Origin of the sequence: Streptomyces sp. NPDC006314 (genome assembly GCF_040613075.1) — a bacterium.
Taxonomy (GTDB): domain Bacteria; phylum Actinomycetota; class Actinomycetes; order Streptomycetales; family Streptomycetaceae; genus Streptomyces.
On record NZ_JBEXRL010000001.1, the window covers coordinates 622,866 to 679,659 of the forward strand.

The following is a 56,794-nucleotide window of genomic DNA, read 5'->3' on the forward strand; positions in this document are numbered from 1 at the left end:
CGGGCGCCCTGCCGGGACCAGCCGTCGGGGTCGCCGTGGACGATGCGCGGGGCCTCGTTCGGGTGCAGGGCGACGGTCGCGTGGACGTTCTCGTACGCCGCCGCGGTCTCGGCGGCCCACCGCGAGCCCTTGATGTCGCAGCCGACCTGGACGACCGTCGTCACGCCGACCGACGCGGCCTTCGCGAGGCCTTCCTCTACGGGGCCGGACTGCATGTCGAGGTGGGTGTGCGAGTCGGCGACGGGCACCTGGAGGGGTGCCGGGAGCGGCGGCGCCGCGTTCTTGTCGTCCTTGGAGCTCTGGCCGGCGTTCGAAGGCATGCCCCGATCCTACGAAAGGGGCATGCCCGCCTCGGCCGGAGATCCGTTCAGCTCGCCCTGCGCTGGAACAGGTGCAGGAGATCGGACAGGTGCCAGGGGTGCGGCTCCTTGGGCTGCGCCGGCACCGCCGGCACCTTGAGCGGGCCCGCCTGGGGTACGCGATCGTCACGCCGCCGCGCCGCGCTGCGCACCGAGGAGACCTGGCCCGCGCGCATGATCCGCACGACGTGGCCGTCGCAGTTCTGGCAGTTGGGCCGGCTCAGTGGCGACGGCACGATCCGGCCGTCGGCCACATACCGTACGGACTCCTGTCCGTCGGCAGCCGTGTGGTGCTCTATCTCGTACGACTGCTCCCAGCCGTGCCCGCAGCGCATGCAGGCGAACGAATACGACTCGTGAACGACGGCTGTGGCCGTACCGCGGAGGCCGGTCCGTCCTGCGATCTCACTCATGCCAGCTCCTGCTGTCCGCTGGGCAAGCACCCCGGCACCGGGATTCCCCCCGGAACCCGCTGGGGCGAGGGACGGGTGCGCCCCTTCGACCAGTGGACTCTTCGATCGGCGTGAACGCAGCGGGGCTGTCGAGTGTTGGAGACGATTTGGACGTTCCTTGCCGGAACGGCCCCGTGGGACCGTCTGCGCTTTGCCATCCGCGACAGCTTTTTGCCGTCCCGTGGGGCATGCGCCCATCCGAGTGCAGCGCCGCTCAGAGCCCACGTCTCCGCAGGTCAGAGGCGCACGCTCGGCGCTCAGGCGAACGGCCTCACGCCGGCGCGCGCTCCCGCACACCCACACGGGCGTCCTGAAAGGGGCGCGGGGAACCGCGCGTTCAGCCACGGACGACCCGTAGCCCGCCGCGGAGCGAGCCCCCGGTGGCGCCTCCCAAAGACCGCTCACTCAGCAGAGCGTTTCGCGGCGACCACCGCATCGAAGACAACCCGCTTCGGCAGCCCCGCCTCCGCCGCCACCGCGGCGATGGCCTCCTTGCGGCGCTCGCCGGCCTCCTCGCGCACCCGCACCCGGCGGACCAGCTCCGCGGCGTCGAGCTCCTCGGGCCCGGGCTCGGGGGCGCCCTCGACCACCACGGTGATCTCGCCGCGCACCCCTTCCGCGGCCCACCGCGCCAGCTCGGCCAGCGGACCGCGCCGTACCTCCTCGTACGTCTTGGTCAGCTCGCGGCAGACGGCGGCCCGCCGCTCGGCTCCGAAGGCCTCGGCCATGGCGGCGAGGGTGTCGTCGAGCCGGTGCGGAGCCTCGAAGTAGACGAGCGTCCGCCGCTCGTCCGCGACCTCCCGCAGCCTGGACAGCCGCTCGCCCGCCTTGCGCGGCAGGAAGCCCTCGAAGCAGAACCGGTCGACGGGCAGCCCGGACAGGGCGAGCGCGGTGAGCACGGCGGACGGCCCGGGCACGGCGGTGACCCGGACGTCCTTCTCCACGGCGGCCGCGACCAGCCGGTACCCCGGGTCGGAGACCGACGGCATTCCGGCGTCGGTCACGAGCAGCACGCGTGCGCCGCCGAGGAGTGCCTCGACCAGTTCCGGCGTACGGGCGGACTCGTTGCCCTCGAAGTACGACACCACGCGGCCCTTGGGCGTCACGCCCAGCGCCTGGGTGAGCCGGCGCAGCCGCCGGGTGTCCTCGGCGGCGACGACGTCGGCACCGGCCAGCTCCTCGGCCAGCCGGGGCGGCGCGTCCGCGATGTCGCCGATGGGGGTACCTGCGAGGACAAGGGTTCCAGTCACCCCTCCATCCTCCCAGGGCGCGCGCAGCGTCCTGCGCGCGCCCGGAGCCGGGTGACGCGGAACACCGGCAGCCGTCGGCGGGCCGCCCCCCGAAAGCGCAGAAAGGCCGCACCCGGGGCACGGGAAGTCCACACCGGCCCGACCGGTACCGCACATGCACGGGACTCGCACAGAACGGTTCCCTACGATGGCGCGGTGACCAGTACCGCGTCCTCCATGGACCTCCGGCAGAGCCAGGCGTCGCATGACCAGCGGCCGTCGTGGCAGCAGCGGCTGCGCCGATTCGGGTACGCGCCGGCGAAGGACGCGCCCCGGGGCGACGTACGCGACCGGCTGGTGCCCCCGTACGCCGAGCCGAGCCCCCGGCTGTGGCGGGCGCTCGGCATGTCGCCGGTGCTCGCCGAGCGGATCACGCGCTGGTCGGGCTGGGGCGGTCCGCTGCTGGTGACGCTGGTGGCGGGCCTGGTGCGGTTCTGGAACCTGGGCAGCCCGCGCGCCGTGATATTCGACGAGACGTACTACGCCAAGGACGCCTGGGCGCTCGTCCACCACGGTTTCGAGGTCAACTGGGACAAGTACGGCAAGAACGCCAACGACCTCGTCCTGCAGACGCATGGACACCTGTCAGTCCCGACGGACCCGGCGTATGTCGTGCATCCTCCGGTGGGCAAGTACGTCATCGGCCTCGGCGAACTGATCTTCGGGTTCGATCCGTTCGGCTGGCGGTTCATGACGGCGCTGCTGGGGACGCTGAGCGTGCTGCTGCTGTGCCGGATCGGGCGCCGGATGTTCCGCTCGACGTTCCTCGGCTGTCTGGCGGGCGCGCTGATGGCGGTGGACGGCCTGCACTTCGTGATGAGCCGGACCTCGCTGCTCGACGGCGTGCTGATGTTCTTCGTGGTGGCCACGTTCGGCTGCCTGATCGTCGACCGGGACCGGTCACGGGAGAGACTGGCCGCCGCGCTGCCGGCCGGCCCCGACGGCCGGGTCCGCCCGGACGCGCACATCGCCGACACCTTCCGCTTCGGTCTGCGCCCCTGGCGCTGGGGGGCCGGGGTGATGCTGGGCCTGGCCATCGGCACGAAGTGGAACGGCCTGTACGTCCTGGTCGCGTTCTGCGTGATGACGGTGCTGTGGGACGTCGGCACCCGCAAGGTGGCGGGCGCCCGCCACCCGTACGCCGCGGCTCTCAAGTACGACACCGGCATCGCCTTCCTGGCGACGGTCCCGGTGGCGCTCGTCGTCTACCTGGCCTCCTGGACCGGCTGGATCCTCTCCCCGTCCGACGGCAGTGGCGGCTACTACCGCAACTGGGCGGCCACCGGCGGCAAGGGCGGCGGCTGGGCCTTCCTGCCGGACTGGCTGCGCAGTCTGTGGCACTACGAGCACGAGGTCTACAAGTTCCACGTCCACCTGTCGTCGCCGCACACCTACCAGTCCAACCCGTGGAGCTGGATCGTGCTGGGCCGCCCGGTGTCGTACTTCTACGAGTCCCCTTCCCCCGGTGCCGACGGCTGCCCGGCGGACGCCGGGCAGAAGTGCGCCCGGGAGGTGCTGGCGATCGGCACACCGCTGCTGTGGTGGGCGGCCTGCTTCGCGCTCCTGTACGTGCTGTGGCGCTGGGCGTTCCGCCGCGACTGGCGGGCCGGTGCCATCGCCTGCGGCATCGCGGCGGGGTACCTGCCCTGGTTCATGTACCAGGAGCGGACGATCTTCCTCTTCTACGCGGTCGTCTTCCTGCCGTTCCTCTGCCTGGCGGTGGCGATGATGATCGGCGCGATCGTCGGCCCGCCGGGCTCCAGCGACACCCGCCGGGTGATCGGCGCGTCGGCGGCGGGCGTGCTGGTCCTGCTGATCGCCTGGAACTTCATCTACTTCTGGCCGCTGTACACGGGCCAGGCGATCCCCATCGACAGCTGGCGGTCGCGGATGTGGCTGGACACCTGGGTCTAGCAGGGCATGCGCGCCAGGACGCCGGTCGTCTGAGGCCGTCATCGGCCTCGGACGGCCCGGAGACGGCCCGGCCGGGACGGTCGGCAGGTTTACAGTCCGTGCGGAGGACGACCGTCGGGCTGCGGTTGCGCAGCCGACCACGACGGTCATCCCATGTCCGCCCCACCGGGAGGTAGCTCCGGTAGGTCGTTGAAACGGTCGGCCAGGATCATCGCCACATCGTCCGCCAGGTCGCCGCCGGTGTGGCGGATCAACGCCTGGTGCAGTCGCTCCAGGAATTCCGACGGGGTGGGGCCGACGCCTATCCCCTCGACGGCCTCCGGCAGTGCGAAGAATTCGCTGTCGGGATTGCGGGCCTCGATCACACCGTCGGTGTAGAGCAACAGACGGTCACCGGGGGCGAACGCATAGCTTTCAGGCTTCGGGGGGAGGTCGGTGACGAGGTCTTCGAGGCCGAGAGGCGGCGATGGCAAGCGCGGCTTGAGTGCTGTGGCCCTGCCCCGGTGCAGCAGCAGCGGTGGCGGATGTCCACGGTTGACCAGCTGCACGATGGGTTCGTCCGGCACCTGTGCGATGAGCGCCGTGGTGAACCCTTCCAGCAGAACCTCCTGACCATACGCGCCCGGCACGGCCAATTCCCGTCGTAGCGCAGCCGCGCAGCGGTTCATGACCTCCACCAGGTCCTCCTCATAGTGCACGGCCTCCCGGAACGCCCCCACGGCCACCGCGACGGCTCGTACCGCGGACAATCCCTTGCCCCGGACGTCTCCGACGATCATCCGGACGCCGTACCGCGTCTGCACGGCCTCGTACAGATCACCACCCACACGTGCCCCCGTCCCAGCCGCAAGGCACAGGCTGCCGGCCCCGAGTGGGCCCAGGCGCGCGGGCACGGGCCGCAGCACGACCTCCTGGGCCGCCACGGCGATGCGGCGGACCTGGTCGAGCTCTCTCTGCCTGCGCTCCTGCATGGCGCGGCTGGTGATGAACCCGGCCACGGAGACCAAGGCCAGCGCCAGGAAGTTGCTGTAAACCTGCAGGGTGCCCCACGCCCCGTTATGGGTCGCGGTGGTCACACTGATCGCCAGCGCCAGGGCCGCCGCCGCGGTGGTGCCCCTGGGCCCCAACGTCACTGCCGCCAGCGCCGGCACCGCGGTGAGAAAGGGGCCGGTGTAAATGAAGTGCGCAGGCGTGAGCTCGATGACCAGCACGGCCACCGCGATCAGATAGGGCACACACTGCATCAGCGTGAAGAGGACCCGGCTGTGACCGCCTGCTCCCAGCACCGGGGGTGAGCGCAAGGGCGACTTCATGCACCAAGCCTGCCTCGCTGAAACCCACTGCTCCACCCAGCCGATCGCCCTGGGTACCCGCAGGCCGGCTCAGCCCGTTTACAGTCCCCCGGAGATTGCCCGGGGGAACCCGCCCGACCTGCGTGGACAGCAAGGACATCACGGCCCGTCGCGGCCGGGGCGAAGTCCGCACCCTGCCTGCCGGACGGGAGACACAGACGGCATGACGACGAGGGAACGCACCGGGTTCGGCGCGGACGCGGCAGAGGCCATCCTGCGACGGGCGAGCGCGTTCGCCGACGTGGACCCGGACGGTGTCGAGATCCTTCGGCCAGGGGACCATGCCGTGTTCCGTGTCGACGGCGGTCGGATCATCTCGCGGGTGGGGCGAGGTGCCGACCGCCTTGCCTCGGTGAGAGTACCCGCGCGTTTCTCCCACTCGATGGCGAAGGATGTGCAGGCGGCGTATGAACGCCTCGGATTGTCGCTTTCCTCTGGACATCTCCAGAGTCAGGAGACGACCAACGAAACGACAGGCGCCAGGCGGTCCCCATCGACAGTTGCGGTCACGGATGTGTGGGCCGGGTTCCGTCCCGACGGCCCAGGCTTCAACGCGCCCTGGGACGGCCATGACGACACGTGAGCCGGTGCAACCCGCCTCGCCGTGGCCTGAGATGCCGGGAAAAGCGAACCGAAATACGATGGTGTGACGCGCGGGACCGCCCTGGAGGTGTGCGATGAGCCACGACACGGGTGCGGACGTCGACGAGCTGCTGACCATGTCGCGGCCGGAGCTCGACCGGCTGTTCCGCGCCGGTCATCCCGGGGAGATACCTCGAGGTGAGGGACGTGGCACCGTGCTCACGGCGCGCGGTGCGAAGGTGTCCAGGGCAGGGGCCGCGCTCGCGCGTCTCCTCGCATGGCAGGGCAAGGTCTTCGACCGCGACGGCGGCGGACTGCGCAACAGGGTCACGCCCTTCGGTATCCGGGCGATACGCGCGAAGGTCTACCGGGACAAGAGCCTGCTGGACGGCGACGAATGCATCGTCCTGGACTACTCCCGCACCTCGCTTGTCGCGCACTGGATACGTGACGAGATCCGCCAGATCGGCCCCCATCTCTATCTGGGAATCGTCTACTGGGGGCGGCGCAGGATTCTCAATTTCTCCCTGCACTTCGCCGGTCCGCAAACCTGAGACGTCCTGACACACCGCGGTCGACGGCTCGTCAGCCGCGAGGCAGGTGGGAGGTGCTGGATATGCCGCACCAGTCAGCGGTCACCGTCCTGGCCGCCGTGCCCCCGGCCCGCATCGATGACGTGCGGGAGGTGCTCGACGAAGCCAACCGGAAGGGAGCGGGTGAGGTTTTCCGGTTCGCCGAGATGGAGGGGGTCCATTTCGCGCGGCTGGTCCTCGTTCCCCAAGGGCGCGACGGCACCGGGACGTTGCTGCCGGCCGGCGTCGTCTACATGAGCGAGGTGGACGTATCGCCGTCCGCCCACCTCGCCGACCTTGTGCGTACAGCGGGCGAAGAGCTGGACAAGGTGTTCGGACACTGCGACGGATACCCGGCGGGCGGGGCTTCGGACGGCGAGCGGATCGCTTGGCTGCGGTCGCGTCGCGTGCCGTGCGCGGCCTTCTACGTCAACACCGTCGGCAGGGGGCGGCGGCAGATGCTGGACGAGGCCCGGCTGCGCGAGGCGATCGAGGAGTTCCTCGACCGGCACGCCGCCGAACTGTCGGGCAGGAGTCCCACCCGGATACGCGCCGCCGTCCAGGATCATGTCACCGGTCGCGAGGACCTGGCCTGGGCGCGTTCGCGGCCCGCGCGGCCCGCCCTGCGCTGGCGGGTCAGCCAGGCGGCCCATCTCGTCGGTGTCCCGCTGGCCGGGCTGGTGTTGTCACCCTTCCTCGTGGTCGCTCTGCCGGTCTGGGCCGTGCTGGTGAGATGGCACGAACGTCGTGACGTTCCCAGCCGGAAACGCCCGGACCGCGACCACGTGCGCGAACTCGCCTCCTACGAGGACTTCGTGGCACAGAACCCGTTCACCGCCGTCGGCGCGGTCAAGCCCGGCCGGTTCAGGCGGATCACGCTGACCGCGATCCTGTTCGTCGTGGACTACGGAGTCCGCCACTTCTTCAAGCGGGGGGATCTCGCCGGGGTCAAGACCATCCACTTCGCGCGCTGGCTGTTCATCGACGGCAAACGCCGGGTGATCTTCGCGAGCAACTACGACGGCAGCCTGGAAAGCTACATGGACGACTTCATCGACAAGGTCGCCTGGGGCCTCAACGCCGTCTTCAGCAACGGGCTGGGCTATCCACGCACCCGGTGGCTCGTGCTGGACGGCGCCAGGGACGAGCTGGCGTTCAAGCACTACCTCCGCTCCCATCAGCTGCCGACCCAGGTCTGGTACTCCGCGTACGACAGCCTGACCACGCACAACCTCCATACCAACGCGCGTATACGCGCAGGCTTGTTCGGCACACTCAGCCCGGCCGAGACCGAGGCCTGGCTCGCTCTGCTCTGAGGAGATCCCCGGGGATAACCGAGGGAAGGGGACGTGACGGTGGTGACTTTGGACCTCGACGACATGCAGGGCCTCATCCCCCGTGGCTACGGCACCCTGCGCTGGGCGAGCTTCCTGATGCTCACGATCAACGACCCCGCCAGCGCACGCGCCGCTCTCGGTGAGCTGACGCCACGGGTGACGAGCGGCCGCGCGGAGCCCCCGGACACCGCCATGAACCTCGCCTTCACGTCGGACGGCATACGGCTTCTGGGATTGGAAACACCCGGCCCCGACGGCTTTCCCGAGGAGTTCGTCTCGGGGATGACCGACCCCAACCGCAGTCGCTTCCTCGGTGACACCGGGGAGAACGCCCCATGTTACTGGCGGTGGGGCGGCCCGGCCACCCCTCCCGTGCACGTTCTCGTCCTGCTGTACGCCCGCGACGAGGCGCGGCTGGGGCGGCTCGAGGCGGAGGTGCGCCAGGTCGTCCTCGCCGCGGGCGGTCTCACCGAACTCGTGCGGCTGGGAACGGCCGAGTTGACCGAACGCGAACCCTTCGGCTTCCGGGACGGCATCTCACAGCCGCTCATCGAGGGGCTGCCCAGGGCCACGGCCGCTCCTGCCAACGGCACAGGCGGTGACGAGGTGGTCAAGGCCGGGGAGTTCGTCCTCGGCTACCCCAACGAGTACGGCCTGTTGACGGACCGGCCGCTGCTGCCGCCCCCGCACGACTCGGCGGGCCTGCTGCCCCGCGGCCCCGGTGGCACTGACGCGGATCTCGGGTGCAACGGCAGCTATCTGGTCTTCCGCCAGCTCCATCAGGACGTCGACGCCTTCTGGGGCTACCTCGACGAGGCGACCAGGCGCCCTGACGGCAGCGGCGATCCCGCCGCGCGCGACGCGCTCGCCGCACGCATGGTGGGACGCTGGCCCGGCGGCGCACCGCTGGTCCACGCGCCGCGGCAGGACGACCCGGCCCTTGCCACGGACAACGACTTCGGCTATTTCTCCACCGATCGGGACGGCATGCGCTGCCCCCTCGGGGCGCACATCCGCCGCGCCAACCCGAGGGACTCGCTGGATCCCCGGCCGGGATCGGCCGAATCGGTCGCGATCGGCAGACGGCACCGGATCCTGCGCCGGGGTCGCGCCTACGCGGACGGCGGGACGGGCGGCGGGGGTGAACGCGGGCTGCATTTCCTCTGTCTCAACGCGAACATCTCACGCCAGTTCGAGTTCATCCAGCACACCTGGTTGAACAATCCGAACTTCAACAGGCTCTACGACTCCCCCGACCCGCTCGTCGCGCCCCGCCGGAACCACCGTTCCACCTTCACCGAACAGGCCAGGCCCGTACGCACCCGCCACCTCGGCCTTCCGCAGTTCGTCTCCGTACGAGGTGGCGCCTATTTCTTCCTTCCCGGGCTGCGGGCGCTGCGCTTCCTGTGTTCGGCCACCGGCAAGGGCGAGCAGCGGTGACCGGGGCGCAGCGGGTCAACGACGCGATCCTGTGGTGTGTCCAGCTCGAACGGCGCGTCGACCCCTACATCCGCCCGCTGCTCGACCGGCTGCTGCGGCGACCGGTACAGGCTCTGGTGCAGTGGCTCATCAACGTCCGCCGCCGCGACGAACACCTTCGTCTCGCCGAGGAGACGGTCCGGCCCGAGGAGGCCGGAATCGCCGAGGACATCACACGTCAGATGGCCCGTTTCATCGCACGCGAGTACGCGCCGGGGTGCGCGCAGCGGGCCGGGAACACCAAGACCCACGGGGTCGTGCGCGGGGAGTTCACCGTCTCCGCCGACCTGCCCGAGCGGCTGCGTCACGGTGTCTTCAGCCGTCCCACCACCTTCCAGGCCTGGGTCCGCTTCGCCGGGCCGGGCCCCCTGTCGCCGCCCGACATCAAGGACAACGGCGTCCTCAGCATCGGCGTCAAGCTGCTCGGCGTCGAAGGCGAGAAGCTGCTCGACGACGAACGGAGCACCCAGGACTTCACGGGCATCAGCGCGCCGACCTTCACCACTCCGGATGTCGTGGAGAACCTCAAGCTGCAGCGGCATGTCTTCGACGGCACCCCCCTCCTGTACTTCCTGGGCCCTCGCGACCCGCACCTGTGCGACTTGGTGATGCAGGGGTTGTACGCCAAAACGCACTCAAGTCCCCTGGAGGCCCGGTACTGGAGCTGTACGCCGTATCTGCTCGGTGAGGGCCAGGCCATGCAGTACTCCGTGGTCCCGCGCGACGGAACCCGCACGCGGGCGCCGTGGAACCCGCCGGACGACTACTTGCGGGAGGCCCTGGCCACGACGTTGCGGGAACGCGACGTGACCTTCGACTTCCTCGTCCAAGTGCAAACCGATCCGCATCGGATGCCGATCGAGAACGCCTCGGTGGTCTGGCCCGAACGGCTCTCGTCGTTCATCCCCGTGGCCACGCTGCGGTTGCCGAGACAGGTTCTCGACGCGACGCAACAGTTCGCCCTCGCCGACCGGCTGTCTTTCAACCCTTGGCACGCGCTGCCCGAGCACCGGCCGCTGGGCAACCAGAACCGCGCCCGCCGCGCCATCTATCTCCGGCTCTCCGGGCTCCGTCAATCGATGAACGGCACACCGCGCGAGGACCCCGGTGACGGCACCTGGCTCGGCTCGGCCACGCGGAGCAGTGGGCGCGCGAGCCGACGGGACACGACCTAGCGTCATACGCGGCATGCACTACCCCTCGGGAAGGGGCGATGACCATGGACGGGCACACAGTCGCGCGATACAGCCTCGCCGGAATCCGGCTGGTGAACGGCGTGGCGGCACTCCTGGCCAGTCAGGTGGTGGCCCGCCGGCTGGGGGCGGACCCGAGCCGTCCGGCGTTGATCTACGTGCTGCGGATGTTCGGTGCCCGAACCGTGGTCCTGGGCGCCGAGCTGCTCTGCCTCAAGGACCCGGACGAGCTGGACCGAGCACTGCGTGTCGGCACGTTCATCCATACGAGCGACGCGCTGTCAGCCGCCTGGGCCGGGCAGGAAGGGACGCTCGCCCGGCGGCCGGCGATGGCCGCCACGGCGATCTCGACGGTCAACGTCGCCCTCACTTTTCTGGCCCAGCGGCGGGACTGCCGCCGTCCGGCCACGCGCTGACTGCCTTCAGAACACCCGCACCGGACGCCGGAAGGAATTCCACGATGGGTAGAGCACACGACGGCTCGGCGGGCCGTACGACACCGCGAACCGCCGGCGAGACCGGAACCGCGTCCTGGTTCGTCCAGTTGCACGACAAGCTGGCGCTGGCCGTCGACCACAAGGTCGGCTGGCAGAATTTGCCGAAGTCGCTCGGCATGCTGACCCTCATCGGTCTCCGTGACAATCTGCGCCGGAGGAACCTCTTCGACACCAGCACCTACCCGACACGGGACCTGCCACCGGTCGGGCCGCCGGAACCGCGGCACCTCACCGAGCGCACGGCCGACGGTACGTACAACGACCTGGCCAGCCCTCGTATGGGTATGGCCGGTTCGCGCTTCGGTCGCAACACCCCGCCGGAGCGCAACTTCCCCGAATCCGAGCCGCAGATCATGTCTCCGAGCCCACGTGAGGTGAGCCGTGCGCTCCTCACGAGGCATGAGTTCGTCCCCGCGGAGTCCGTCAACGCCCTGGTCGCGGCGTGGTTGCAGTTCATGGTCCGGGACTGGGTCAGCCATGGGCAGGGCGCGGTGGACCGCCCCTGGCACATCCAGCTGGTCGACGACGACCCTTGGCCCGCCCGGCCGATGCTCGTGCCGCGGACGCTCCCCGACCCGACCCGCCCGGGCAGTGACGACGGGCTGCCGCCGACGTACATCAACGAGAAATCGCACTGGTGGGACGCGTCCCAGCTCTACGGCGACGACCTGGCCGCCCAGCGGCGGCTGCGCACGGGCGAGGACGGCAAACTCAAGGTCCCCCGGAACGGATCGCTGTTCTCGGACGACCCCGAACGGGATCCGGCGAGCGTGCCGGGGTTCTGGGTGGGCCTCGCCATGATGCACACCCTGTTCATCCTGGAGCACAACGCCATCTGCGACAGGCTGCGCGGCGAGTACCCCGGCTGGTCGGACGAGGAGATCTTCCAGCGGGCGCGCCTGATCACGGCGGCACTGATCGCCAAGATCCACACCATCGAATGGACTCCGGCGGTCATCAGCCATCCGACGATGGTCACCGGAATGCGCGTCAACTGGTTCGGCGTCCTCGGTGAGCGGGTGCACCGGCTGTTCGGCCGGATCAGCTCGAGCGAGGTGCTCAGCGGCATCGTGGGCGGGCGTACCGACCACTTCGGCGTCCCCTACTCCCTGACCGAGGAGTTCGCGGCCGTCTACCGGATGCATCCCCTGGTCCCCGACGACTGGAGCTTCCGATCGGTCGCGGACGACTCCCTGCTGCAGGAGGCGACGTTCCGGGACCTGGCCGGTCGGCAGGCCTATGAGATCCTCGGCAAACACACCCTGCCGGATCTGTTCTACTCCTTCGGCACCTCGCACCCGGGTCTGGTGACCCTGCACAACTACCCGAGGTTCCTGCAGGAGTTCCAGCGCCCCGACGGCAAGCTCATGGATCTCGGGGCGGTCGACATCCTGCGGATCCGGGAACTCGGCGTACCGCGGTACAACGAATTCAGACGTCTGCTGCATCTTCCCCCGGCGGAGGATTTCGACTCGCTCACGGACGATCCGGTCTGGGCCGAGGAACTGCGTCGGGTGTACGAGGGCGACATCGAACGCGTCGACCTCATGGTGGGCATGTTCGCCGAGCCCCGGCCGAAGGGTTTCGCCTTCAGCGACACGGCGTTCCGGATCTTCGTCCTCATGGCGTCCCGCCGGCTCAACAGCGACCGTTTCCTCACCAAGGACTACACGCCTCAGGTGTACACGCAGACCGGACTGGACTGGATCGAGAACAACAGCATGGTCAGCGTGCTGTTGCGGCACTTCCCCGAGCTGCGTTCGTCCATGAGGTCGGTGAACAACGCGTTCGCCCCCTGGAAGGCGTCCTCACCCGCGCGGTGATCACGCCCGGTGCCCGTCGGATGCCGGGTCGTGGCCTCGCAACTTCGCCGGTGGCCCGCTCAGCAGCCAGAACCTCACAAAGGCGATCGCGAATGCCCCGTCGATCGCCGCGGGCACGAGCACGAGTGGGCGAGTCCGGCGTCATCCGCCCACGTCTTCGGGACTCGGCTGTGAAGCTGCTTCGCCCGGCCCGGGCCGCGCACCACGGCAGTCGCGTGGCCACGGGCCGTCCGGCTCCCCCCTTCGGCCCCCTGGAATGAGTTCTTCGCCGCCTGGGAGAAGGGTGACGCGCCGACCGCGGCGTCGTGCCCACCGCCGGCGGCTCCGACAAGGCGGCCGCCCTGATCGGACAGGGCCAGGTGCAGATGAGCCCGCTGAACATGGCATCCGTGACGGCGACCGCGATGACCGGGACCTTCCGGCAGCCGGTGCTGGTGCCGCTCGCGCTGGACGGCCGCGAACCGGCACGCGCGCGCGGGCTGTCGCGGAGCACGGCCGCGCAGCTGCGCGGCATGATGAACCGCACCGCCCGCAGCGGCACCGCGGCGGGCGTGATGGCCGGGATGAGCGGGGACATCGGCGCGAAGACCGGCTCGGCCGAGGTCGACGGGAACGCCAGGTCCGACAGCTGGTTCACCGGTTACCGCAATGATGTGGCGGCGGCCGCGATGGTCCAGGACGGCGGTCACGGCATCGACGCGGCCGGGCCGATTGTCGCAAGCGTGCTACGGAACGCCGGCTGACAGCACCCAACGAGGTGGGGACTTTAGGGTGAGGGGGTCGTTGGGGAATGTGAAGGCTCCGGGCAGCCTGGGGAAGTCGCGGAGGAACTGAGGCAGTGGGCAACAGAAGGCGCGTCGCCGAGCGACGGAAGACCGGACCCGCCGTGCTCGGCGGAATGATCGCCGTGGTCGTCGGCGGCGCCGGGTTCGGCGTCTACGCGCTGTACGGCGGGGGCGCCGCGGCCGACGAGCGGACGCCCGCCTCGGCCGACCACAAGGCCGTCAGGACCGGTCCGCTCACCGCGACCGAGGTCCGCACGGCCGCGACGCGCTTCCTCACCGCCTGGCAGCAGGGCAAGGTCACCGAGGCGGCCGCGGCCACCGACGACCCGTCCGCCGCCGGCCCGCTGCTCACCGGCTCCACCAAGGACGCCCGCCTGAAGGACGTCACGCTCACCGCCGGGACGGCGACGGGCGCCAAGGTGCCGTTCTCCGTCAAGGCGACCGTGTCGTACCGGAACCTCGGCAAGCCGCTCGCCTACGACAGTTCGCTGACCGTCGTCCGGCGCAAGAGCGACGGCAAGCCGCTGGTCGACTGGCACTCCTCCGTCGTCCACCCGGACCTCCGGGACGGCGACACGCTCGTCACCGGCGAGTCCGGCACTCCGCCCGTCACGGCGCTGGACCGCGACGGCGGCGAGCTGACGTCCACCAAGTACCCCTCGCTGGGCACGGTGCTGGACGGGCTGCGGGAGAAGTACGGCAAGAAGGCGGGCGGCAGGGCGGGCGTCGAGCTGCGCGTGGTGCGCGGCAAGGCGTCCAAGGCGGCCAAGCTGTCCGACAAGACACTCGTGGAGCTGAGCAAGGGCACGCCGGGCACGGTGCGGACGACGCTGAGCCCGTCCCTGCAGGCGGCGGCCGAGCGGCAGGTCGACCGGCGGGCCCGCGCCTCCGTGGTCGTGCTGCGGCCCTCGACCGGCGAGATCCTCGCGGTCGCCAACAGCGGGCACGGTTTCAACACCGCCTTCCAGGGCTCCCTGGCGCCCGGCTCCACGATGAAGGTCATCACCTCGTCACTGCTGATCGACAAGGGCCTGGCCGCGGCGGACAAGGAGCACCCCTGCCCCAAGACGTTCACCTACGGCGGCTGGAAGTTCCACAACGACGACGACTTCGAGATCAAGGGCGGCACCTTCAAGGCGAGCTTCGCCCGCTCCTGCAACACCGCCTTCATCAGCCAGGCGAAGAAGCTGAAGAACGACGACCTGACCCGGCAGGCGCAGCAGGTCTTCGGCCTGTCCATGAACAACTGGGCGATCGGCGTGCCCACCTTCGACGGCTCCGTGCCGGTGCAGTCGGCGGCGCAGAAGGCGGCCTCGCTGATCGGACAGGGCGGGGTGCGCATGAACCCGCTGAACATGGCTTCCGTGGCGGCGACGGTGAAGTCCGGCACCTTCCACCAGCCGTACCTGGTGTCCCCGTCCGTCGACCACCGCACGCCGGCCACCGCGTCGCGCACCATGTCGGCGAAGACGCTGTCGCAGCTGCGCGAGCTGATGCGGTACACGGCCGCCTACGGCACCGCCGCCGAGGCCATGTCCGGGCTCGGTCCGGACTACGGCGCGAAGACAGGCTCAGCGGAGGTCGACGGGCAGAAGAAGCCGAACGGCTGGTTCACCGCCTACCGGGGTGACCTCGCCGCCGCGGGCGTGGTCCAGGCGGGCGGCCACGGCGGCGACACGGCCGGCCCGATCGTGGCGACACTGCTGCGGACGGGCGGCTGATCAGTTCCGTACCGGCTCGGCGACGTACGTCCGGCGCAGAAACCTGACCAGGGTCTTCGACTCGAACTGCACCACTTCGACGCCGTGGTCGGTGTGGAACTCCACGACGGCCTGCACGCGCCCGCACGGCCACACCCGGACGTCACCGCTCTCGGCCGGCGTCCGCAGTCCCCGCTCGAGCAGCGAGCGTGAGAAGGTCCACTCGTGCGGTCCGGGAAGGCCGACCCGGACCGACCGGGGATCGGTGTCGGGGTCGTACCGCAGTACGACGGGCACGGCTCCCGGGTCTTCCTCGTCCGTGACGATATGAGCGCGCGCGTACTGTTCGACTACAGACATCGGACCGCCCTCTCACGAACTGTGACCTATGCGAAAGCCGTACATCCGTGTTCCCTCCAGAGTCGCACATTATCCGGTTCACACCCCGGTGAGAGACGAGACTTCGTCTCTCTTGCAAAGGGTTCGCAACAAGGGCCTAACATCGTACGGTGCATGTACCTGACGGATTCATCGACGCCCCTACCTCAGCGGTCGCCGGAGTGGTCGCCGCCGGAGCCCTGGCGGTGAGCGTGCGCGGCGCCCGTCGCGAACTCGACGAGCGGACGGCCCCGCTGGCCGGCCTGGTCGCGGCGTTCATCTTCGCCGTACAGATGCTCAACTTCCCCGTCGCGGCCGGGACAAGCGGCCATCTTCTCGGTGGTGCGCTGGCCGCCATCCTCGTCGGCCCCTGCACCGGCGTGTTGTGCGTGTCGGTCGTGCTGCTCATGCAGGGCGTGCTGTTCGCGGACGGCGGGCTGACCGCGCTCGGCGTGAACATCACCGACATGGCGATCGTCACCACGGTCGTCTCCTACGCCGTCTTCCGCGGGCTGCTCGCCGTACTGCCCCGCAAGCGGCGCTCGGTGACCGCCGCCTCCTTCGTCGCCGCGCTGGTGTCCGTGCCGGCCGCCGCCCTCGCCTTCACCCTGGTCTACGCGGTCGGCGGTACCACCGACGTCGCCCTCGACAAGGTCGCGACCGCGATGATCGGTGTCCATGTGCTGATCGGCATCGGCGAGGCGGTCATCACCGCGCTCACCGTCAGCGCCGTCATCGCCGTACGCCCGGACCTCGTACACGGCGCGCGCGGCCTGCGGCAGCGGCTCCGGTTGCGCGTGAACGGCGCACTGGTGGACGCCCCGGCGCCCGTGACGCCCGTGACGGCGCGCACCTCCCGGCGCACGCTGTGGGTGACCGGCCTCGTCACCTCCGTCGTCCTCGCCGGGTTCGTCAGCTTCTACGCCTCCGCCAACCCGGACGGCCTGGAGAAGGTCGCGCACGACAAGGGGATCGACGAGAAGGCCGAGAAGCACGCGGCGGCCGGCTCCCCGCTCGCCGACTACGGCGTCAAGGACGTCTCCGACCCGCGTCTGTCCGGCGGCCTCGCGGGCGTGATCGGCGTCGGCGTCACGGTCGTGGCGGGCAGCGCGGTGTTCTGGGCGGTGCGCCGGCGCCGCGGCGCGGACGTCTCGCCCGCCTCGACCGCGGGCACGGGCGTCTGACATGGGAGCGGGACACGCGCACCGGCTCTACCGGCACGGACACTCGCCCGTGCACGCCCTGCCGCCGCACACCAAGCTGGCGGCCACCTTCCTGTTCGTGGTGGTCGTGGTGTCGACCCCGCGCGAGGCTATGTGGGCGTTCGCGGGGTACGCCGGCCTGCTCGCCTTCGTCGGGTACCACGCGCGTGTGCCCGCCGGTTTCCTGCTCAGGCGGCTGCTGATCGAGGTGCCGTTCGTCGCGTTCGCGGTGCTCATGCCGTTCGTCGCGGAGGGCGAGCGGGTGCACGTCCTCGGGATGTCGCTGAGCGTGGGCGGACTGTGGGGCGCCTGGAACGTGCTCGCCAAGGGCACGCTCGGCGTCGCCGCGTCCGTGCTGCTCGCCGCCACCACCGAACTGCGCGAACTGCTGCTCGGACTGCAGCGCCTGAAGCTGCCGCCGCTGCTCGTGCAGATCGCCTCTTTCATGATCCGGTACGGCGACGTCATCACCGACGAGATGCGCCGGATGCGGATCGCCCGCGAGTCGCGCGGCTTCGAGGCGAAGGGCGTGCGCCACTGGGGCGTGCTCGCCAAGTCCGCCGGCGCGCTGTTCATCCGCTCCTACGAGCGCGGGGAACGCGTGCACCTGGCCATGGTCAGCCGGGGATACGCCGGCTCGATGCCGGTCATCGACGAGGTGACCGCGTCCCGGGTGCAGTGGTCGTACGCCCTCGCTCTCCCCTTCGCCGCCCTCGTCGTCTGTCTGCTGGGATGGGTCCTGTGACTACACCTGCCTCCCTGGAGGTCTCCGGCCTCGCCTTCGCCTACCCGGACGGCCACCAGGCCCTGTTCGGCGTCGACTTCTCCATCGCGCGGGGCGAGCGGGTCGCGCTGCTCGGCCCGAACGGTGCCGGCAAGACGACCCTGGTGCTGCACCTGAACGGCATCCTGGGCGGTGGCACCGGCACGGTGACCGTGGCCGGGCTGCCCGTCGGCAAGCGGCACATGGCCGCCATCCGGCAGAAGGTCGGCATCGTCTTCCAGGACCCGGACGACCAGCTGTTCATGCCGACCGTGCGGGAGGACGTGGCGTTCGGGCCGGCCGCCGCCGGGATCAAGGGCGGCGCGCTGGAGGAACGGGTCCGGCACGCTCTGGAGCGGGTCGGCATGCAGGACTTCGCCGACCGCCCGCCGCACCACCTGTCCTTCGGCCAGCGCCGGCGCGTCGCGGTGGCCACCGTGCTCGCCATGGAGCCGGAGATCCTGGTCCTGGACGAACCGTCCTCCAACCTCGACCCGGCCTCCCGCCGGGAACTGGCCGACATCCTGCGTTCGCTGGACGTGACGGTCCTCATGGTCACCCACGATCTGCCGTACGCCCTGGAACTGTGCCCGCGTTCGCTGATCCTCAGCGACGGCGTGATCGCGGCGGACGGCCCGACCGGCGAGCTGCTCTCCGACGACGAGCTGATGCGGGCGCACCGCCTGGAGCTGCCGTTCGGGTTCGACCCGAAGTCCGTGACAATGGGAGCGTGACGAACGAGGATCCCGCCGTCGAGGGCTCACTGCTGCTGGACGACCAGCTGTGCTTCGCGCTGTACGCGGCCCAGCGCGCCGTGACCGCCGCGTACCGTCCGCTCCTCGACGGCCTCGGGCTCACCTACCCGCAGTACCTCGTGCTGCTGGTCCTCTGGGAGCGCGGCGAGACCAGCGTGAAGGAGCTGGCGCGCGCCCTCCGTCTGGACTACGGCACCGTCTCGCCGTTGCTGAAGCGGCTGGAGGCGGCGGGTCTGGTGCGCAGGGAGCGTGCGGCGGGCGACGAGCGCTCGGTGCTCGTCGCGTGCACCGGGCGCGGGGAGGAACTCAGGGAGCGCGCGGCGCGCGTACCTGGCGCCCTGCTCACGACCACGGGGCTCGGCGCACAGGAGGTCGCGCGGTTGCGCGGGGACTTGTGGGGGATCACCGAGCGCGCCGACGCGGCGGCCGCCCGGCACTGATCCCGGATCACCCGCGGTTTCCACCCCCCGGTGACGCCTGCCGACATACCAGCCGGTACCTTGTGCACAATGTATTTGCGCGCCACTTGTTCCGGGGGAGGCCGGCCATGACCGAGGGCACCGCTGTCGACACCCGTCCGACGAAGATCATGTATGTCGCCGAGGCCACCGCACACGGCGGCCGGGACGGCTATGTCACCAGCCACGACGGCCGGCTCGAGCTGAAGGTCGCGATGCCCCCGGAGCTCGGCGGCGACGGCAACGGCACCAACCCGGAACAGCTGTTCGCGGCCGGCTACTGCGCCTGCTTCCACAACGCCCTGATCCTGGTCGGCAACCGCGCGGGCTACGACCTGACCGGCTCCACGGTGGCCGCGAGGGTCGGCATCGGCCCGAACAAGCACCGCGGCTACGGCCTCGCGGTCGCCCTCAGCGTCTCCCTGCCGGTGCTGGACCGGCAGATCGCCGAGAAGCTGGTGGACTCGGCCCACGAGGTGTGCCCCTACTCGAACGCCACGCGCGGCAACATAGACGTAACGATTCTGTTGGGCTGATCCCACCGAGGAATCGCAGGCGCGCGGGCGCTGTTGCGCCCCATGTCGCAGGCGATCGGAAGGGACGGCGGACGTGGACGTGAACGGCACTGTGGCCGAGGGCTTCGAGCCGGTCAGGAAGGCGTTCGCAGCGAACTTCGTGCTGCTCGGGGAGCGCGGCGCGGCGGTCGCCGTGTACCGCGGCGGACACCAGGTCGTGGACCTGTGGGCCGGCACCAGGGACGTGGACGGCGACACCCCCTGGGAGCCCGGGACCGCGCAGATCGTGCGCTCCGCGACCAAGGGCGTGGCCGCCGCCGCGCTGCTGCTCCTGCATCAGCGCGGCGAGCTGGACCTGGACGCCCCGGTCGGCACGTACTGGCCGGAGTACAAGGCGGCCGGCAAGGAGCACACTCGCGTACGGCACCTGCTCGCGCACCGCGCGGGCGTGCCCCTGCTCGACCGCCCGCTGACCCCCGAGGAGGCCGCCGACCCAGACCTCGGTGCGGCGGCCGTGGCCGCGCAGGCGCCGGTGTGGGAGCCGGGAGCGGACCACGGCTACCACGCCCAGACCTACAGCTGGCTCACCGGCGAACTGATCCGGCGCATCACCGGCCGGCCGGCAGGCGAGTGGATCGCGGACGAGATCGCCGGGCCCGTCGGCGCGGACCTGTGGCTCGGCCTGCCGGAATCACAGCACGCGCGCGTGGGACGCGTCGGCCCCGTCGAGGCCCCTGAGACCGCGAGCCTGCGGACCCGCCCCAAACGCGCGGTCGCCGAGGCCTACGGAGACCCGGACTCCCTGACACGCCGCGCGTTCGCCGCGATCACCCCGCTGCCGGACGAGAACGCCCCCGCCTACCGGGCCGCCGCCCTGCCCGCCTCCAACGGCATCGCCACCGCCGGCGGACTGGCCCGCTTCTACGCCTCGCTCATCGGCGAGGTGGACGGCGGCACCCGCCTGTTCGCCCCGGAGACGACGGAGCTGGCGCGCAGCGAGCAGTCCGCCGGGCCGGACCGGGTCCTCGTTGTCGGCACCCGCTTCGGCCTCGGCTACATGCTGCACGGCAGCGCCTCCCCGCTGCTCTCCCCCGCCTCCTTCGGGCACCCGGGCCGGGGCGGCGCCCTCGCGTTCGCCGACCCGGAGACGGGCATCGCCTTCGGCTACGTCACCAACGGGTTCAGGAAGAGCGTGACGGCGGACCCGAGGGCACAGGCACTGGTACGGGCGCTGCGCACGGCGCTCGCGTAGGGCTCGGCTCACAGCGTGCCCGCGCCGCGCGCTCAGGGCGTGCGCCCCCAATGCGCGCCCAGGCGTGCGCCTGTCCCACGCGGCAGCGCGCCGGCGCCCGGCTTCACACGTTGATCGGGTGCGAGGTCCGGCCGGAGTCCGCGTCGATCTCGTCGTGGGCCTTGGTCAGCAGTTGCATGGCCAGTTCGTTGAGGGCGCGGGCACCGGCGATCTCCTCGCCGACCCTGGGCTGGTTGGAGTCGACGCGGTGCCGGCTGGCGCGGCCGTGCGCCCGTACCTCGGTGCCGTCGGGCAGACGCACCATGGCCACCGCGCGCGTGTGCTGCTCGTCCTCCATGAACTCCAGCTCGACGTGCCATCCCACAGCGGTGTGCATCATGTCGACCACCTCCGTAAACCGCTGCTTCCAGGGTGCGCCCGGGCCCCCCGCCCCGTCATGTCGACGCCTGGCCGCCGTCCCGGAGCCGTCGACCGGCGCCGGGCTCAGTCACCCGGCTTCTGCTCGAAGCTGGCGAAGTACGCGGCGGCCATGTCCTCGTCCGCGTGGCCCTGGGCAGCGGCACGGGCGAGCCGTTCGGCGGTCGCGGTGGCGACGTCGAGCCGTACGCCCTCCCGTTCCCCCGCCTCGACGATGAGCCGGGCGTCCTTCTCGGCGGTGGCCACCGCGAACGACGCCGGGGAGAGCTTGCCCTCGAGGACCAGCGCGGCCTTGGCGCGCAGGTAGCCCATGTCGAGCGGTCCGCCCTCGATGAGGTCGAAGAAGTTCTGCGGGTCGACGCCGAGGGCCTTCGAGAGCGCCAGCACCTCGCCGGCCGCGGCGGTGGCCGCGAGAACCCAGCTGTTGGCGACCAGCTTGAGCCGGCTGGCGCTGCCCGCGCCCCCGTCGTCCCCGGTCCACACGGTCTTGACGCCCACCGCGTCGAAGACCGGCGCGACCGTCTCCCGGGCCTCCTCAGGCCCGGCGGCCAGCACGGTCAGCTGGCCGGCCTCGGCGGGCCGGCGGGTGCCGAGGACGGGGGCGTCGTAGAAGACGAGCCCGTGCTCGTGGGCGAACGCCGCCAGGTCGGTGATCAGGTCGATCCCGGCGGTGGTGCACTGCGCCCACACCGCGCCGGGACGCAGGGCCGGGGCGGCCTCGCGCATGACGTCCAGGACGGTGTTGCCGTCGTAGAGCATGGTCAGGACGACGTCGGCTCCCTCGACGGCCTCGGCGGGGGTGTCGGTGACCCGGGCGCCGTCGGTGGCCAGTGGCTCGGCCTTCTCGCGGGTGCGGTTCCAGGCGTGCACGTCGAGTCCGGCACGGCGCAGGTTGCGGGCCATCGCGGCTCCCATGATGCCGGTGCCCAGGACGCTGACGGTCGGCTGGTGGGTCATTGACGGCTCCCTGTCCTCCGGTTACTGCCCCGGTCGCTGCCTCGTGGTCCGACGTCATCTTCGTACGGATGACGCCTCCGCGCCGCCCTGGCGGGTCGGCGAGGGCGCCCGGGTGCGGTACGCGCCGCATCCCGCACCCGGGGCGCGTGCCGTTTCGCGCGGCACCCGGCGCGCGTACGGCTGCCGCGGCACCCGGGGCGCGCTACGGGGGGCACGCCCCCCTGTTCGCCACCCGACGCGCTACCCGGCGTGCAGCATCAGCCCGATCCCCACGACCAGCAGGCCGGCCGCCGCGATCCGGGGTGCTCCGAAGCGCTCCTTGAAGAGCAGTGCGCCGATGACCGCGCCGACGATGATGGACGACTCGCGCAGGGCGGCGATGGGGGCGAGTTCGGCGCGTGTCTGCGCCCACAGGACCAGGGCGTACGCGGCGACGGACAGGGCGGCGCCGAGGAGGCCGAGGACGGCGTACGGCCGCAGCAGCCGGACGGTGTCGCCACGCGCGCGTGCGTACATGTAGGCGGGGATGACGCTCCCCTGGACGGCCATGAGCCAGGCGATGTACCCGAGCGGCGAGTGCGCGGCACGTACGCCCAGGCCGTCGATCACCGTGTACGCGGCGATCGTCAGCCCGGTCGCCAGCGCCGCTCCGATCGCCGCCCAGTCCGGCCGGTTCCCGCGCAGCCCCCACAGGCTGACGCCGGTGAGGCCGAGGCAGGACACGGCGATGCCGGCCATCGCCCAGGCGCCGGGGACCTCGTGCGCGAAGACGGCGGCGAGCACGGTGACGACGAGCGGCGCGCTGCCGCGCGCGAGGGGGTACGCCTGCCCGAAGTCCCCCAGCCGGAAGGAGGTCATCAACAGGGCGTAGTAGGCGATGTGCACGGCCGCCGAGACCAGCAGGAACGGCCAGGCGGGCCCGGCCGGGAACGCCACGAACGGCGCCGTCGCGAGCCCGATCAGCAGCCCGCCGCCGGAGATCAGGGTGAAGCCGACCAGCTTGTCGGTGATCCGGTGCGCGATGGCGTTCCAGCTGGCGTGGGTGACGGCGGCGAGCAGGACGGCCGCCGCGACGAACGGCGTCACGCGCTCTGCTCGCGTACATCCACCGGTGTGGCCCCCGCGTGGACGACGAGTTCCTTCGGCTCGATCGGGAAGGCCGTGTACGGCGTGCCGGCCGCCGCCCACACCGGGCCGTGCGCGAGCAGCGAGCGGTCGGCGACGACACGCGTGCGCGTGCGGTGCCCGAAGGGCGGCACGCCGCCGATGGCGTACCCGGTGGTCTCCCGGACGACACCGGCGTCGGCCCGGGTGACCTTCCCGGCACCCAGCTCCTGCCGCACCCGTTCCACGTCCACGCGCGAGGCCCCGTCCAGCAGGACCGGCACCGGCACGCCATCGACGGCGAAGATCGGCGACTTGGCGCTCCGGCTCGGTTCGCACCCGATCGCGGCGGCGGCCTCGGCGGCGGTCCGGGTGGTCTCCGGGAACCGCCGGGTACGGGCGAGGACGTCCTCCAGCCCGAGCGCGCGGAGGGCTTCGGCGCAACGGGAGTGGGCCCCGGATTCTTCGGCGTCAGTGGCGGCTGTCGTCGTCATGTGGGCACGCTACGGCATCGCCCGAACCCCACTCACGGCGTTTTCCACCCGTTCGTCCGCAGCAGCGGCGTGGAAGACCGGTGAGGGTGCAGCCCGTCCCCACGGGCTGCACCCTCACCGGCCGTCTCTCACGAGCGGTACGTCAGGCGCGTACCAGCTCCCGCTCCCCCTCGGGATCGGCGTCCCTGCGATCCGGCTCCGTGAGCAGACCCTCGCCCTCGACGTCCACGTTGGGCAGGACGCGGTCGAGCCACTTCGGCAGCCACCAGGCCTTCTTGCCGAGCAGCGCGAGCACCGCCGGGACGATCGCCATGCGGACGAGGAACGCGTCGAAGAGGACGGCGATCGCGAGGCCGAAGCCGATCATCTTGACCATCGACTCACTGGAGCCGATGAAGCCGGAGAAGACGGCGATCATGATGACCGCGGCGGCCGTGACGACGCGGGCGCCGTGCTTGAAACCGGTCACGACGGCCTGGTTGGGCTTCTCTCCGTGGACGTACGCCTCGCGCATGCGGGTCACGAGGAACACCTCGTAGTCCATGGCGAGACCGGAGACCACGCCGACCATGAAGATCGGCATCATCGACATGACCGGACCGGTCTCCTCGACGTTCATCAGGCCCGACAGCCAGCCCCACTGGAAGACCGCGACCACGGCGCCGAGGGCCGCCATCACACTGAGCAGGAAGCCGAGGGCCGCCTTCAGCGGGACGAGGATCGAGCGGAAGACCACGATCAGGAGGAGGAAGGCCAGCCCGACCACCAGGGCGAGGTAGGGCAGCAGCGCGTCGTTCAGCTTCTGCGAGACATCGATGTTCATCGCGGTCGAGCCGGTGACCAGCACCTTCGCATCGGTCGCGGAGGTGATGTCCGCGCCCTTGCCGCGGATGGCGTGCACCAGGTCCTCGGTGGTGGTCGAGGACGGCTTGGAGTCCGGGACGACGGTGATCGTCGCGGTGTCGCCGGCCTTGTTGGGTGCGGCGGGGGTGACCGTGACGACGTCCTTGAGGCCCTTGATCTCGTCGCCGACCTTGGTGAAGGCCGCCTTCGGGTCATCGCTGCCCTTGGCGTCGACCACGATCATGAGCGGGCCGTTGAAGCCCGGTCCGAAGCCCTCGGAGAGGAGGTCGTAGGCGCGGCGCTGGGTGGTGGAGACCGGCTGGGAGCCGTCGTCGGGGAGGCCGAGTTCGAGGGAGGTGGCCGGAACCGCCGCCGCGCCGAGGCCGATCACGCCGAGCAGGAGGACGGCGACGGGGCGCCGGACGACGAAGCTCGCCCAGCGGGTGCCCATGTTGGGCCGGCCCGGCTTCTTGGGCGTACGGCCGCCGCCGAGCAGCTTGCTCTTCTCGCCGGCCGGCTTGACCCTGCGGCCGGCGTAGCCGAGCAGCGCCGGGATCAGGGTGAGGGCGATGAGGACCGCGATGGCGACCGTACCGGCGGCCGCGATGCCCATCTTGGTCAGCATCGGGATGTTGACCACGGACAGGCCGACCAGGGCGATGACGACCGTCAGGCCCGCGAAGACCACCGCCGAGCCCGCCGTACCGACGGCCCGGCCGGCCGCGTCCTCGCGGTCGCGCCCCTCGGCCAGTTCGGCGCGGTAGCGGGAGACGATGAAGAGGGCGTAGTCGATGCCGACGGCGAGGCCGATCATCGACGCCAGGGTGGAGGTGGTCGTGCCCAGGTCCAGGGCGCTGGCGAGCGCGGTGATCGTGGAGACGCCGATGCCGACGCCGATGATCGCGGTCAGCAGCGGGAATCCCGCCGCGAGCAACGAGCCGAAGGTGATGACGAGGACGACCGCGGCGATGGCGATGCCGATGATCTCGCTGGAACCGGTCTCGGGGGTGGCGTTCAGCGCGTCACCGCCGATCTCGACGGTGAGGCCCGCGTCCCGCGCGTCCTGCGCGGCCTCCTTCAGCGCGTCGCGGGAGGGGTCCTCCAGCTCCATGCCGGAGACCTTGTACTTCACCGAGGCGTAGGCGACCGTGCCGTCCTTGCTGACGGCGTGCCCGGTGTAGGGGTCGGCGACGGAGACGACCTCCGAACCGCTCTTGAGTTCCTTGACGGTCTTCCCGACGGTCGCCTTGTGGGCGGCGTCCGTCATCTTCTCGCCGCTGGGCGCCTTGAAGACGACCCGTGCGGTGGCGCCGTCGGCGCTCATACCGGGGAAGCGCTGTTCCAACAGGTCGAAGGCCTTCTGGGCCTCGGTGCCGGGGATGGAGAAGGACGTGTTGCCGGCGGCCGGCGCGGAGGCGGCACCCACCCCGGCGAGGGTGAGCAGCGCGACCCATATGAGGGCGGCGAAGTGCCGTCGCCGGAAGGCGAGCCGGCCGAGTTTGTAGAGGAACGTGGCCACGGAGGCGTACTCCCGGTCAGGTCGTGGGTTCAGCTGGGCAGGGGCGATCAGCCCGACGACGTGAGCGGTGACGTCAGGTGGTGGGCTTGCTGGGGAGGGGTATCAGAAGGTGATCGAGGTTGATCAAGAGGTGGCGACGCCGAGGGCGGGGAGGACCACGGCATCGATGTAGGAGGTGAGGAAGGCCTGGGTGGGCGGCTGGTCGTCGAGCAGGGCCCGGGTGGCGAAACCGCCGACCATCATGTGCAGCAGGAAGTCGAGCGCCGGACAGTCGGGGCGAATCTCACCCCGGTCGACCGCGCGCCGGATCACCTGGTGGAATCCGGACATCTCCGGCTCCACGAGGTGCGCGCGGAACGCCTCGCGCAGATCGGGGCTGTTGTGCATCGCCATGGCGACGCCCCGCATGAGCGCGGAGTTCCGCTCGATCGTGCAGTCGTCCTCCAGCCGCACCAGGGCGTGCAGGTCGCCGCGGAGCGAACCGGTGTCGATCTCGTCGATCCGGCCGGGCTTGCCGTGCCGGATGGCCTTCACGACCAGCTCGGCCTTGCCGCCCCACTGGCGGTAGAGCGTGGCCTTGCTGGATCTGGTGCGAGCGGCCACGGCGTCCATGGTGAGGGCGTCGTAGCCGACTTCCCGGAGCAGGTCGAGCACGGCCTCGTACAGCTCGGCCTCTCGCTCGGGCGTGATCCGACTGCGACGCGTCGTTGCGACGGCCTCGGTCATGCCGGTCACCTTCCCACTCCGTGGTCTTCCGCTTCGTACCTCTCTGAAGATACCCCTCGAGCGTACGAAACGAAACCGTTTCGTACGTGTGCTGGGTCACGCCTGTCGGTTTTCCATAAGGGATCGGCCGGTTGTGCAGCTCATAAGTTGCTGGGGCTCTTTGCCAGGAAAAGCATGGGAGAGTGAGCTATCTGCGCCTTCCCCACCTCAACGGCGACCTGCTGTGCTTCGTGGCCGAGGACGACCTCTGGCTGGCCCCCCTCGACGCCCCGGGCCGCGCCTGGCGGCTCACGGCGGACCGTACGAAGGCAGGGCACCCCCGCTTCTCGCCCGACGGCAGCCAGATCGCCTACACCACCTGGCGCAGCCTCGTCCCCGAGATCCACCTCGTCGGCGTCGACGGCGGGCCCGCGCGGCAGCTGACGTACTGGGGCAGTGCCGACACGCAGGTCTGCGGGTGGACCCCGGAGAGCGACATCCTGGCCGTGGCCTCCCACGGACAGCCCTTCTCGTACTTCACGTGGGCCTACAAGGTCGCCACCGACGGCGACCCGGGCGGTCGCCTGCCCTGGGGCCCGGTCGCCGACATCCAGGTCGCCGACCTCGACGGTGAGCGCAAGACCCTGCTGCTCACCGGCACCCCGCCGCACGAACCGGCCGCCTGGAAGCGCTACCGGGGCGGCGCGATGGGCCGCCTCTGGCTGCACGGGCAGCGCCTCCTGCCCGACATCGACGGCCATCTGGCCTGCCCCATGTTCGTCGGCGGCCGGATCGCCTTCCTCTCCGACCACGAGGGCGTGGGCAACCTCTACTCCTGCGCCTACGACGGCACCGGCCTGCGCCGCCACACCGACCACGACGCCTTCTACGCCCGGCACGCCTCCACCGACGGCACCCGCGTGGTCTACCAGTGCGCGGGCGACCTGTGGCTGGTGGACGACTTCTCACCGGCCGGCGTACCGCGCAGGCTCGACATCCGGCTCGCCGGACCGGCCACCGGCCGCCGCAGGTACCAGGTGCCGGCCGCGCAGAACGTGGACAGCATCTCCGTGGACGAGACCGGCCGGGCCAGCGCCGTCGTCGTACGCGGCAGCCTGTACTGGCTCACCCACCGCGACGGTCCGGCCCGTACGATCACCGACACGCCCGGCGTGCGGGTGCGGCTGCCGGAGATGCTGGGCTCGACCGGGCAGATCGCGTACGTGACGGACGCCGAGGGCGAGGACGCCGTCGAGATCGCCCAGCTGCCCCGCGCGACCGGCGACCGCGCGCCGCACAGGCTGGCCTCCGGCGATCTGGGTCGGGTCCTGGAGATGGTCGCCGACCCGCTCGGCGAGCGCCTCGCCATCGCCTCGCACGACGGACGGCTGCTGCTGATCGACGCGACGGAGGACTCCGGTGGCGGGGTGGAAGACGCCGTCAGGGATGTCGAGGACGTCCGGGGCGGGGGCGGCGTGGAGGGCTCCGGCGACGCTGAGGTCACCAACGGCTCGGACGGCTCGACGGGCACCGGCGACTCCGGCGACGAGGGCAGGGCGGGCCTTGCGGGCCCGGGCGGCTCAACCGGCCCGGGCGGCTCGGCGGGCGAGGGCGGCTCGGGCGCCAATGGCACGGCGGGCAGCGGCGACTCCGGCGCCAATGGTTCGACGGGCAGCGGCGAGGGCGAGGCGAGCCCGGGCGGCCCGGGCGGCTCGGCGGGCTCGACGGGCGCCGGCAGCTCCGGCGCCACCAGCTCGGCGGGCAGCGGGGACTCCGGCGACGAGGGCAAGGCGGGCCTCGGCGGCGCGGGCGACTCCGGCGCCAATGGCACGGCGGCCTCCAGCGGCTCCGGTACCAACAGCTCGGCGGGCTCGAGTGGCCCCGTGGGGCCGGTTCCAGGCGGTTCGGGTGGTGCCGTGACGGAGTTGATCCGCTCCGTCAACGGCCCCGTCCGTGACCTCGCCTTCTCACCCGACGGCTCCTGGCTCACCTGGTCCCACCCGGGCATCGGCCGCTCCCTGCGTCAGATCAAGCTGGCCCGCATCAAGGACCGGCTGATCATCGACGTGACGAACGGCCGCTTCGAGGACGAGAACCCCGTGTTCACCCGCGACGGCCGCTACCTGGCGTTCCTCTCCTGGCGTGGCTTCGACCCGGTGTACGACGTCCACACCGGCGACCTGTCCTTCCCGCTCGGCTGCCGCCCCTATCTCGTCCCGCTCTCCTCGGCGACCCCCTCCCCCTTCGCCCTGAACCCCGAGGGCCGCCCCGCGGCCGGCGGGCTCGATCCGCTCGAGGACGAGGAGACCGGCGAGGGCGGCGCGGTGACCGTCGAGGTGGAGGGCCTGGAGAGCAGGGTCACGCCGTTCCCGGTCATCGCCTCCAAGTACTCCGCGCTGTGCCCGGTCGCGGGCGGTGGACTGGTCTGGCTCCGCTGGCCGATCTCCGGCGCGCTCGGCGAGACCTTCGCCAGCCCGGACGACACCACCGGCCGGCCGACCCTCGAGTACTTCAACATCAGCAAGGCCAAGAAGTCCGAACTCGTCGGCCACCTCGACTGGTTCGGGGTCAGCGGCGACGGCACCCGGCTGGTCGTCGTCGACGAGGGCGACCTGCGGGCCGTGCCCTCGACCGAGATCGGCGACGGGGACACGACCGTCTGGATCGACCTGCGTCGCATCCTGCACGTGGTCGACCCGCCCGCGGAGTGGCGCCAGGCCTATGAGGAGGCCGGGCGCCTCATCCGCGCGTACTTCTGGGACCCGGGCATGTGCGGCATCGACTGGGACGCGGTGCTCGCCCAGTACCGGCCGCTGGTCGAACGGATCTCCTCCCCCGACGAGTTCGCCGACCTGCTCCGCGAAGTCCTGGGCGAACTGGGCACCTCCCACGCCTACGTCACCGCCGCCCGCCGCAATGAGGGCCCGCCCCACTACCAGCGCTGGCAGGGCCTGCTCGGTGCCAACTTCGTCCACCGCGACGGCGGCTGGACGCTCAAGCGCATCCTGCCCGGTGACTCCTCCGACTCCAAGGCCCGTTCACCGCTGGCCGGTACGGGCATCCGCGAGGGCGCGGTCCTCACCCACGTCGACGGCCGCCCGGTCGACCCGGTCACCGGCCCCTACCCCCTGCTCGCCGGTTCGGGCGGTACGACCGTGGAGCTGACGTTCACGCCGGCGGAGGGCGGGGCCGGGCGCGCCCGGCGCGTCGCCGTCGTCCCGCTCATCGACGAGCGCCCCCTGCGCTACCAGGACTGGGTGGCCAAACGCCGTGGGGTGGTGCGGGAGTTGAGCGGGGGCAGGTGCGGCTATCTGCACATCCCCGACATGGGCGGCTCCGGCTGGGCCCAGTTCAACCGTGATCTGCGCATGGAGGTGTCCCGGCCCGCGCTGATCGTGGACGTGCGCGGCAACGCGGGCGGGCACATCAGCGAACTCGTCATCGAGAAGCTGACCCGCACGATCCTCGGCTGGGATCTGACGAGGGACGCGCAACCGGTGTCGTACACCTCCAACGCGCCGCGGGGCCCGGTGGTCGCCCTCGCCGACGAAGCGACTTCCTCGGACGGCGACATGATCACCGCGGCTTTCAAGCTGCTGAAGCTCGGCCCGGTCGTCGGCCAGCGCACCTGGGGCGGCGTGGTCGGCATGACCGGCCGCCACCGCCTGGGCGACGGCACGGTCATCACCGTGCCCATGAACGCGGCCTGGTTCGACGCCTACGGCTGGTCCGTGGAGAACCACGGCGTCGCCCCCGATCTGGAGATCATGCGTACCCCCCTCGACTGGGCGGAGGGCCGCCACGCCCAACTCGACGACGCCGTCCAACTCGCTCTGGATCTCCTGGAAACCACCCCGGCGGCGATCCCCCCCGACCACAGCGACGTCCCCGACCGCTCCCGCCCCAAGCTCCCGCCACGGCAGTGAGGGGGCGGAAGACCCAGCCGCACCCGACGGCGCACCCGCACCACCCCACCAAAGAACGCAGGGCACCCTCCAGCAAGAAGGGCGCCCCACGTAGTCCGGCCGAAGCCGGGCGCAGCGACTAGGCGTCGTAGTCCCGGTCGAAGCGGTCGTCCATCTCCTGCTCCGTGTCCTCGATGTCGCGCATGTTCTGGCGACCACGCTCGGACTGCGGCTGCTGACCACGCTGCGGCTGCTGGCCTCGCTGCGGCTGCTGACCACGCTGGGGCTGCTGGCCGCGCTGCGGCTGCTGCTGGCCACCACGCTGCGGCTGCTCGCCACGCTGGCCGGCACGCTCACGCGCCTGACCGAGCTTGTCCTTGGCCTGGTCCTGCCACTCGTTGGCCTTGTCCTGGAACTGGTCCTTCATACCCATGTGGGTTCACTCCTGTGGTGAGTGAGGGTGGGGATTGACCCCTTGGTGGGGCCTCGACCAGATTCACACGGGCGAACACGGAGTGCATGTCGATCAGTTACGCTGCGTAGCCCGTGCCGCCTCGTCGGCCTCCCCACCTGCGCCGACGAGTCCGGAACGCATCCCCTGCAGGCGGGGCGCGAACCGCTTCATCTCGCGCTGGCCGACCGTTCCGATGAGCGCCGGGAGGTACCCGCGCAGGCCCTGCATGCCGCGCAACCACCACTGTCCGTACACGTGCGCCGAGCGCCGCTCGATCCCGGCGACGATCCGGTCCACCGCGGGTCCCAGCGGGTACGTCTTGTTCGACGGCCACGGCAGCCGTTGCCGCAGTTCACGCATGACGTCGTCCTGGTCGGCGCCGCGCACCATGTCGGTGTCGGTCCAGGACAGGTACGCGACACCGACGCGCACGCCCTGGTAGCCGACCTCGGCGCGCAGACTGTGCGCGTACGCCTCCACGCCCGACTTGGAGGCGCAGTACGCCGTCATCATCGGCGCCGGGGTGATCGCGGCGAGCGAGGCGATCTGAAGCAGATAACCGCGGCTCTCGACGAGCACCGGCAGGAACGCGCGGGCGGTCACCGCCGAACCGATCAGGTTCACCTCGATCACGCGCCGCCAGGCCTGCGGATCGGAGTCGGCGAACGGACCGCCCGTCGCCACACCGGCGTTGGCGACCACGATGTCGACCTTCCCGAACCGCGCCTTCACCTCCTGCGCCACCCGGCTCATCGCCTCGTGGTCGGTGACGTCGGCGTACCAGTGGGCGCTCTCACTGTGCAGCCGCGCGGAGACCTCCTTGAGCGCCTCCTCCTCCAGCCCGACCAGTGCCACCTTCGCACCGCGCGCGGAGAGCTTGCGCGCCAGCAGCTCACCGACGCCGCGCGCCGCTCCGGTGACGACCGCGACCTGCCCCTCGAGGCCGACCCTGCTCATGCGCCCTCCTTGGTCTGCGCGGGGGTGGAACCGTGCTGGGGGCTGGACCCCGTGACGTAGGTGATGGTGAGTTCCCGGATTCTGCGGATCACCGGCTCGGGAGCCTCGATCGGGGTCATGTGGCCGACGCCGGGCAGCTCGGTGAGGCCGACGCAGTTCGGCAGGGCGGCGACCAGCGCACGGGCGTGCACGGGAGGCGTGAGCCGGTCGGACGCGCCGTGCACCACCGCGGTGGGCGCGTGCAACTCCCGTACGCCGTGGTCGAGATCGAGTGCTTCGAGTACGGCGGCCCAGGCGTGGCGCACGGCGCGCGGGCAGGCGTGCACGATCCGCGCGCACGCCTCCACCATGTGCGGGGCGGAACCGGCGCCCATGGTGGCGTACTTGAGGATGCTCTTCGCGACCGGCGTGACCGGCCCCAGGGGGGCACGCGAACCGAGGACGCGTCCGGTGATCCAGGTGCGCACCCGTCCGGCGCGCAGCGGCACCACGCGCGCCTCCGCGACCAGCCGCGAACTGCCGGTGCTGCACAGCAGGACGGCGGCGGCGTGTTCGCGGAACCGGGGGCGCGTGGCGGCGGCCATGACGGTCATGCCGCCCATGGAGTGGCCGACGATCAGGGCCTTCTCCCCACGGGCGAGCGTCTGAGCGAGTACCGCTTCGAGATCGTCCGCCAGCGCATGGGTGGTGCACGCCGGGCTCGAGGGACTGCGCCCGTGCCCCCTCTGGTCGTAGGTGATCACCCGGTGGTCGGTCGCCAGGTCCCGTATCTGCGCCGCCCAGAAGGCGGTCGAGCAGGTCCAGCCGTGGGAGAGGACGATGGGGGGCGCGTTCTCGGGCCCGTGCACCTCGACGTGCAAACGCGCGCCGTCGGCGGAGACGACGGTGAGTTCGCGGGACGGGACGGGCGGGGCGTACGGGCCGGAGGACACGGCGGCGACCCGGCTCATACGGCACCCTCGCTCTGCTTCTCGGCGACCGCGGCCTCTTTCGCGGCTGTACCCCTCTGCTTCTCCGGGGACTGACGGATGACCTCGTACTCCCCCAGGTCCACCCGCCGGGTCGCGCGCCGGAACTCGGTCGTCGTACCGGGCCAGATGGTGGTGTTGCGGCCGCTCGCGTCCAGGTACCAGCTGGTGCAGCCGCCGGTGTTCCACACGGTGCGCCTCATGCGTTCCTGGACCTCGTGGTTCCAGGCCTTGACGGCGGCGGACCGGGCGTCGAGGGCGGCGCGGCCGCCGAGGACGTCGAGCTGGCGCAGGTAGTCGGCCATGTAGTTCAGCTGGGACTCGATCATGAGGATCATGGAGGAGTTCCCGAGGCCGGTGTTGGGCCCGATGATCGTCATCCAGTTCGGGAAGCCGGCGGCCGCGGCGCCGCGCAGCGCCCGCATGCCGTTCTTCCAGGACTCCGCGAGCGTGATGCCCTCCGCGCCGACCACCCGCTCGGCGATCGGCATGTCCGTGACGTGGAAGCCCGTGCCGAAGATGATCGCGTCGACCTCCGTCTCGGTGCCGTCGGCCGCGACGAGCGTGGACCCGCGGATCTCGCTGAGCCCGCTCGCGACGACGTCCACGTTGGGCCGGGCGAGCGCCGGGTAGTACTCGCTGGACAGCAGGATCCGCTTGCAGCCGATGCGGTATCCGGGGGTGAGCTTGGCGCGCAGCGCCGGGTCCTTGATGGCACGGGCCATGTTGCGCTTGGCGAGCTGTTCGACGAGGCCGAGTTCGTCGGGGCGCTTGGTGAACGCGTGCACCTGCAGTTCCCGGATGCCCCACAGCAGTCCGCGCCTGAGCCGGCTGGTGAAGGGCACCGACCGGTGCAGCCACCGCTCGGCGCCGCTGATGGCGCGGTCGACGCGGGGCAACACCCATGGCGGGGTGCGCTGGAAGAGGGTGAGGCGGCCGACCTGCGGCTGGACGGCGGGCACGATCTGGATGGCGGAGGCGCCGGTACCGACCATGGCGACGCGCTTGCCGCGCAGGTCGTAGTCGTGGTCCCAGCGCGCGGAGTGGAACACCTTGCCGGGGAAGGACTCGAGCCCCGGGATCTCGGGAATCTTCGGGTCGGACAGCGGCCCCGTCGCGGAGACGACGACGTCGGCGGTCAGGGACCCGCGCGCGGTCTCGATGTGCCAGCGCAGGTTCTCGGCGTCCCAGCTCATCAGCTTGACCTCGGAGTCGAAGCGGATGTGCGGACGCAGGCCGAAGAGGTCGGTGACGTGCTCCAGGTAGGCGCGGATGTGCCGCTGCCCGGAGAAGGTGCGCGGCCACTCCGGGTTGGGCGCGAAGGAGAAGGAGTACAGGTGGGAGGGGACGTCGCAGGCGCACCCGGGGTAACTGTTGTCCCGCCACGTGCCGCCGACACCGTCCGCCCGCTCCAGGACGACGAAGTCGGTGATCCCCTCGCGGCGCAGCCGCACGGCGGCCCCCAGCCCGCCGAACCCGGATCCGATCACCGCCACCCGTACATGTTCGTGCTCGGCCATCCCGAAGCCTCCACGCATCGCCTTGGACCCTGCCAGTGGATACTGGCGCAATGGGACTGTAGAGCAGCTCAGTACCGAGCGGTAGGGGTCGAGGGAGGGAAGTTACCGGCGGTACAACATAGGCTGCGGGCGTGGCAGAGGACGCAGAACACCCGGGAGCCAGGCGCGAGTACCGCATGGAGGAGCTGGCCCGTCTGGCCGGCATCACCGTGCGCACGCTGCGCTTCTACCGCGAGCGCAAGCTGCTCCCGCCACCCCGGCGCGAAGGCCGTATCGCCTGGTACGACGATCACCACCTGGCGCGCCTGCGCACCATCGCCGCCCTGCTGGAGCGCGGCCACACGCTGACCGGCATCGCGGAACTGGCCGAGGCCTTCGACCACGGGCGCGACGTCGCCGACGTCCTGGGCGTCGGTACTCCCACCGAGGAGGAACCGGTCCGTCTCACCCCCGAGGAACTCGCCGCCCGCTTCGAGGGCGAGGTCACACCCGAGAACCTCGCCGCCGCCATGGACCTCGGCTATGTCGGCACCGACGGCGACGAGATCGTCCACATCAGCCGCCGCCTGCTGGACGTCTCCTCCGCGCTGGTCCGCGAGGGCATCCCGCTCGCCGAGGTGCTGACGGCCGGCGCCCGCGTCCGCGAACACGCCGACGCCCTGGCCGAACTCTTCGCCGACCTGATCCTGCGCCATGCTCCCGCGGAGGATCTGCCCCGCCTGCGTCCGCTCGCGCGCAGCGTGGTCGAGGCGGAACTCTCCCTAGCCCTGGACCGCCGCCTGACCAAGGACGAGAACATGGACATGGGCATGGACATGGACATGGGCATGGACATGGGCATGGGCATGGGCATGGGCATGGGCATGGACATGGGCATGGAGAAGGGCAAGGGCGGCTGAGGGCGGCTGAGGACGCCCGGTGCGCCTACAGGTCGTAGACGACGGTCACCGGCGCGTGGTCGGACCAGCGCTCGGCGTGCGTGGCCGCCCGCTCGACGAAGCCCTTGACGGCCCTGCGGGCCAGGCCGGGCGTGGCGACGTGGTAGTCGATGCGCCATCCCGAGTCGTTGTCGAAGGCCCGCCCGCGGTACGACCACCAGGTGTACGGCCCCTCGACCTCGGGGTGCAGGGCACGGACGACGTCGACGTAGCCGCCCGCCTCGGCGGCGAACACCTGGCCGAGCCATTCCCGCTCCTCGGGCAGGAAGCCGGAGTTCTTGGTGTTGCCGCGCCAGTTCTTGAGGTCGGCCTGCTGGTGGGCGATGTTCCAGTCACCGCAGACGACCACCTCGCGCCCGTCGGCGGCGGCCCGCTCGCGCAGTTCCTTCAGGTGGGCGAGGAACTCACCCATGAAACGGACCTTCTCGTCCTGCCGCTCGGTGCCGACCTCGCCCGAGGGCAGATAGAGGGAGGCGACCGTGACGCCGGGCAGGTCGGCCTCGACGTAACGCCCGCTGCCGTCGAACTCGGCCGAGCCGAACCCGGTCCGGACCCGGTCGGGCTCGCGCCGCGTGTAGAGGGAGACGCCGGCGCGCCCCTTGGCGGCGGCCGGGGCGTGCACGACGTGCCAGCCGTCGGGCTGCCGGACATCCTGGGGCAGCTGGTGCGGCTCGGCGCGCACCTCCTGGAGACAGACGACGTCCGCGGAGGTCTGGGCGAGCCACTCCACGAAGCCCTTCTTGGCGGCGGCCCGCAGCCCGTTCACGTTCACCGAGGTCACTGTCAGCACCCGGGCACGATACCGGCACACTGGTCGGAGTCCTCAAAGCCCCAGACCCATCGCCTGCATAGAAGTACGATGCCCAGCATGAATATACGCCCCGTTCGCTTCGATCACCCCGACGCCCTCAAGCTCAACGACGAGGTCCAGGCCGAGTACCACCAGCGCTACGGCGACGGCGGCGACGCCACGGCCCTCGACCCCGCGGACTTCCACCCGCCCCGGGGCGTGTACCTGATCGCGTACGACGAGTACGACCGCCCGGTCGCCACCGGCGGCTGGCGCGGCCAGGACCGCAACGACGAAGGCAACGAGGACGGCGACGCCGAGCTCAAGCGCATGTACGTGATCCAGGAGATGCGCGGCCGGGGCCTCGCGCGCCGCATGCTCGCGGCCCTGGAGGAGGACGCCCGCATGGCCGGCCGCATCCGCATGGTCCTGGAGACCGGCACCAAGCAGCCGGAGGCCATCGCCCTGTACGCGTCCAGCGGTTACGAACCGTGCACCAAGTTCGGCTACTACCGCCACTACGAGGAGAGCCGCTGCTTCGCCAAGCGACTGTAGACGCGATGAAGCCCCGATCGGCTTCTGCCGATCGGGGCTTCACGATGCGTGGACCTGAGGGGATTTGAACCCCTGGCCCCCTCGATGCGAACGAGGTGCGCTACCGGACTGCGCCACAGGCCCTTGCAACGAGTGAAACTCTAGCATCCCCATCCGGGTGCTTGGAAATCCGTTCCCGGACTGGTCAGGGGCGGGCTTCCCGTTGCGTGACAGCCGTCACTCGTTGGCCGCGCGCGGGCGGTCGCCGTCCTCGTACTGGTCGAAGAGCGGGGTGCGACCGCGCTCGCGCGCTCGGCGCGCCGAGGCCGCGCGGCGCGCGTCGCCGCGGCCGTCCGCCGCCTTGTCCCCGGACGCGGGCTCTCCCTCGTCCCCCTCCGCCTCCGGCGCGTGGCCCGCCTCCTGTTCCGGCGCGACGGAGCTGGAACGCGCCGAACTCCACGTGTCCGGAGCCCCCAGATCCACATCGGAGGTGGCACGCGGCGCGACCGGCGCGGTCACATACGTCGGCAGCGGCACCGGCACCGGGTCCCAGCTGTCTCCATGACCGGGCCGCCGCTGCCGCTCGCGCTGCTGGTCGACCCACTCGGCGTGGTCGGTCTGCTCGACGAGGGCGCGCCGGTCCGCGGCGAGCGCGGAAAGACCGGTGTCCGTGCCGGTGTCCGGTCCCTCCTCCGGTTCGTCCGCACCGGGTCCCGAGTCGAGGGGCGCGCGCCGACGCGGCTGGCGCTCACGCAGGCGCTGGGCCGCGACCTCCGCGCGCTGGCGGTCCATCTGGTAGGCGAAGCGGCGGCGTTCCTGGGCGCGCAGGTAGGCGATGTACGCGCTGAGCAGCACTGCGGGTACACCGGGCGCCCACAGGAAGGCGAGCCCGCCGACGGCGGCGACGATCGCGCCGAGGGTGAAGGCGAAGAAGAGCATCACGGTGGTGCGCCGACGGCGCGCGAGCACCTTCGAGCGCTGGGCGCGCGCTGCGGCCGCCTGCGCCGAGGGCGTACGCCGCGCGGCGGGCACGTGCCTCTGCGCGGGTACGGACCCGCATGGATGCGCGGGTGCGTCGGAGGAGTGCCCGGGCACCGGGGCGGACTTGGGCACCGGGGCGGCGTCCTGGTCGTGCGCCGGTTCCAAGGACGCCTCGGGCCCGGCGTCCGCCGCACGGACCTGACGGCGGGTCGGAGGCACGACGAAGGCCCGGACGTCCACCGTGTCGGTGACGGCGTCCGGATCGCCGGCGTCCGGCTCCCCCTCCTGGGCGGAGCGCGCCCGCAGGTCCTTGGCGTATCGACGCTCCATGCCCGCCCGTCCGGACAGCAGCCGGATGGCGGTGCTGAAGCGTTCCGTCGGACGGGCCTCGTTCAGCTCGTCCTGCCTACGGAGCCACATCGGCACCAAGTAGGCGGCCCAGGCCCCGACAATGACTGCGTAGATGAGGCCGCTGCTGCTCACGCCTCACACCGTAGAGGGGTTTGCATGAGGCCATCTGCCAATTGGGCCGGTGTGTCGCACGATCTGGCTGATATTTCCAGCTTTTTTTGCGACCGATGCGATCAGCGGGCCGCCAAGGTGGTGAAATTCAATGCCCTGAGGCGATCGTCGGCCGATCAATTTCGAACAAACATTCAATTCCGGGCTAGGCCGGATTCCCCGGCGCGTTCTGCGGACGCTGCGCCTCGCGAGAGCGGGCCCGCTGCCAGCGCGCGAGCAACCCGTCGGGCACCTCTTCCTCGGTGAGCGCGTAGACCAGATGGTCGCGCCAGGCTCCGTCGATGTGCAGATAACGCGGTCGGAGCCCCTCCTGGCGGAATCCGAGTTTCTCCACGACCCGGCGGCTCGGCCGGTTCTCGGGGCGAATGCAGACCTCTATGCGGTGCAGCCCGACGGTGCGGAAACAGTGGTCCACCACGAGCGCGACGGCCGTCGGCATCACCCCGCGACCGGCCACCGCCTCGTCCACCCAGTAGCCGACATGCCCCGAGCACATGGATCCCCAGGTGATACCGGCGACCGTCAACTGCCCGACCAGCCGCCCCTGGTACTCGATGACGAACGGCAGCATCCGGCCCGCGCCGGCCTCGGCGCGCAGATGCCGGACCATCTGCCGATAGGTCGGCCGGTGCGCGATCGGTCCGCTCGGCGTGGGCGGCGGGATGGTCGCCTCCCAGGGGCGCAGCCAGTCCCGGTTGCGCCGGTTCACCTCGCGCCAGGCCCGCTGGTCGCGCAGCTTTATCGGCCGGAGGACGACATCGCCGTCCCCCAGCACGACGGGCCAGGAGGAGCTGTTCAGCTCGCACCCCCGCTACCGGGTCTGGGGTGGTCGCCACCGCGGATCTGGTCGACGGCGTGGACCAGCAGCGGCTCGAGCACGGCGAGGCCGTCCTTCACCCCGCCCGCGGAGCCGGGCAGATTGACGACCAGGGTCCGCCCCGCCACGCCGGCCAGGCCACGGGAGAGCGCGGCGGTCGGCACCTTCTCCCGTCCGAAGGCACGGATGGCCTCGGCGATGCCCGGCACCTCGCGATCGATCACCGCGCGGGTCGCCTCGGGCGTGCGGTCGGTGGGCGAGATGCCGGTGCCACCGGTGGTGACGATGGCGTCGTACCCGGCCTCGACGCCCGCGCGCAGCGCCGCCTCCACGGGGTCCCCGTCGGGGACGACCCGGGGCCCGTCGACGGCGAATCCGAAGCTCCTCAGACCGTCGGCGACCAGGGGACCGCCCTTGTCCTCGTAGACACCCGCGGCAGCCCTGTTGGAGGCGGTGACCACCAGAGCACGGTAGGTCATGCCCGGCTCCAGTCGCCCGACTTGCCGCCCGTCTTCTCCTCCACCCGCACGTCCGTGATGACCGCTCCCTTGTCGACCGCCTTGACCATGTCGATCACGGTGAGCGCGGCGACCGTCACCGCGGTGAGGGCCTCCATCTCGACGCCCGTGCGATCCGTCGTCTTCACGGTGGCCTGGATCTCCACGGCGTCGTCCGCGACCGACAGATCCAGTGTCACACCCGACACCGACAACGGGTGGCACAGGGGGATCAGGTCCGGGGTCCGCTTGGCGCCCATGATGCCCGCGATACGCGCGGTGGCGAGGGCGTCACCCTTGGGCACCCCCTCCCCGCGCAGCAGCTCGACCACGCGGGGTGAGACGAGGACGCGGCCGCTGGCGCGGGCGGTGCGCGCGGTCACGTCCTTCCCGGACACGTCGACCATGCGGGCCGCGCCCGCCTCGTCGATGTGCGTCAGCCGGTTCTGCACAGAGGGTCCGGGGGTCTCCCCCCGGGAAGGCACAGTCATGGTGTGTGGCGCTCCCGGTCCGGGCCCGTCGCAGTGCGGTGCACGGGCCTGTTGTGCGCGACACGGTACCGCCAAGCCGGCGCGCGCACCGGACCAGGATGCCCTGTGGACGGGCCGGGCCCGTCAGCCGAGCAGCACGACCTCCACCTCGGTGCCGGGCTCGACGGATTCCACGTCCTCGGGGACGACGATCAGCGCGTCGGCGTGCGCCAGCGCGGCGATCAGGTGGGAGCCCGCGCCGCCGACGGGGGTCACCTCGCCGTCGGTGTACGCGCCACGCAGGAACTGGCGCCGCCCCATGGGCGAGCGGAGCACCTTGTCCGTCTTCAGGGTGGCCCGCGCGCGCGGGCGGTGGAGGTCCCTGAGGCCCATCAGGGCGCGGATGGCGGGGTGGACGAACAGCTCGAAGGAGACGTACGACGACACGGGATTGCCGGGCAGGGCCAGCAGCGGCGTGTGGTCGGGGCCGATGGAACCGAAGCCCTGGGGTTTGCCGGGCTGCATGGCGAGCGTGCGGAACTCGACGCCGCCTCCCGCCTCGTCCTCGTCGCCGACGTACGCCAGCGCCTCCTTGACGACGTCGTACGCGCCGACGCTCACCCCGCCGGTGGTCACCAGCAGATCGGCACGGATGAGCTGGTCCTCGATGGTGGAGCGGAGGGTCTCGGCGTCATCGGCGACGGCGCCCACCCGGTAGGCGATGGCGCCGGCGTCGCGCGCGGCGGCGGTGAGGGCGAAACTGTTGGAGTCGTAGATCTGGCCGGTGGCCAGATCCTCCCCGGGCTGGACGAGTTCGCTGCCCGTGGACAGGACGACCACGCGCGGACGCGGACGCACGCGTACCGTGCCGCGGCCGATCGCGGCGAGCAGCGCGATCTGCGGCGGTCCGAGGATCGTCCCGGCCTTCAGGGCCAGGTCGCCGGCCCGCACGTCGCTGCCCTTGGCGCGCACGTGCGCGCGTGCCTCGGCCGGGCGGTGCACGCGCACCTGCCCCTGTGCGCCCTCGGGGGCCAGGCTGCGCGCCCGCATGCCGCTCACCGGGCCCTCACCGAGCCCGCCGTCGGTCCACTCGACGGGCACGACGGCCTCGGCACCCGGCGGCAGCGGGGCGCCGGTCATGATGCGGGCGGCCTGGCCGGGGCCGACCCGCACCGGGTCCGCCGCGCCCGCCGCGACGTCCCCGACGACCTCCAGGACGGCCGGGAACTCCTCGCCGGCGCCCGCGACGTCCGCGACCCGCACCGCGTACCCGTCCATGGAGCTGTTGTCGAACGGTGGCAGCGACACCGGCACCATGACGTCCTCGACCAGGACGCAGCCCTGGGCATCGAGGAGTTGCAGCTCGATCGGCTCGAGGGGACGGACGGTCGAGAGGATGTCCTCCAGATGCTCGTCCACCGACCACAGGCGGTCCGGGTCGGCAGGGCGGGTCGCGGCGCTGCTCAAGACTGCTGCATCTCCTCGGCTACGTAACTGCGAAGCCAGGTCCGGAAGTCCGGGCCCAGGTCTTCACGTTCGCACGCGAGTCTGACAATGGCACGCAGGTAGTCGCCGCGGTCCCCGGTGTCATACCGGCGGCCCTTGAAGACGACGCCGTGCACCGGGCCGCCGACCTTCTCGTCCTGGGCGAGCTGCTGGAGCGCGTCGGTGAGCTGGATCTCGCCGCCGCGACCGGGTTCGGTCTTGCGCAGTATGTCGAAGATGTGCGGGTCGAGTACGTAACGGCCGATGATCGCGTAGTTCGACGGGGCGTCCGCCGAGTCCGGCTTCTCCACCAGGCCGGTCACCTTCACGACGTCACCGTCGGCGGTGCTCTCCACGGCCGCGCAGCCGTACAGGTGGATCTGCTCGGGCGCGACCTCCATGAGCGCGATCACGCTGCCGCCATGCTGCTCCTGGACCTCGATCATGCGCTGGAGCAGCGGATCGCGGGGATCGATCAGGTCGTCACCGAGGAGGACGGCGAAGGGCTCGTGCCCGACGTGCGGAGCGGCGCACAGCACCGCGTGACCGAGGCCTCTGGGGTCGCCCTGGCGCACGTAGTGCATGGTCGCCAGGTCGCTGGACTCCTGCACCTTCGCGAGCCGCCCGGCGTCGCCCTTCTTCTGCAGGGCCGACTCGAGCTCGTAGTTGCGGTCGAAGTGGTCCTCGAGGGGACGCTTGTTGCGTCCTGTGATCATGAGCACGTCGTCGAGCCCCGCCGACACGGCCTCCTCGACCACGTACTGGATCGCCGGCTTGTCAACGACCGGCAGCATCTCCTTGGGAGTGGCCTTGGTGGCCGGCAGGAACCGGGTGCCTAGGCCTGCTGCGGGAATGACAGCCTTGCTGATCCTGGGGTGCGACTGAGTCATGCCCGCAACCTTATCCGGTGCGTTTGATGGGAATCTGTGGCTCCGGTTGGTCGACCCTTAGAGGACTGCATTGAGAAAGGGGCGGGAACGACCGGTGGAACACGTCGGACGGACGGGCGAGCCTGACAAGCGAAGGGTGCGGCAGGAGTTCCTCGCGGCGAGGAACAGGCTGACGGACGATGACGTCCGCGCGGCGAGCCGCGCGCTGGCGGAGCGCAGCCTGGAGCTGCCCGAGCTGGCGCGTGCTCGCACGGTGGCGGCGTACGTCTCCGTGGGGGGCGAGCCCGGCACGCTCGCGCTGCTGGACGCCCTGCGCGCGCGAGGCGTGCGCGTCCTGCTCCCCGCGCTCCTGCCCGACAACGACCTGGACTGGGGCGAGTACACCGGCCCGGGCTCCCTCGCGCGGGTCCAACACGGGGGGAAGATGGCGCTGTTCGAGCCCTCCGGCTTGCGCCTCGGTCCGGACGCCGTGGCGGACGCGGACGTCGTCCTGCTGCCGGGGCTCGCGGTGGACACACGCGGAATGCGCCTGGGACGCGGCGGAGGCTCGTACGACCGCGTGCTGGCCCGTCTGGAGCACATGGGAGCACGTCCCCGGCTCGTGGTGCTGCTGTACGACACGGAGGTGGTCGCGCACGTCCCGGTGGAGGCGCACGACAAGCCGGTGCACGCGGTGGTGACGCCCTCCGGCACGCGCCGGTTCGCGAGCGCCTGACCGGGCGCAGGGCACGCACCGCGTTCTCCCCGCCCCTACCCGCAAACGGCCCTCCGGCACGCGCCGGTTCGCGAGCGCCTGACCGGGCGCAGGGCACGCACCGCGTTCTCCCCGCCCCTACCCGCAAACGGCCCTCCACGCGCGCGTGGAGGGCCGTTTGCGGTGGCGTACCTCAGCGGCTCAGGGCTCGAGGACGAGCGTGTCGCTCGTGCTCCTGTCGACCGCCTTGTCCGAGAACGACCAGGGCAGCAGCTCGCCCTTGGCCCACTTGCCCGTCTGGTCCGTGTAGTGCGCGTTGTACGCGTGTCCGGAGGCGCCGGTCAGGTTGATCCACTTGGACTTGTCGAGGTCGGCGAGGTTGACGACCATCCGCATGGACGGCACCCAGACGACGTTGTAGCCGCCCGCGGCGTTCCAGCCGCTCGCGTTCACGCTGGCCTCGCCGCCGCTGAGCTTCCAGGGGCCGCGGTTCAGCACGTACTGCAGGACCTTGGGGCCCTCGGTGCCGAGCGTCTGGTTCTTCAGGAACAGGCGGTGCAGCCGGCCCCAGTTCCAGGTGTCGATGTCCTTGCCGAGCTTGGCGGTCAGCTCCCAGCGGGCGTCGATCATGGCGCGGGCGAGGAGCTGGTCGCGGTTGTTCGCGGGGGTGCGGGTGCCCGGCTTGGGCGTCTTCCACCAGTCGCTGTCGGGCTTGTCCATCAGGGTGCGCACGACCTCGAACCAGCGGTCGCCGCCGTCCGGCTGCGCCTGGTCGGCGTCACGCTGGCCGCACTCGCGGACCTTGCCGTCGTCGTCCAGCGGGCCGGTGTTGTCGATCTTGTCGACCCACAGGCACTGTCCCTTGACGCGCAGCTCCTTGGGGAGCTTGTTGCCGAAGGCGAGCTTGAGGATGTTGCGCCAGACGGCGTTGAAGTACGCGGCGGCGGCGGAGTCGGCCTCCTGGGTGTAGTCCCAGCCTTCCAGCAGCTTCTGCGCCTGGCGCACGTCCGGGTCGTCGAGGTTGAGCTTCAGCAGCTTGGGCACGAGGAGCTTGGCGATCTCGCTGCTGTTGTCCAGCTGCATCTGCCGCATGTCCTCGGTGGAGATCTTGCCGCCGTCCTTGATCTTGGACTCGATCAGATCGGTGATGCGCTGGCTGCGGGCGCCGTAGCCCCAGTCGGTGGTGAGTGCGTAGGGGTACTCGTCCTTGTCGACCACGGCCTGGTTGGCGGTGACGATGTAGCCGCGCTCGGGGTCGTACTCGTAGGGCAGCTGGTCCTTCTTGATGAAGCCGGTCCAGCGGTACTTCGAGTCCCAGCCCGGCGCCGGGATGGAGCCGTCGTCCGAGGTGGAGCGCGTGGGGATCTTGCCGGGCAGGGTGTAGCCGATGTGCTGGGTGTCGGCGTAGACGAGGTTCTGCGAGGGCACGTCGAACAGGGCCGCCGCCGCGCGGAAGTCGCTCCAGTTCGCGGCCTTGCCGAGGGCGAACACGGCGTCCATGGAGGTGCCCGGGTCGAGGGCGGTCCACCTCAGGGCGATGCCGTAGCCGTCACCGCGGTCGGGTGCGGCGGTGTTGACGGCCGCCTTCCTGCCCACCTGGACGAGTTCGTCGTCGCGGTCGGACAGCAGCGGCATCCCGTCCTGGGTCTGGCGGACGACGATGGACTTGGACGCGCCGCCGGCGACCTTGATGGTCTCCTCGCGGGTCTTGAACGGCCGGACCTTGCCGTCGTACAGGTAGCCGTTGCCGGTCACCTTCTCCAGGTAAAGGTCGGTGACGTCGACCCCGGAGTTGGTCATGCCCCAGGCGATCTTCGCGTTGTGCCCGATGATCACACCGGGCATACCGGCGAAGGTGTAGCCGGTGACGTCGTACTGGCACTTGTCGGAGACGGTCCGGCAGTGCAGGCCCATCTGGTACCAGACGGAGGGCAGCGACGGCGACAGGTGCGGATCGTTGGCGATCAGGGGTTTCTTGGTGATGGTGTGCTTCCCGGCGACCACCCAGGAGTTGGAGCCGATGCCCTGGCCGTTCACTCCGACGGCCGTGGGGACGTTGTCGAGGACCTTGTAGAGGCCCGCGAGCTGGCTCGTGAGGGCCGGTCCGGTCGTGCCCGGGGTGGAGGAGCCCGTCGTGCCCGTCGTGCCCTGAGAAGCCCCTGTGCCACCGTTCTGCTGGAAGGCCCTGGTCAGCTCGTCGTACCGGCCTTCCTGCACGATCGGCTTGTTGCGGCTGTAGGGGTACCGCGGATACAGGTCCTGGATCTGCTGCGGGCCGAGACGGCTGGTCATCAGGGCGCGGTCGATCTCGTCCTGCATGTTGCCGCGCAGGTCCCAGGCCATGGCCTTCAGCCAGGAGACGGAGTCGACCGGGGTCCACTTCCCCGGCTTGTAGTCGTTGGTGAAGCCCAGGGCCGCGTACTCCAGGGAGATGTCCTCGCCGTCCTTGCCCTGGAGATAGGCGTTGACCCCCTTGGCGTACGCCTGGAGGTACTTCTTCGTGGAGGCCGACAGCTTGGTGTCGTACTCCTCCTTCGCGATCCGGTCCCAGCCGAGGGTGCGCAAGAACTCGTCGTTCTCGACCTGGCCCTTGCCGAACATCTCCGACAGGCGCCCGGAGGTCATGTGACGGCGCACGTCCATCTCGTAGAACCGGTCCTGTGCCTGGACGTAGCCCTGGGCCATGAACAGGTCCTCGTCGGAGGAGGCGTAGATCTGCGGGATTCCGTAGCCGTCCCGCTTCACGTCGACCGGCCCCGACAGGCCGTCGAGCGTGATCGACCCCGTGGTCTGCGGGAAGGAGGCGCGGACGGTGCTGATCGACCAGTACGCCCCGTAGGCGATGCCTCCGATGAGGGCCAGAACCAGCACCAGCACGAGCAATCGGGCTTTGCGCCCCTTCTTCCTGCCGGACTTGACGGACGTGGCACCCGTGGTGGCGGTGTCACCCGTTGTGGCGGTGGTGTTGGGGGGCATCGCTGTCCTTGCTGTCCTAACGCGAGCGGCAGGCGGTACTGGAGTGCTGGAGCAACCATAGGCGCAGGGCTCGATCGCACATGACGCGGAGTCGGGTCCAGGCGCGGACGGACGTTCGATCTTGCCTGGGCAAGCGTCAAGAAAGAGTCAAGAGTTAGTAAGGTAGCGAAGTAACCGGAGAGCTTAGGGGAGGAACCGCCGCTGACTGTTCACCACCTCAACCAGCTCTTGCTCGTCTGCTCGGTCGTCCTGCTCGTCGCTGTCGCGGCCGTCCGGATCTCCTCCCGCAGCGGGCTCCCCAGCCTGCTCGTCTACCTGGGGATCGGCGTCCTCATGGGCCAGGACGGCATCGGCGGCATCCACTTCAACAGCGCCGAAGTGACCCAGGTCATGGGATACGCGGCCCTGGTCGTGATCCTCGCCGAGGGTGGCCTGGGCACGAAGTGGAAGGAGATCCGGCCGGTCCTGTCCTCCGCCTCCGTCCTGGCGACGGTGGGAGTCGCGGTCAGCGTGGGTATCACGGCGGCGGGCGCGCACTACCTGGTCGGGCTGGAGTGGCGGCAGGCGCTCATCATCGGCGCGGTGGTGTCGTCCACGGACGCGGCGGCGGTCTTCTCCGTGCTCCGGAGGATTCCCCTCCCCGCGCGCGTGACGGGCACGCTGGAGGCGGAGTCCGGTTTCAACGACGCCCCGGTGGTCATCCTGGTCGTCGCCTTCTCGATGGCCGGCCCGGTCGAGCACTGGTACGCGCTGCTGGCCGAGATAGCCCTGGAGCTGGGCATCGGCGCGGCCATCGGGCTGGCGGTGGGCTGGTTCGGCTCCTGGGGACTCAGGCACGTGGCCCTGCCCGCCTCGGGCCTCTACCCGATCGCCGTGATGGCCATCGCCGTCACGGCGTACGCCGCCGGCGCCCTGGCGCACGGCAGCGGCTTCCTGGCCGTCTACCTGGCCTCGATGGTGCTCGGCAACGCCAGGCTGCCCCACTGGCCCGCCACGCGCGGCTTCGCCGAGGGGCTCGGCTGGATCGCCCAGATCGGCATGTTCGTCGTGCTCGGCCTGCTGGTCACCCCGCACGAGCTGGGTGACGACGTCTGGCCCGCCCTGCTCATCGGCTTGGTCCTGACGATGGTGGCCCGGCCGCTGAGCGTGGTCCTCAGCCTGGCGCCGTTCCGCGTGCCGTGGCAGGAACAGACCCTGATGTCGTGGGCGGGCCTGCGCGGCGCCGTGCCCATCATCCTGGCGACCATCCCGATGGTGAACGGCGTCGCCGGCAGCCGCCGCATCTTCAACATCGTCTTCGTACTGGTCGTCGTGTACACCCTGGTCCAGGGGCCGACGCTGCCCTGGCTGGCGCGCAAGCTGCGCCTGGGCGAGGAGGGCGAGGCGTCCGACCTGGGCATCGAGTCGGCGCCTCTGGAGCGGCTGCGCGGGCACCTGCTGTCCATCTCGATCCCCCACGGCTCCCGGATGCACGGCGTGGAGGTCAACGAGCTGCGGCTGCCGCCGGGCTCCGCCGTCACCCTCGTCGTGCGCGAAGGAAAATCGTTCGCTCCGCTGCCCACGACAGTGCTGCGGCGGGGGGACGAGCTGCTGGTCGTCGCCACGGACCCGGTCCGCGACGCGGCGGAACGGCGCCTGCGCGCGGTGGCCCACGGCGGCAAGCTGGCAGGGTGGCTGGGTACCGACGGGGCGGGCAGGGGGCGCTGAGCCCGGCGCCCCGGCCGCCGGCCTCTGCTCGCAACCGGGTGGCCAGCGGCCCGGTGTGCGCGTTACGGGGGCGTATCGGGCGATTCACACCAGCGCCAATCACAGGTGAACGGGCCCGGCAGTGCTCGTTTTCACAGGGGCCCCGTCCTTGATCCCTGTAGTATGAAGGCACCCCAGATCGAACCAACTCTGCCTGATGCAGAGCTGGCGCGACCGTATGGCGGCCGGAACGCCCTCCGCAGTGGCACCGGTATCTACCGCAGTTCCGCGCAAGAGGACAGCTCTCGGCGCCCCCGCACGGGCGCGCTACCAGGCCGAAGAAAGGCACGGGCCGTGGCGTCCACGGTCACCACCGAGCCGGCGGAGAACTCGCCGGCGTCGTCCCGCCCGGGATACGGCCAATTGCTGCGCACCCGCGGCGCCTGGACGTTCCTGCTCCCCGGCTTCGCGGCGCGTCAGCCGTTCGCGATGCTCACGATCTCCATCGTGCTGCTTGTGCAGCACACCACCGGTTCGTACGGCGCCGCGGGCGCCGCCGCGGCCGCCACCGGTGTCTCCATGGCGCTGTTCGCGCCGTACAGCGGCCGGCTCGCCGACCGCTACGGCCAGCGCGCCGTGCTGGTCCCCGGCGTCCTGGTGCACACGGTTGCGGGGCTCTCCCTGACGGCGCTCGCGCTGGCGCACGCCCCCCTGTGGGCGCTGTTCCTGGCGGCCGTCCCGACCGGTGCCTCGGTGCCGCAGGTCGGCCCGATGGTGCGTGCGCGCTGGGGCGTGAAGCTGCAGGGCTCGCCCCTGATGACCACCGCGGCGGCGTTCGAGTCGGTCACGGACGAGCTGACGTTCGTCTTCGGCCCGCTGCTGGCGACCGCGCTGAGCACCGCCGTGACACCTGCGGCGGGCCTCGTCACGGAGGCCGCGCTGACCCTCGTCGGCGGCCTGCTGTTCGCCGCGCAGAAGGGCACGCAGCCCCCGGTGAGCGGTGAGAGCGGGCACGCGCGCGTGCAGCACGGCTCCGCCCTGCGCGTCCCGGGCGTGCGCGTGCTGGTCGTGACGTTCCTGGGCATCGGGTCCGTCTTCGGCGGCATGCAGGTGTCGCTGGCGGCGTTCACCGAGTCGATCGGCGAGCCCGGCCTGAACGGCGTCCTGTACGGCGTCTTCGCCGCCGGCAACATGCTCTCGGGCATCGCCTGCGGCGCCATCGCCTGGAAGGCTGCCCCCCAGCGGCGCCTGGTCATCGGCTACACGGCGCTCGCGCTGACCGCGTCCGCCCTGTGGACGGCGCATTCGGTGCTGCTGCTCGCCGGCCTCGGCCTCCTGGTCGGCATGTGCATCGCACCGGCGCTGATCACCGGCTACACGCTGGTCGACGGCCTGGTCCCGGCCGGTGCCCGGACCGAGGCCTTCACCTGGCTGACCGGCGCTGTCGCGCTCGGCCAGGCGGCCGCCGTCACCGTCGCCGGACAGCTGGAGGACCGGCTGTGGGACGGCGCGGGATTCCTGGTGCCCATGGCCGGCACGGTGCTCGCACTGGCGACCCTGGTGGCACTGCGGTCTCTCCTGGTCGTTCAGCGCGGGAACCGTACCGTCGCACGTGGCGTCGGTCACCGCGTGCCGGTCACGGTGGACTGATCCCCGGGAATGCGTCACTATGGACCGTCGTTAGCACTCATTGAGTGAGAGTGCCAGGAGGAAGACAGTGCCGACCTACCAGTACCAGTGCACCGAGTGCGGCGAGGGCCTCGAGGCGGTGCAGAAGTTCACCGACGACGCCCTGACCGAGTGCCCCGGCTGCGGTGGCCGCCTGAAGAAGGTGTTCTCCGCGGTCGGCATCGTCTTCAAGGGCTCCGGCTTCTACCGCAACGACTCGCGCGGTTCCACGTCGAGCAGCAGCCCCGCCTCGAAGTCGAGCTCGTCGTCGGACACGAAGCCGTCGTCGGACACGAAGCCGTCGTCGACGACGTCCTCGTCGGCGTCCTCGTCCAGCTCCACCAGCAGCTCCGCCGCCTGAGGTCTCTCACCCGGGACCCTGCCGTCGTAGGACGGCAGGGTCCTCGGTATGTCCCGCACCGGCTCCCCCGCGCCCTCGCGGCCAGCTAATGTGCTGGTCATGGCGAACGCAGAGATCGGCGTAATCGGCGGCTCGGGCTTCTACTCGTTCCTCGACGACGTGACCGAGGTCGAGGTGGACACTCCCTACGGGTCGCCCAGTGACTCCCTCTTCCTCGGTGAGATCGCCGGCCGGCGGGTCGCCTTCCTGCCCCGGCACGGCCGCGGCCACCATCTGCCGCCGCACCGCATCAACTACCGCGCCAACCTGTGGGCCCTGCGCTCGGTCGGAGTCCGCCAGGTCCTCGGGCCGTGCGCGGTGGGCGGGCTGCGGCCCGAGTACGGCCCCGGCACGCTACTGGTACCCGACCAGCTGGTCGACCGTACGAAGTCCAGGGTGCAGACGTACTTCGACGGGCTGCCGCTGCCCGACGGCACCGTGCCGAACGTCGTGCACGTATCCGTGGCCGACCCCTACTGCCCCGCGGGGCGGGCCGCCGCGTTGAAGGCGGCGCGCGGGCGGGCCTGGGAACCGGTGGACGGCGGCACGCTGGTCGTCGTCGAGGGGCCGCGCTTCTCGACCCGTGCCGAATCGTTGTGGCACCAGGCGCAGGGCTGGTCGGTCGTGGGCATGACCGGCCACCCAGAGGCGGCGCTCGCCCGGGAGCTGGAGCTGTGCTACACGTCGCTGGCCCTGGTCACCGACCTGGACGCGGGCGCCGAGACCGGCGAGGGCGTCTCCCACGAGGAGGTGCTGCGCGTGTTCGCGGCCAACGTGGACCGGATGCGCGGAGTGCTGTTCGACGCGGTGGCGGCACTGCCGGAGAACGGGGCGCGGGACTGCCTGTGCGTGAACGCGCTCGGCGGTATGGACCCGGGGTTCGCGCTGCCGTAGCCCACCTGGGGACGGCCCCGGGATTCCCCCTTCGGGTGAGCGAGTTGTCCACAATCCTTCCGTGGTCCACCGGCTCCGACGGGACCGGGCGCAAGGCGTCATCGTGGCATCGCAAGCCGAATTCCTCGTCGCAGGCGGTGATTCCCATGCCTTCACCCTCGTCGTCCCCGACCCCTCACTCCCTTTGTTCCCCTTCTTCTGTTTCTCCTCTTTCTCCCCTTTCTCCGCCTTCTCGCCCGCCCGCCCGTTCCCCGTTCCCGCCTCCCCTCCGTCTTCCGCGGCCGCTGGGCACGGATGCCCCCGCGACGTGCGAGGTAGCGCAGTTCCCTCCAGTACGTGTGCGCGGCGGCCGGTATCAGCTGCAACGGCTCGTACGGCAGCGCAGGCGGGCCATCGCGGCCGGCCTCGCGGTGACGGCCGCCGCGCTGGTGGCCGCGGGACCGCGAACCGCGACGGAACCCCACCGGGCGGAGCGGGCCCGCGGGCGCCCGGTCGCGGGCCCCGTGCACCGGCCCACCGCGGTGGACGTGGTGACGGCGCCGGTGCGGATCGCCGACGCCGCCACGGTCCGGCTCCTGCGGGCCGGTGACCGCGTCGACGTCATCGCCGCGGAGGATCCGTCGGCCGGGGGCGGAGCGCGGGTGCTCGCGCGCGGCGTGCGGGTGACGAAGCTGCCGGAGCCTTTGGAAGGCGCTGCCGAGAGCGGGGCATTGGTCGTACTGTCCGTGCCGCGCGCCACCGCGGCACGACTGGTCGGCGCGAGCGCCACGGCGCGACTGGCGGTGACGCTGTGCTGAACCGGCTCCTGAATTTCCTCGGCCGCTTGCTGTCAAGGCCCTCGATCAAGTCACGGGACTGGACACAGTGGCCGTACCGTGCCGTAGGTTGCGGAGCGTTTGGTTCCACACCCTGTGCATGCGAGGAGAGTCCCCGAGGTGAGCGCGAAGAGGGAACCGAGTGTCTGGGAGGGCTTCAAGGCCTTCCTGATGCGCGGCAACGTCGTCGATCTGGCAGTCGCGGTGGTCATCGGCGCGGCCTTCACGAACATCGTCAACTCGTTGGTGAAGGGGATCATCAACCCGCTGGTCGGCGCGATCGGCACGCAGAACCTGGACAACTACAGCTCGTGCCTGAAGGCCCCGTGCCGGGTGGGCGCGGACGGCTCGGTCAAGAGCGGAGTGCCGATCCTGTGGGGCTCCGTCCTCGGTGCGACGCTCACCTTCGTGATCACCGCGGCGGTGGTGTACTTCCTGATGGTTCTGCCGATGTCGAAGTACCTGGCCCGGCAGGCGGCCCGCAAGTCGGCGCGGGAGGGCAGCAAGGAGGTCATGGAGGTGACCGAGCTGGAGGTCCTCAAGGAGATACGCGACGCGCTGGTCGCGCAGCGGGGATCGGGGCACGTCGAGCGCTAGAGGGCCTGTCCGGCGGATCGTGCCGGACAGGCCCCTGGTCCCGGGAGGGCTCAGCGCTTGAGCGTGAAGGTGAAGTCGCCGGAGATCTTGCCGCTCAGCCGGTCTGCCGAAACGAGATTCCCCTCCGTGATCAGTCTCTCGACGCCGGCCCGCGGGAGACCGCAACCTTCAGCGATCAGTCGCACCGGCCGGACAGGGATCCGCGCCGCAAAGCGGACCAAGACGTCGATCACCTCGCGGTCCAGGTGATCCGGTCCGCCGGTGTCGAGGCGCCAGGCGTTGTCCCAGTCGAGGGCGATGCGATTACGACGCCGCACGACCGGATCCTGGAGCAGTTCGGCTGTCAGGCCAGGGTCGTTGTCATGCAGCCGGTCCAGCAGCTCAGGTCGTACGGAGCGCACATGCATCCGCTCCAGGACCGTGAGCTTTGCGGTTTCCCCGCAAGCGGTGCAGAGCACCAGGAGCCAGGCGTCGAGGAGCTTGTGGTTTGCGTTGACACGGAATTTGCCGCTCGCCTGGAAGCGCTCGCACGCGCATGCGTGGCAACGGCGGAGGACGAGCGGCAGGCAGGTGGGAGCGACCACCCAGTTTTTGAGCACAGGAGTACACCGGTTTCAGTGAGAAGTCCGCAGCAAAAAGCAGCGCGGCGCGCAGGCGCGACGCGCGACGAATCAGCGCTCGGGAGGTCTCACACGGTGTACAACGGCACGTCCTTGCCCAGACGACTTGGTCGGCAGCACGGTAACGGCGCACAGCGGCGCTGCTCCACTGGTTTTCGCGCGCCTCACCGCCAGGGGCGCTGCTGCGGTGACCGTGCCATGGAAGACATAGGACTCGTTTGTCGTGACACGTCGCGACAGCGGCGGCGGCGCTCCACCGGCCCGGGGTGACCGGCAGGGCCTGGGACGGCAGCCTCCCTCACCAGCGAGGTGGATCTTGCGGGTCAGACCGCCCCGTGACCGCCCGAGTCCCTCATCGGGGCGGTGGTGCCGGGACGTCGTTCGATGCCGTTCACAGACGGTCTTCAGGATCCGCAGCGTTCCGGCAGGTCACGCCACGGGACACCGGCACGGACCCGGAACAGGATTCCGTTGATCACTGTGCGGGGGCCGCTCCACCGGGGCGCCCGCCCGACGACGGTCGATGCGGCTCGAGCGGCGACCACTCGCGGTTCGTCACATCCCCCCGACCCATGCCCGAACCAACGAGCGGCCGGTCGGAAGGTCATCCGCCGGACAGTGCCCTGCGGACGGCTCACAGGTGGTGGGGCGGCTTCTCGTCGAGGAAGCGCTTTAGGTCGGCGGCGCTGCCGCCGACCGGGCGCTCGCCCCATCCGCGATCGGTGTCGTCCGAGGACTGCTGGTCCAGTGGGTCGTCGAAGACCAGCGCGGGCTTCGGATCGCGCGGCTCGGATTCCGGGGCGGTGCTCATGCCACAAGGGTACGGCCCCGCTCCAGGCGGATCGGCGGTCTGCTCCAGGGCGGTCTGCCCGGCGGCGAGGCTGGGGTGTGCCGCACCCTCCTGGGCGACGGGGCGGTGCTCGCGGCGGGGCTCGTGTCCTCGGCCGCCGTGGCGACCTGGTCGGTGCGGACCGCCCGCACAGCCGGCCGGGACCGCGAGGCGAACGCCACCGCGCCGGCCGGCTGAGCCGTAGGAGGCGTCGCGGATTGGGAAGACTGGCGCCCATGACAGTTGACGCATTGACGGACGTCGCCGGGCTGCGGGTGGGGCACGCCACCCGCAGCGGGGACGGTTGGCTCACCGGCACCACGGTCGTCCTCGCTCCCGAGGGCGGTGCCGTCGCCGCCGTGGACGTGCGCGGCGGCGGACCGGGCACCAAGGAGACCGACGCGCTCGACCCGCGGAACGTGGTGCGGACGGTCGACGCGGTCGTGCTGACCGGCGGCAGCGCGTACGGACTCGACGCCGCGTCCGGCGTGATGGCCTGGCTGGAGGAGCGGGGGCGGGGAGTGCCGGTGGGGACGAACCCGGCCCACGTCGTGCCGGTCGTGCCCGCCGCGTGCCTCTTCGACCTGGGGCGCGGGGGGAACTTCCGCGCGCGGCCGGACGCTGCGACGGGGCGCGCGGCGGTGGAGGCCGCCGCGGCGACCGTGCCGGGCGCCCGGGTGCCCGAAGGGGGCGTGGGTGCGGGCACGGGCGCCGTGGCGGGAGGGCTCAAGGGCGGGGTGGGCACCGCGAGCACGGTGCTCGACTCGGGGATCACCGTGGCCGCGCTGGTGGTCGCGAACGCCGCGGGATCGGTGGTGGACCCCGGAAGCGGGGCGCTGTACGGGGAGTTGTTCGACGGGCGGGTGGAGTATCCGGAGGAGCGCGTGCACGAGGCCGCGCGTCGCCGGCTCGCCGAGGTCGCCGCCGGCAACGCGCCGCCGCCGCTCAACACGACGCTGGCGGTGGTGGCGACCGATGCGGACCTCTCCAGGGCGCAGGCGCAGAAGCTGGCGGGCACGGCGCACGACGGCATCGCGCGCGCCGTACGGCCCGTGCACCTCCTGCACGACGGGGACACGGTGTTCGCGCTGGCGACCGGCACGCACCCGCTCGACCCGCATCCCTTGGCGCTCAACGGCATCCTCGTCGCCGGCGCGGATCTCGTGACGCGCGCGATCGTACGGGCCGTGCGCGCCGCCGAGTCGGTCGAAGGGCCGGGAGGGGTGTGGCTGTCGTACGGGGAGTTGTACGGCAAGGGATAGGGGTCGTGGGGGAGGTTCCAGGCCCGGGACCGAGGGCCGGGCGGCACGACGGCACGCGGGTGGCAGGGCGCCGGGGGACGGTGACGCGCGCCCGCGGCGCACCTCCTCGCGTGCGCCCCGACCGCATCCCCTCACGACAGGCGCCCCTGACTACACGTGACGGCCCGGCTCGCGCGCCGGGACAGCCGCACGCCCGCACCTTTCGCCCCGCACGCCGCCAGCCCGGCACCCACCCGCCCGTGTGACGGTCAACGGGGCGCGGCTCGCGCAAGGTTGCAGGACGGCGCGCGAAGGGAGCCGGGCGCGGGCTCTGACGGGCGTGCATTGTCGCGGTTCTGTCACGTGTCGGCGTTGACGGGCGACGGACGGAACCTTGCCGGGCGCCGGTGCCCTCTTTCTTCACGCACTGGAACGGACCACGCACATCACACGAACCTGGAGCAGCCCGTGACAACGCCGGACATTGCAGCGCGGCGCGCACTGGTGGCCTGTGCCGCCCTGATGGTCGGCGCCCTCACCCTGACCGCTTGCGGCGGCAGCGCCAACGCCGATGGCAAGGGCGGCAAGGACTCCCCCAAGACGTCGACGGCGAAGATCGTGATCTCGGCCAAGGACGGTTCGACGGGCGCGTCCATCAACGCGACCGGCGTGAAGGTCAGCGACGGCAAGCTGACCGACGTGAAAATGACCGTGGCGGGGTCGGGGCAGGCCGTGCCGGGGGCGATATCGGCGGACGGCAGCAGCTGGAAGCCGAAGCAGCAGCTCGAGCGCGGGACGAAGTACGAGATAGACGCGACCGCCAAGGACGCCGCCGGCCGTACGGCGGCGGCCAACTCCATCTTCACGACCCTCACCACGGCCAACAGCTTCATCGGCACCTATACGCCGGACAACGGCACGACGGTCGGCGTCGGCATGCCGGTCTCGTTCACCTTCGACAAGTCCATCACCGACAAGAAGACGGTGCAGTCGCACATCACGGTCAACTCCAGCAGTGGCCAGCAGGTGGTCGGGCACTGGTTCGGGGACCGGCGGCTGGACTTCCGGCCGCAGGAGTACTGGAAGGCCGGCGCCAAGGTCACGATGAAGATCGACCTGGACGGGGTCCAGGGCGCTAAGGGCGTCTACGGCGTGCAGAAGAAGACCGTCTCCTTCACCATCGGGCGGTCGCAGGTCTCCACGGTCGACGTCGGCACGCAGACGATGACGGTGGTGCGGGACGGCAGGACGGTCAAGTCGGTGCCGATCTCCGCGGGCAGCCCGCAGCACACCACGTACAACGGGCAGATGGTGATCTCCGAGAAGTTCGTGCAGACCCGGATGAACGGCTCGACGGTCGGTTTCGGCGGTGAGTACGACATCTCGGACGTGCCGCACGCGATGCGGCTGACGTCGTCGGGCACGTTCATCCACGGCAACTACTGGTACAACAAGGGCAACCCGCCCTTCGGGCGTGAGGGCACCAGCCACGGCTGTGTCGGCCTCGCGGACGTGCAGGGGGCGCAGGGTGCCACGTCGGCCAAGTGGTTCTTCGACAACTCGCTCCTCGGCGACGTCGTGGTGGTGAAGAACTCCCCCGACTCGACGGTGGCACCGGACAACGGCCTCAACGGCTGGAACATGTCCTGGAGCGCCTGGACCGCGGGGAGCGCCGTCTGACCGGCGCCTTTTGACCGGATGGCGGACCGCGCGGAAACTTTTCGCGCGGCCCGCGCGTTTTTCCGGCGTACGTTTTCTCGGTTCCCCGGACATGACGCCCGACCGAGGGGCTACGGTATGCACCCACAAGGTGACATGCAGCAACGCCGGGAGATGTCTTGAGCGTTCCGTACGAGACCGCAGCGTACGAACCAGCCGAGTCGCCCGAGTCTCCGGAGGAGCATCTCGCGCGACTCCTCGGCCGTGCCCTGAACTCCTTCGAGCTGCCCG

Annotated in this window: 54 protein-coding genes, 1 tRNA gene and 2 pseudogenes (2 of these 57 only partly in view); 30 read left to right on the top strand and 27 right to left on the bottom strand. The window is 71.0% G+C overall.

Translation table 11 applies throughout. The annotated features are described in order from the left end of the window. From ABZ079_RS02760 to rsmI, 3 genes are all read right to left on the bottom strand, one after another. On the bottom strand, nt 1–320 hold the 5' end (the start) of the coding sequence (locus ABZ079_RS02760) for a TatD family hydrolase (protein WP_356937561.1). The gene continues 631 nt to the left of window position 1, outside the view; the window shows 320 of its 951 coding nt (coding positions 1–320); the start codon lies at nt 318–320; the stop codon falls past the left edge of the window. 47 nt (nt 321–367) lie between these two features. Further along, nucleotides 368–772, bottom strand: coding sequence for a hypothetical protein (locus ABZ079_RS02765; RefSeq protein ID WP_356937562.1), 405 nt, complete (start codon nt 770–772; stop codon nt 368–370). 440 nt (nt 773–1,212) lie between these two features. Then, complete coding sequence (gene rsmI, locus ABZ079_RS02770; RefSeq protein ID WP_356937563.1) at nt 1,213–2,061, bottom strand: 16S rRNA (cytidine(1402)-2'-O)-methyltransferase; 849 nt, start codon at nt 2,059–2,061, stop codon at nt 1,213–1,215. A gap of 195 nt (nt 2,062–2,256) precedes the next feature. On the opposite strand from rsmI, the gene ABZ079_RS02775 reads away from it, so the two are divergent. Next, the gene (locus ABZ079_RS02775) at nt 2,257–4,014 is read left to right on the top strand and encodes a phospholipid carrier-dependent glycosyltransferase (protein WP_356937564.1); all 1,758 of its coding nucleotides are present in this window, start codon (nt 2,257–2,259) and stop codon (nt 4,012–4,014) included. 146 nt (nt 4,015–4,160) lie between these two features. Here ABZ079_RS02775 and ABZ079_RS02780 read toward each other — a convergent pair whose 3' ends face one another. After that, on the bottom strand, nt 4,161–5,327 hold the full coding sequence (locus tag ABZ079_RS02780) for a PP2C family protein-serine/threonine phosphatase (RefSeq protein ID WP_356937565.1): 1,167 nt from the start codon (nt 5,325–5,327) through the stop codon (nt 4,161–4,163). Nucleotides 5,328–5,529: 202 nt separating this feature from the next. Between ABZ079_RS02780 and ABZ079_RS02785 the strand changes: the two genes are divergently transcribed. The 9 genes and pseudogenes from ABZ079_RS02785 (at nt 5,530) to ABZ079_RS02825 (ending at nt 15,355) form a co-directional block, all read left to right on the top strand. Then, entirely contained in the window at nt 5,530–5,949 is a 420-nt protein-coding gene (locus ABZ079_RS02785; protein WP_356937566.1) for a hypothetical protein, read from the top strand. Between the two features lie 94 nt (nt 5,950–6,043). Further along, nucleotides 6,044–6,502: a hypothetical protein gene (locus ABZ079_RS02790; RefSeq protein ID WP_356937567.1), complete on the top strand. Its 459-nt coding sequence runs from the start codon at nt 6,044–6,046 to the stop codon at nt 6,500–6,502. Between the two features lie 62 nt (nt 6,503–6,564). Further along, nucleotides 6,565–7,836 (top strand): hypothetical protein, encoded by a 1,272-nt coding sequence (locus tag ABZ079_RS02795; RefSeq protein ID WP_356937568.1) that lies wholly within the window; start codon nt 6,565–6,567, stop codon nt 7,834–7,836. A 33-nt stretch (nt 7,837–7,869) separates the two neighbouring features. Then, complete coding sequence (locus ABZ079_RS02800) at nt 7,870–9,297, top strand: peroxidase (RefSeq protein WP_356937569.1); 1,428 nt, start codon at nt 7,870–7,872, stop codon at nt 9,295–9,297. Continuing rightward, nucleotides 9,294–10,511, top strand: a complete 1,218-nt coding sequence (locus ABZ079_RS02805; RefSeq protein ID WP_356937570.1) for a catalase family protein — start codon at nt 9,294–9,296, stop codon at nt 10,509–10,511. Before ABZ079_RS02800 ends, ABZ079_RS02805 begins: the two co-directional genes overlap by 4 nt. Before the next feature lie 44 nt (nt 10,512–10,555). After that, nucleotides 10,556–10,945: a hypothetical protein gene (locus ABZ079_RS02810; protein WP_356937571.1), complete on the top strand. Its 390-nt coding sequence runs from the start codon at nt 10,556–10,558 to the stop codon at nt 10,943–10,945. A gap of 44 nt (nt 10,946–10,989) precedes the next feature. Next, nucleotides 10,990–12,849, top strand: coding sequence for a peroxidase family protein (locus tag ABZ079_RS02815; protein ID WP_356937572.1), 1,860 nt, complete (start codon nt 10,990–10,992; stop codon nt 12,847–12,849). 305 nt (nt 12,850–13,154) lie between these two features. Beyond that, nucleotides 13,155–13,592 (top strand): annotated as a pseudogene (locus ABZ079_RS02820) (penicillin-binding transpeptidase domain-containing protein); the annotation flags it as partial. A gap of 95 nt (nt 13,593–13,687) precedes the next feature. Beyond that, nucleotides 13,688–15,355: a penicillin-binding transpeptidase domain-containing protein gene (locus ABZ079_RS02825; RefSeq protein WP_356937573.1), complete on the top strand. Its 1,668-nt coding sequence runs from the start codon at nt 13,688–13,690 to the stop codon at nt 15,353–15,355. On the opposite strand, the gene ABZ079_RS02830 is transcribed toward ABZ079_RS02825, so the two are convergent. Further along, the gene (locus tag ABZ079_RS02830; RefSeq protein ID WP_356937574.1) at nt 15,356–15,694 is read right to left on the bottom strand and encodes an SsgA family sporulation/cell division regulator; all 339 of its coding nucleotides are present in this window, start codon (nt 15,692–15,694) and stop codon (nt 15,356–15,358) included. 149 nt (nt 15,695–15,843) lie between these two features. On the opposite strand from ABZ079_RS02830, the gene ABZ079_RS02835 reads away from it, so the two are divergent. The 6 genes from ABZ079_RS02835 (at nt 15,844) to ABZ079_RS02860 (ending at nt 20,657) form a co-directional block, all read left to right on the top strand. After that, entirely contained in the window at nt 15,844–16,896 is a 1,053-nt protein-coding gene (locus ABZ079_RS02835; protein WP_356937575.1) for an energy-coupling factor ABC transporter permease, read from the top strand. Nucleotide 16,897: 1 nt separating this feature from the next. Beyond that, on the top strand, nt 16,898–17,659 hold the full coding sequence (gene cbiQ, locus ABZ079_RS02840) for a cobalt ECF transporter T component CbiQ (RefSeq protein ID WP_356937576.1): 762 nt from the start codon (nt 16,898–16,900) through the stop codon (nt 17,657–17,659). Further along, nucleotides 17,647–18,411: an ABC transporter ATP-binding protein gene (locus ABZ079_RS02845; protein ID WP_356937577.1), complete on the top strand. Its 765-nt coding sequence runs from the start codon at nt 17,647–17,649 to the stop codon at nt 18,409–18,411. Before cbiQ ends, ABZ079_RS02845 begins: the two co-directional genes overlap by 13 nt. Then, nucleotides 18,408–18,872: a MarR family transcriptional regulator gene (locus tag ABZ079_RS02850; protein WP_356937578.1), complete on the top strand. Its 465-nt coding sequence runs from the start codon at nt 18,408–18,410 to the stop codon at nt 18,870–18,872. The genes ABZ079_RS02845 and ABZ079_RS02850 overlap by 4 nt, the downstream gene beginning before the upstream one ends. A 107-nt stretch (nt 18,873–18,979) precedes the next feature. Further along, the gene (locus ABZ079_RS02855) at nt 18,980–19,426 is read left to right on the top strand and encodes an organic hydroperoxide resistance protein (protein ID WP_356937579.1); all 447 of its coding nucleotides are present in this window, start codon (nt 18,980–18,982) and stop codon (nt 19,424–19,426) included. Nucleotides 19,427–19,499: 73 nt separating this feature from the next. Beyond that, the gene (locus tag ABZ079_RS02860) at nt 19,500–20,657 is read left to right on the top strand and encodes a serine hydrolase domain-containing protein (RefSeq protein WP_356937580.1); all 1,158 of its coding nucleotides are present in this window, start codon (nt 19,500–19,502) and stop codon (nt 20,655–20,657) included. A 103-nt stretch (nt 20,658–20,760) separates the two neighbouring features. Here ABZ079_RS02860 and ABZ079_RS02865 read toward each other — a convergent pair whose 3' ends face one another. The 6 genes from ABZ079_RS02865 to ABZ079_RS02890 all read right to left on the bottom strand — a co-directional run bounded on the left by ABZ079_RS02865 (nt 20,761) and on the right by ABZ079_RS02890 (nt 26,717). Beyond that, a complete protein-coding gene (locus ABZ079_RS02865; RefSeq protein ID WP_356937581.1) occupies nt 20,761–21,036 on the bottom strand; it encodes a DUF1876 domain-containing protein in 276 nt (91 codons plus the stop codon). A 104-nt stretch (nt 21,037–21,140) separates the two neighbouring features. Continuing rightward, nucleotides 21,141–22,031, bottom strand: a complete 891-nt coding sequence (locus ABZ079_RS02870; RefSeq protein ID WP_356937582.1) for an NAD(P)-dependent oxidoreductase — start codon at nt 22,029–22,031, stop codon at nt 21,141–21,143. 240 nt (nt 22,032–22,271) lie between these two features. Beyond that, entirely contained in the window at nt 22,272–23,117 is an 846-nt protein-coding gene (locus ABZ079_RS02875; protein WP_356937583.1) for an EamA family transporter, read from the bottom strand. Beyond that, nucleotides 23,114–23,629: a YbaK/EbsC family protein gene (locus ABZ079_RS02880; RefSeq protein ID WP_356937584.1), complete on the bottom strand. Its 516-nt coding sequence runs from the start codon at nt 23,627–23,629 to the stop codon at nt 23,114–23,116. The genes ABZ079_RS02875 and ABZ079_RS02880 overlap by 4 nt, the downstream gene beginning before the upstream one ends. A 142-nt stretch (nt 23,630–23,771) precedes the next feature. Then, a complete protein-coding gene (locus ABZ079_RS02885; RefSeq protein WP_356937585.1) occupies nt 23,772–25,991 on the bottom strand; it encodes an MMPL family transporter in 2,220 nt (739 codons plus the stop codon). A gap of 123 nt (nt 25,992–26,114) precedes the next feature. Further along, nucleotides 26,115–26,717 carry a TetR/AcrR family transcriptional regulator gene (locus ABZ079_RS02890; RefSeq protein ID WP_356937586.1) on the bottom strand — a complete coding sequence of 201 codons (603 nt, stop codon included), beginning with the start codon at nt 26,715–26,717 and terminating at the stop codon, nt 26,115–26,117. 182 nt (nt 26,718–26,899) lie between these two features. Here ABZ079_RS02890 and ABZ079_RS02895 point away from each other — a divergent pair, with 182 nt between their 5' ends. Beyond that, a complete protein-coding gene (locus ABZ079_RS02895; RefSeq protein ID WP_356937587.1) occupies nt 26,900–30,622 on the top strand; it encodes a S41 family peptidase in 3,723 nt (1,240 codons plus the stop codon). Nucleotides 30,623–30,740: 118 nt separating this feature from the next. On the opposite strand, the gene ABZ079_RS02900 is transcribed toward ABZ079_RS02895, so the two are convergent. The 4 genes from ABZ079_RS02900 to ABZ079_RS02915 form a co-directional block, all read right to left on the bottom strand. After that, on the bottom strand, nt 30,741–31,034 hold the full coding sequence (locus ABZ079_RS02900) for a hypothetical protein (protein WP_356937588.1): 294 nt from the start codon (nt 31,032–31,034) through the stop codon (nt 30,741–30,743). Between the two features lie 93 nt (nt 31,035–31,127). Beyond that, complete coding sequence (locus ABZ079_RS02905) at nt 31,128–32,012, bottom strand: SDR family oxidoreductase (protein WP_356937589.1); 885 nt, start codon at nt 32,010–32,012, stop codon at nt 31,128–31,130. Next, the gene (locus ABZ079_RS02910; RefSeq protein WP_356937590.1) at nt 32,009–32,962 is read right to left on the bottom strand and encodes an alpha/beta hydrolase; all 954 of its coding nucleotides are present in this window, start codon (nt 32,960–32,962) and stop codon (nt 32,009–32,011) included. Before ABZ079_RS02910 ends, ABZ079_RS02905 begins: the two co-directional genes overlap by 4 nt. Continuing rightward, nucleotides 32,959–34,500, bottom strand: coding sequence for an NAD(P)/FAD-dependent oxidoreductase (locus tag ABZ079_RS02915; protein ID WP_356937591.1), 1,542 nt, complete (start codon nt 34,498–34,500; stop codon nt 32,959–32,961). The genes ABZ079_RS02910 and ABZ079_RS02915 overlap by 4 nt, the downstream gene beginning before the upstream one ends. A 176-nt stretch (nt 34,501–34,676) precedes the next feature. Between ABZ079_RS02915 and ABZ079_RS02920 the strand changes: the two genes are divergently transcribed. Then, nucleotides 34,677–35,399 (top strand): MerR family transcriptional regulator, encoded by a 723-nt coding sequence (locus ABZ079_RS02920; protein WP_356937658.1) that lies wholly within the window; start codon nt 34,677–34,679, stop codon nt 35,397–35,399. 25 nt (nt 35,400–35,424) lie between these two features. Here ABZ079_RS02920 and ABZ079_RS02925 read toward each other — a convergent pair whose 3' ends face one another. Continuing rightward, nucleotides 35,425–36,228, bottom strand: coding sequence for an exodeoxyribonuclease III (locus ABZ079_RS02925; RefSeq protein ID WP_356937592.1), 804 nt, complete (start codon nt 36,226–36,228; stop codon nt 35,425–35,427). 78 nt (nt 36,229–36,306) lie between these two features. On the opposite strand from ABZ079_RS02925, the gene ABZ079_RS02930 reads away from it, so the two are divergent. Beyond that, on the top strand, nt 36,307–36,783 hold the full coding sequence (locus ABZ079_RS02930) for a GNAT family N-acetyltransferase (RefSeq protein ID WP_356937593.1): 477 nt from the start codon (nt 36,307–36,309) through the stop codon (nt 36,781–36,783). A 49-nt stretch (nt 36,784–36,832) separates the two neighbouring features. Here the strand turns inward: ABZ079_RS02930 and ABZ079_RS02935 are convergent. The 7 genes from ABZ079_RS02935 to galU all read right to left on the bottom strand — a co-directional run bounded on the left by ABZ079_RS02935 (nt 36,833) and on the right by galU (nt 42,424). After that, nucleotides 36,833–36,906 (bottom strand) — tRNA-Ala (locus ABZ079_RS02935). 93 nt (nt 36,907–36,999) lie between these two features. Then, on the bottom strand, nt 37,000–38,226 hold the full coding sequence (glpR, locus tag ABZ079_RS02940) for a gephyrin-like molybdotransferase receptor GlpR (protein ID WP_356937594.1): 1,227 nt from the start codon (nt 38,224–38,226) through the stop codon (nt 37,000–37,002). A gap of 184 nt (nt 38,227–38,410) precedes the next feature. After that, a complete protein-coding gene (locus ABZ079_RS02945) occupies nt 38,411–39,040 on the bottom strand; it encodes a GNAT family protein (protein WP_356937595.1) in 630 nt (209 codons plus the stop codon). Between the two features lie 20 nt (nt 39,041–39,060). Then, a complete protein-coding gene (locus ABZ079_RS02950) occupies nt 39,061–39,561 on the bottom strand; it encodes a MogA/MoaB family molybdenum cofactor biosynthesis protein (RefSeq protein ID WP_356937596.1) in 501 nt (166 codons plus the stop codon). Beyond that, nucleotides 39,558–40,070, bottom strand: a complete 513-nt coding sequence (gene moaC, locus ABZ079_RS02955; protein WP_356937597.1) for a cyclic pyranopterin monophosphate synthase MoaC — start codon at nt 40,068–40,070, stop codon at nt 39,558–39,560. The genes ABZ079_RS02950 and moaC overlap by 4 nt, the downstream gene beginning before the upstream one ends. 123 nt (nt 40,071–40,193) lie before the next feature. After that, nucleotides 40,194–41,516: a gephyrin-like molybdotransferase Glp gene (glp, locus tag ABZ079_RS02960; RefSeq protein WP_356937598.1), complete on the bottom strand. Its 1,323-nt coding sequence runs from the start codon at nt 41,514–41,516 to the stop codon at nt 40,194–40,196. Continuing rightward, a complete protein-coding gene (gene galU / locus ABZ079_RS02965; RefSeq protein WP_356937599.1) occupies nt 41,513–42,424 on the bottom strand; it encodes a UTP--glucose-1-phosphate uridylyltransferase GalU in 912 nt (303 codons plus the stop codon). The genes glp and galU overlap by 4 nt, the downstream gene beginning before the upstream one ends. A gap of 94 nt (nt 42,425–42,518) precedes the next feature. Between galU and ABZ079_RS02970 the strand changes: the two genes are divergently transcribed. Then, complete coding sequence (locus ABZ079_RS02970) at nt 42,519–43,139, top strand: 5-formyltetrahydrofolate cyclo-ligase (RefSeq protein WP_356937600.1); 621 nt, start codon at nt 42,519–42,521, stop codon at nt 43,137–43,139. 180 nt (nt 43,140–43,319) lie between these two features. Here ABZ079_RS02970 and ABZ079_RS02975 read toward each other — a convergent pair whose 3' ends face one another. After that, nucleotides 43,320–46,094: a penicillin acylase family protein gene (locus ABZ079_RS02975; RefSeq protein WP_356937601.1), complete on the bottom strand. Its 2,775-nt coding sequence runs from the start codon at nt 46,092–46,094 to the stop codon at nt 43,320–43,322. Between the two features lie 201 nt (nt 46,095–46,295). On the opposite strand from ABZ079_RS02975, the gene ABZ079_RS02980 reads away from it, so the two are divergent. From ABZ079_RS02980 to mscL, 6 genes are all read left to right on the top strand, one after another. Further along, a complete protein-coding gene (locus tag ABZ079_RS02980; protein WP_356937659.1) occupies nt 46,296–47,801 on the top strand; it encodes a potassium/proton antiporter in 1,506 nt (501 codons plus the stop codon). Between the two features lie 333 nt (nt 47,802–48,134). After that, a complete protein-coding gene (locus ABZ079_RS02985) occupies nt 48,135–49,430 on the top strand; it encodes an MFS transporter (protein WP_356937602.1) in 1,296 nt (431 codons plus the stop codon). Between the two features lie 67 nt (nt 49,431–49,497). After that, nucleotides 49,498–49,809, top strand: a complete 312-nt coding sequence (locus ABZ079_RS02990) for an FmdB family zinc ribbon protein (RefSeq protein ID WP_356937603.1) — start codon at nt 49,498–49,500, stop codon at nt 49,807–49,809. A gap of 99 nt (nt 49,810–49,908) precedes the next feature. Further along, complete coding sequence (locus tag ABZ079_RS02995; protein WP_356937604.1) at nt 49,909–50,742, top strand: S-methyl-5'-thioadenosine phosphorylase; 834 nt, start codon at nt 49,909–49,911, stop codon at nt 50,740–50,742. A gap of 146 nt (nt 50,743–50,888) precedes the next feature. Then, the gene (locus ABZ079_RS03000; protein ID WP_356937605.1) at nt 50,889–51,539 is read left to right on the top strand and encodes a hypothetical protein; all 651 of its coding nucleotides are present in this window, start codon (nt 50,889–50,891) and stop codon (nt 51,537–51,539) included. A gap of 138 nt (nt 51,540–51,677) precedes the next feature. Beyond that, nucleotides 51,678–52,154 carry a large conductance mechanosensitive channel protein MscL gene (gene mscL / locus ABZ079_RS03005; RefSeq protein WP_356937606.1) on the top strand — a complete coding sequence of 159 codons (477 nt, stop codon included), beginning with the start codon at nt 51,678–51,680 and terminating at the stop codon, nt 52,152–52,154. Nucleotides 52,155–52,204: 50 nt separating this feature from the next. Here the strand turns inward: mscL and ABZ079_RS03010 are convergent, their stop codons facing one another. The 3 genes and pseudogenes from ABZ079_RS03010 to ABZ079_RS03020 all read right to left on the bottom strand — a co-directional run bounded on the left by ABZ079_RS03010 (nt 52,205) and on the right by ABZ079_RS03020 (nt 53,585). Further along, nucleotides 52,205–52,753, bottom strand: a complete 549-nt coding sequence (locus ABZ079_RS03010) for a DUF1062 domain-containing protein (protein ID WP_356937607.1) — start codon at nt 52,751–52,753, stop codon at nt 52,205–52,207. A gap of 274 nt (nt 52,754–53,027) precedes the next feature. Further along, nucleotides 53,028–53,348: pseudogene (locus ABZ079_RS03015) on the bottom strand (transposase); the annotation flags it as partial. Nucleotides 53,349–53,408: 60 nt separating this feature from the next. After that, a complete protein-coding gene (locus ABZ079_RS03020) occupies nt 53,409–53,585 on the bottom strand; it encodes a hypothetical protein (RefSeq protein WP_356937608.1) in 177 nt (58 codons plus the stop codon). Nucleotides 53,586–53,660: 75 nt separating this feature from the next. Here ABZ079_RS03020 and ABZ079_RS03025 point away from each other — a divergent pair, with 75 nt between their 5' ends. The 4 genes from ABZ079_RS03025 to ABZ079_RS03040 all read left to right on the top strand — a co-directional run. Continuing rightward, on the top strand, nt 53,661–53,801 hold the full coding sequence (locus ABZ079_RS03025; protein ID WP_356937609.1) for a hypothetical protein: 141 nt from the start codon (nt 53,661–53,663) through the stop codon (nt 53,799–53,801). A 38-nt stretch (nt 53,802–53,839) separates the two neighbouring features. Further along, nucleotides 53,840–54,865 carry a P1 family peptidase gene (locus ABZ079_RS03030; RefSeq protein WP_356937610.1) on the top strand — a complete coding sequence of 342 codons (1,026 nt, stop codon included), beginning with the start codon at nt 53,840–53,842 and terminating at the stop codon, nt 54,863–54,865. 447 nt (nt 54,866–55,312) lie between these two features. After that, entirely contained in the window at nt 55,313–56,524 is a 1,212-nt protein-coding gene (locus ABZ079_RS03035) for an Ig-like domain-containing protein (protein WP_356937611.1), read from the top strand. 158 nt (nt 56,525–56,682) lie between these two features. Next, nucleotides 56,683–56,794, top strand: partial view of a DUF6227 family protein gene (locus ABZ079_RS03040; protein WP_356937612.1) — the 5' end (the start) only. 635 nt of this gene lie beyond the right edge of the window; the window shows 112 of its 747 coding nt (coding positions 1–112); it begins with the start codon at nt 56,683–56,685; its stop codon lies beyond the right edge, outside the window.

Excerpts from the sequence above, each read along its gene's own strand:
- cbiQ (WP_356937576.1), top strand. The coding sequence starts at position 16,898 with ATGGGAGCGGGACACGCGCACCGGCTCTACCGGCACGGACACTCGCCC.
- ABZ079_RS02905 (WP_356937589.1), bottom strand. The coding sequence starts at position 32,012 with ATGAGCAGGGTCGGCCTCGAGGGGCAGGTCGCGGTCGTCACCGGAGCG.
- ABZ079_RS03030 (WP_356937610.1), top strand. The coding sequence starts at position 53,840 with ATGACAGTTGACGCATTGACGGACGTCGCCGGGCTGCGGGTGGGGCAC.
- ABZ079_RS02870 (WP_356937582.1), bottom strand. The coding sequence starts at position 22,031 with ATGACCCACCAGCCGACCGTCAGCGTCCTGGGCACCGGCATCATGGGA.
- ABZ079_RS02930 (WP_356937593.1), top strand. The coding sequence starts at position 36,307 with ATGAATATACGCCCCGTTCGCTTCGATCACCCCGACGCCCTCAAGCTC.
- ABZ079_RS02950 (WP_356937596.1), bottom strand. The coding sequence starts at position 39,561 with ATGACCTACCGTGCTCTGGTGGTCACCGCCTCCAACAGGGCTGCCGCG.
- ABZ079_RS02915 (WP_356937591.1), bottom strand. The coding sequence starts at position 34,500 with ATGGCCGAGCACGAACATGTACGGGTGGCGGTGATCGGATCCGGGTTC.
- ABZ079_RS02855 (WP_356937579.1), top strand. The coding sequence starts at position 18,980 with ATGACCGAGGGCACCGCTGTCGACACCCGTCCGACGAAGATCATGTAT.
- ABZ079_RS02785 (WP_356937566.1), top strand. The coding sequence starts at position 5,530 with ATGACGACGAGGGAACGCACCGGGTTCGGCGCGGACGCGGCAGAGGCC.
- ABZ079_RS02790 (WP_356937567.1), top strand. The coding sequence starts at position 6,044 with ATGAGCCACGACACGGGTGCGGACGTCGACGAGCTGCTGACCATGTCG.
- ABZ079_RS02765 (WP_356937562.1), bottom strand. The coding sequence starts at position 772 with ATGAGTGAGATCGCAGGACGGACCGGCCTCCGCGGTACGGCCACAGCC.
- ABZ079_RS02810 (WP_356937571.1), top strand. The coding sequence starts at position 10,556 with ATGGACGGGCACACAGTCGCGCGATACAGCCTCGCCGGAATCCGGCTG.
- ABZ079_RS02780 (WP_356937565.1), bottom strand. The coding sequence starts at position 5,327 with ATGAAGTCGCCCTTGCGCTCACCCCCGGTGCTGGGAGCAGGCGGTCAC.
- ABZ079_RS02865 (WP_356937581.1), bottom strand. The coding sequence starts at position 21,036 with ATGATGCACACCGCTGTGGGATGGCACGTCGAGCTGGAGTTCATGGAG.
- ABZ079_RS02845 (WP_356937577.1), top strand. The coding sequence starts at position 17,647 with ATGGGTCCTGTGACTACACCTGCCTCCCTGGAGGTCTCCGGCCTCGCC.
- ABZ079_RS03020 (WP_356937608.1), bottom strand. The coding sequence starts at position 53,585 with ATGAGCACCGCCCCGGAATCCGAGCCGCGCGATCCGAAGCCCGCGCTG.
- ABZ079_RS02920 (WP_356937658.1), top strand. The coding sequence starts at position 34,677 with ATGGAGGAGCTGGCCCGTCTGGCCGGCATCACCGTGCGCACGCTGCGC.
- ABZ079_RS02795 (WP_356937568.1), top strand. The coding sequence starts at position 6,565 with ATGCCGCACCAGTCAGCGGTCACCGTCCTGGCCGCCGTGCCCCCGGCC.
- ABZ079_RS02890 (WP_356937586.1), bottom strand. The coding sequence starts at position 26,717 with ATGACCGAGGCCGTCGCAACGACGCGTCGCAGTCGGATCACGCCCGAG.
- ABZ079_RS03000 (WP_356937605.1), top strand. The coding sequence starts at position 50,889 with ATGCCTTCACCCTCGTCGTCCCCGACCCCTCACTCCCTTTGTTCCCCT.
- ABZ079_RS02815 (WP_356937572.1), top strand. The coding sequence starts at position 10,990 with ATGGGTAGAGCACACGACGGCTCGGCGGGCCGTACGACACCGCGAACC.
- ABZ079_RS02880 (WP_356937584.1), bottom strand. The coding sequence starts at position 23,629 with ATGACGACGACAGCCGCCACTGACGCCGAAGAATCCGGGGCCCACTCC.
- moaC (WP_356937597.1), bottom strand. The coding sequence starts at position 40,070 with ATGACTGTGCCTTCCCGGGGGGAGACCCCCGGACCCTCTGTGCAGAAC.
- ABZ079_RS02975 (WP_356937601.1), bottom strand. The coding sequence starts at position 46,094 with ATGCCCCCCAACACCACCGCCACAACGGGTGACACCGCCACCACGGGT.
- ABZ079_RS02995 (WP_356937604.1), top strand. The coding sequence starts at position 49,909 with ATGGCGAACGCAGAGATCGGCGTAATCGGCGGCTCGGGCTTCTACTCG.
- galU (WP_356937599.1), bottom strand. The coding sequence starts at position 42,424 with ATGACTCAGTCGCACCCCAGGATCAGCAAGGCTGTCATTCCCGCAGCA.
- ABZ079_RS02900 (WP_356937588.1), bottom strand. The coding sequence starts at position 31,034 with ATGGGTATGAAGGACCAGTTCCAGGACAAGGCCAACGAGTGGCAGGAC.
- ABZ079_RS02830 (WP_356937574.1), bottom strand. The coding sequence starts at position 15,694 with ATGTCTGTAGTCGAACAGTACGCGCGCGCTCATATCGTCACGGACGAG.
- ABZ079_RS02910 (WP_356937590.1), bottom strand. The coding sequence starts at position 32,962 with ATGAGCCGGGTCGCCGCCGTGTCCTCCGGCCCGTACGCCCCGCCCGTC.